General features: G+C 59.3%; 48 protein-coding genes, 2 tRNA genes and 1 rRNA gene (1 of these 51 cut by a window edge). 34 read left to right on the plus strand and 17 right to left on the minus strand.

Translation table 11 applies throughout. The features are described 5' to 3' along the window. The 3 genes in view from carB to BFQ00_RS04040 are tightly spaced (at most 28 nt apart) and all read left to right on the plus strand, a layout consistent with a single transcriptional unit that may run on beyond the window. A protein-coding gene (gene carB, locus BFQ00_RS04030) for a carbamoyl-phosphate synthase large subunit (RefSeq protein ID WP_065932687.1) crosses the window boundary here: on the plus strand, positions 1-1,173 show its final stretch. 2,049 nt of this gene lie to the left of the window's left edge; 1,173 of the gene's 3,222 nt are visible here — the last part of the coding sequence; its start codon lies beyond the left edge, outside the window; the stop codon is at positions 1,171-1,173. 2 nt (positions 1,174-1,175) lie between these two features. Next, positions 1,176-1,652 carry a transcription elongation factor GreA gene (gene greA / locus BFQ00_RS04035; protein ID WP_057725061.1) on the plus strand — a complete coding sequence of 159 codons (477 nt, stop codon included), beginning with the start codon at positions 1,176-1,178 and terminating at the stop codon, positions 1,650-1,652. A gap of 28 nt (positions 1,653-1,680) precedes the next feature. Next, positions 1,681-2,085: an MFS transporter gene (locus tag BFQ00_RS04040; RefSeq protein ID WP_065883938.1), complete on the plus strand. Its 405-nt coding sequence runs from the start codon at positions 1,681-1,683 to the stop codon at positions 2,083-2,085. Between the two features lie 9 nt (positions 2,086-2,094). Here the strand turns inward: BFQ00_RS04040 and BFQ00_RS04045 are convergent, their stop codons facing one another. Then, complete coding sequence (locus tag BFQ00_RS04045; protein ID WP_003176146.1) at positions 2,095-2,403, minus strand: YhbY family RNA-binding protein; 309 nt, start codon at positions 2,401-2,403, stop codon at positions 2,095-2,097. Positions 2,404-2,509: 106 nt separating this feature from the next. Between BFQ00_RS04045 and rlmE the strand changes: the two genes are divergently transcribed. From rlmE to BFQ00_RS04120, 16 genes are all read left to right on the plus strand, one after another. Further along, entirely contained in the window at positions 2,510-3,160 is a 651-nt protein-coding gene (gene rlmE / locus BFQ00_RS04050) for a 23S rRNA (uridine(2552)-2'-O)-methyltransferase RlmE (RefSeq protein WP_003235041.1), read from the plus strand. Positions 3,161-3,360: 200 nt separating this feature from the next. After that, on the plus strand, positions 3,361-5,271 hold the full coding sequence (ftsH, locus tag BFQ00_RS04055; protein WP_057725015.1) for an ATP-dependent zinc metalloprotease FtsH: 1,911 nt from the start codon (positions 3,361-3,363) through the stop codon (positions 5,269-5,271). A gap of 8 nt (positions 5,272-5,279) precedes the next feature. Then, a complete protein-coding gene (gene folP / locus BFQ00_RS04060) occupies positions 5,280-6,131 on the plus strand; it encodes a dihydropteroate synthase (RefSeq protein WP_065932688.1) in 852 nt (283 codons plus the stop codon). Between the two features lie 16 nt (positions 6,132-6,147). Further along, positions 6,148-7,485 (plus strand): phosphoglucosamine mutase, encoded by a 1,338-nt coding sequence (glmM, locus tag BFQ00_RS04065; protein WP_065883941.1) that lies wholly within the window; start codon positions 6,148-6,150, stop codon positions 7,483-7,485. A gap of 66 nt (positions 7,486-7,551) precedes the next feature. After that, positions 7,552-8,307, plus strand: a complete 756-nt coding sequence (tpiA, locus tag BFQ00_RS04070) for a triose-phosphate isomerase (RefSeq protein WP_057725018.1) — start codon at positions 7,552-7,554, stop codon at positions 8,305-8,307. Between the two features lie 4 nt (positions 8,308-8,311). Then, entirely contained in the window at positions 8,312-8,695 is a 384-nt protein-coding gene (secG, locus tag BFQ00_RS27645) for a preprotein translocase subunit SecG (protein ID WP_010206600.1), read from the plus strand. 21 nt (positions 8,696-8,716) lie between these two features. After that, a tRNA-Leu gene (locus tag BFQ00_RS04075) sits at positions 8,717-8,802 on the plus strand. A 96-nt stretch (positions 8,803-8,898) separates the two neighbouring features. Beyond that, a tRNA-Met gene (locus BFQ00_RS04080) sits at positions 8,899-8,975 on the plus strand. A gap of 140 nt (positions 8,976-9,115) precedes the next feature. Further along, positions 9,116-9,574: a ribosome maturation factor RimP gene (gene rimP, locus BFQ00_RS04085; protein WP_003235029.1), complete on the plus strand. Its 459-nt coding sequence runs from the start codon at positions 9,116-9,118 to the stop codon at positions 9,572-9,574. Between the two features lie 47 nt (positions 9,575-9,621). Continuing rightward, positions 9,622-11,103 (plus strand): transcription termination factor NusA, encoded by a 1,482-nt coding sequence (gene nusA, locus BFQ00_RS04090; RefSeq protein ID WP_057725019.1) that lies wholly within the window; start codon positions 9,622-9,624, stop codon positions 11,101-11,103. Between the two features lie 27 nt (positions 11,104-11,130). Next, positions 11,131-13,644 carry a translation initiation factor IF-2 gene (gene infB, locus BFQ00_RS04095; RefSeq protein ID WP_065883943.1) on the plus strand — a complete coding sequence of 838 codons (2,514 nt, stop codon included), beginning with the start codon at positions 11,131-11,133 and terminating at the stop codon, positions 13,642-13,644. Positions 13,645-13,803: 159 nt separating this feature from the next. Further along, the gene (gene rbfA / locus BFQ00_RS04100) at positions 13,804-14,199 is read left to right on the plus strand and encodes a 30S ribosome-binding factor RbfA (protein WP_065883945.1); all 396 of its coding nucleotides are present in this window, start codon (positions 13,804-13,806) and stop codon (positions 14,197-14,199) included. Positions 14,200-14,202: 3 nt separating this feature from the next. Next, positions 14,203-15,120: a tRNA pseudouridine(55) synthase TruB gene (truB, locus tag BFQ00_RS04105; RefSeq protein ID WP_003176136.1), complete on the plus strand. Its 918-nt coding sequence runs from the start codon at positions 14,203-14,205 to the stop codon at positions 15,118-15,120. A 115-nt stretch (positions 15,121-15,235) separates the two neighbouring features. After that, the gene (rpsO, locus tag BFQ00_RS04110) at positions 15,236-15,505 is read left to right on the plus strand and encodes a 30S ribosomal protein S15 (protein ID WP_003176135.1); all 270 of its coding nucleotides are present in this window, start codon (positions 15,236-15,238) and stop codon (positions 15,503-15,505) included. A 194-nt stretch (positions 15,506-15,699) separates the two neighbouring features. Then, positions 15,700-17,805 (plus strand): polyribonucleotide nucleotidyltransferase, encoded by a 2,106-nt coding sequence (gene pnp / locus BFQ00_RS04115; RefSeq protein ID WP_049711495.1) that lies wholly within the window; start codon positions 15,700-15,702, stop codon positions 17,803-17,805. Positions 17,806-18,101: 296 nt separating this feature from the next. Beyond that, positions 18,102-18,722 carry a BON domain-containing protein gene (locus BFQ00_RS04120; RefSeq protein WP_065932689.1) on the plus strand — a complete coding sequence of 207 codons (621 nt, stop codon included), beginning with the start codon at positions 18,102-18,104 and terminating at the stop codon, positions 18,720-18,722. Between the two features lie 405 nt (positions 18,723-19,127). Here BFQ00_RS04120 and BFQ00_RS04125 read toward each other — a convergent pair whose 3' ends face one another. From BFQ00_RS04125 to dksA, 12 genes are all read right to left on the minus strand, one after another. After that, a complete protein-coding gene (locus BFQ00_RS04125; RefSeq protein ID WP_065932690.1) occupies positions 19,128-22,061 on the minus strand; it encodes a DUF748 domain-containing protein in 2,934 nt (977 codons plus the stop codon). An 88-nt stretch (positions 22,062-22,149) separates the two neighbouring features. Next, a complete protein-coding gene (locus BFQ00_RS04130; protein ID WP_065932691.1) occupies positions 22,150-23,166 on the minus strand; it encodes a class I SAM-dependent rRNA methyltransferase in 1,017 nt (338 codons plus the stop codon). A gap of 108 nt (positions 23,167-23,274) precedes the next feature. Next, entirely contained in the window at positions 23,275-24,939 is a 1,665-nt protein-coding gene (gene pgi, locus BFQ00_RS04135; RefSeq protein ID WP_065883953.1) for a glucose-6-phosphate isomerase, read from the minus strand. Positions 24,940-25,164: 225 nt separating this feature from the next. Further along, entirely contained in the window at positions 25,165-26,016 is an 852-nt protein-coding gene (panC, locus tag BFQ00_RS04140; protein ID WP_065932692.1) for a pantoate--beta-alanine ligase, read from the minus strand. Then, a complete protein-coding gene (gene panB / locus BFQ00_RS04145) occupies positions 26,013-26,813 on the minus strand; it encodes a 3-methyl-2-oxobutanoate hydroxymethyltransferase (protein WP_065932693.1) in 801 nt (266 codons plus the stop codon). Before panB ends, panC begins: the two co-directional genes overlap by 4 nt. Before the next feature lie 322 nt (positions 26,814-27,135). Continuing rightward, positions 27,136-27,618 (minus strand): 2-amino-4-hydroxy-6-hydroxymethyldihydropteridine diphosphokinase, encoded by a 483-nt coding sequence (gene folK / locus BFQ00_RS04150; protein WP_065932694.1) that lies wholly within the window; start codon positions 27,616-27,618, stop codon positions 27,136-27,138. A 2-nt stretch (positions 27,619-27,620) separates the two neighbouring features. Next, on the minus strand, positions 27,621-29,024 hold the full coding sequence (locus tag BFQ00_RS04155) for a polynucleotide adenylyltransferase PcnB (RefSeq protein WP_065932695.1): 1,404 nt from the start codon (positions 29,022-29,024) through the stop codon (positions 27,621-27,623). A gap of 707 nt (positions 29,025-29,731) precedes the next feature. Next, the gene (locus tag BFQ00_RS04160) at positions 29,732-31,162 is read right to left on the minus strand and encodes a sigma-54-dependent transcriptional regulator (protein ID WP_065932696.1); all 1,431 of its coding nucleotides are present in this window, start codon (positions 31,160-31,162) and stop codon (positions 29,732-29,734) included. A gap of 22 nt (positions 31,163-31,184) precedes the next feature. Further along, positions 31,185-34,139, minus strand: a complete 2,955-nt coding sequence (locus tag BFQ00_RS04165; protein ID WP_162303221.1) for a sensor histidine kinase — start codon at positions 34,137-34,139, stop codon at positions 31,185-31,187. Next, positions 34,123-34,299 (minus strand): hypothetical protein, encoded by a 177-nt coding sequence (locus BFQ00_RS28905; protein WP_003176118.1) that lies wholly within the window; start codon positions 34,297-34,299, stop codon positions 34,123-34,125. The genes BFQ00_RS04165 and BFQ00_RS28905 overlap by 17 nt, the downstream gene beginning before the upstream one ends. 62 nt (positions 34,300-34,361) lie before the next feature. Continuing rightward, entirely contained in the window at positions 34,362-35,249 is an 888-nt protein-coding gene (gluQRS, locus tag BFQ00_RS04170) for a tRNA glutamyl-Q(34) synthetase GluQRS (RefSeq protein WP_065932697.1), read from the minus strand. 84 nt (positions 35,250-35,333) lie between these two features. Further along, on the minus strand, positions 35,334-35,765 hold the full coding sequence (dksA, locus tag BFQ00_RS04175; RefSeq protein ID WP_065883968.1) for an RNA polymerase-binding protein DksA: 432 nt from the start codon (positions 35,763-35,765) through the stop codon (positions 35,334-35,336). Positions 35,766-36,084: 319 nt separating this feature from the next. On the opposite strand from dksA, the gene BFQ00_RS04180 reads away from it, so the two are divergent. Together BFQ00_RS04180 and sfsA are read left to right on the plus strand one after the other, a co-directional pair. Then, positions 36,085-37,257 (plus strand): pyridoxal phosphate-dependent aminotransferase, encoded by a 1,173-nt coding sequence (locus tag BFQ00_RS04180; protein ID WP_065892280.1) that lies wholly within the window; start codon positions 36,085-36,087, stop codon positions 37,255-37,257. Next, positions 37,257-37,970 carry a DNA/RNA nuclease SfsA gene (gene sfsA / locus BFQ00_RS04185; RefSeq protein WP_065932698.1) on the plus strand — a complete coding sequence of 238 codons (714 nt, stop codon included), beginning with the start codon at positions 37,257-37,259 and terminating at the stop codon, positions 37,968-37,970. Before BFQ00_RS04180 ends, sfsA begins: the two co-directional genes overlap by 1 nt. On the opposite strand, the gene BFQ00_RS04190 is transcribed toward sfsA, so the two are convergent. Continuing rightward, entirely contained in the window at positions 37,967-38,284 is a 318-nt protein-coding gene (locus BFQ00_RS04190) for a Rieske (2Fe-2S) protein (RefSeq protein ID WP_065932699.1), read from the minus strand. The genes sfsA and BFQ00_RS04190 overlap by 4 nt on opposite strands. A 154-nt stretch (positions 38,285-38,438) precedes the next feature. On the opposite strand from BFQ00_RS04190, the gene BFQ00_RS04195 reads away from it, so the two are divergent. Genes BFQ00_RS04195 through BFQ00_RS04205 form a run of 3 tightly spaced genes read left to right on the plus strand, consistent with a single transcriptional unit; the run spans position 38,439 to position 41,118 of the window. Beyond that, a complete protein-coding gene (locus BFQ00_RS04195) occupies positions 38,439-39,317 on the plus strand; it encodes a heme/hemin ABC transporter substrate-binding protein (RefSeq protein WP_065932700.1) in 879 nt (292 codons plus the stop codon). A gap of 50 nt (positions 39,318-39,367) precedes the next feature. Beyond that, on the plus strand, positions 39,368-40,351 hold the full coding sequence (locus BFQ00_RS04200) for a FecCD family ABC transporter permease (RefSeq protein ID WP_170827531.1): 984 nt from the start codon (positions 39,368-39,370) through the stop codon (positions 40,349-40,351). After that, complete coding sequence (locus BFQ00_RS04205; RefSeq protein WP_065883979.1) at positions 40,351-41,118, plus strand: heme ABC transporter ATP-binding protein; 768 nt, start codon at positions 40,351-40,353, stop codon at positions 41,116-41,118. Before BFQ00_RS04200 ends, BFQ00_RS04205 begins: the two co-directional genes overlap by 1 nt. A 215-nt stretch (positions 41,119-41,333) precedes the next feature. On the opposite strand, the gene BFQ00_RS04210 is transcribed toward BFQ00_RS04205, so the two are convergent. The 3 genes from BFQ00_RS04210 to BFQ00_RS04220 all read right to left on the minus strand — a co-directional run bounded on the left by BFQ00_RS04210 (position 41,334) and on the right by BFQ00_RS04220 (position 43,796). Further along, positions 41,334-41,606: a TfoX/Sxy family protein gene (locus BFQ00_RS04210; protein ID WP_065883985.1), complete on the minus strand. Its 273-nt coding sequence runs from the start codon at positions 41,604-41,606 to the stop codon at positions 41,334-41,336. Between the two features lie 197 nt (positions 41,607-41,803). Next, positions 41,804-42,148, minus strand: a complete 345-nt coding sequence (locus BFQ00_RS04215; RefSeq protein WP_065883988.1) for a pentapeptide repeat-containing protein — start codon at positions 42,146-42,148, stop codon at positions 41,804-41,806. 91 nt (positions 42,149-42,239) lie between these two features. Continuing rightward, positions 42,240-43,796, minus strand: a complete 1,557-nt coding sequence (locus tag BFQ00_RS04220) for a bifunctional aminoglycoside phosphotransferase/ATP-binding protein (RefSeq protein WP_065932702.1) — start codon at positions 43,794-43,796, stop codon at positions 42,240-42,242. Between the two features lie 118 nt (positions 43,797-43,914). Between BFQ00_RS04220 and mrcB the strand changes: the two genes are divergently transcribed. The 10 genes from mrcB (at position 43,915) to BFQ00_RS04270 (ending at position 55,758) form a co-directional block, all read left to right on the plus strand. Further along, positions 43,915-46,239, plus strand: coding sequence for a penicillin-binding protein 1B (mrcB, locus tag BFQ00_RS04225; protein WP_065932703.1), 2,325 nt, complete (start codon positions 43,915-43,917; stop codon positions 46,237-46,239). 16 nt (positions 46,240-46,255) lie between these two features. Further along, positions 46,256-46,990 carry a tetratricopeptide repeat protein gene (locus BFQ00_RS04230; protein ID WP_065883995.1) on the plus strand — a complete coding sequence of 245 codons (735 nt, stop codon included), beginning with the start codon at positions 46,256-46,258 and terminating at the stop codon, positions 46,988-46,990. After that, positions 46,990-47,319 (plus strand): YqcC family protein, encoded by a 330-nt coding sequence (locus tag BFQ00_RS04235; protein ID WP_065892292.1) that lies wholly within the window; start codon positions 46,990-46,992, stop codon positions 47,317-47,319. The genes BFQ00_RS04230 and BFQ00_RS04235 overlap by 1 nt, the downstream gene beginning before the upstream one ends. 431 nt (positions 47,320-47,750) lie before the next feature. Further along, positions 47,751-49,475, plus strand: coding sequence for an acetolactate synthase 3 large subunit (locus tag BFQ00_RS04240; protein WP_065884006.1), 1,725 nt, complete (start codon positions 47,751-47,753; stop codon positions 49,473-49,475). Between the two features lie 2 nt (positions 49,476-49,477). Then, positions 49,478-49,969: an acetolactate synthase small subunit gene (gene ilvN, locus BFQ00_RS04245; RefSeq protein WP_003176102.1), complete on the plus strand. Its 492-nt coding sequence runs from the start codon at positions 49,478-49,480 to the stop codon at positions 49,967-49,969. 46 nt (positions 49,970-50,015) lie between these two features. Further along, on the plus strand, positions 50,016-51,032 hold the full coding sequence (gene ilvC, locus BFQ00_RS04250; RefSeq protein WP_003176099.1) for a ketol-acid reductoisomerase: 1,017 nt from the start codon (positions 50,016-50,018) through the stop codon (positions 51,030-51,032). 146 nt (positions 51,033-51,178) lie between these two features. Next, positions 51,179-52,036, plus strand: a complete 858-nt coding sequence (gene pssA / locus BFQ00_RS04255; RefSeq protein ID WP_065883999.1) for a CDP-diacylglycerol--serine O-phosphatidyltransferase — start codon at positions 51,179-51,181, stop codon at positions 52,034-52,036. Between the two features lie 63 nt (positions 52,037-52,099). Continuing rightward, positions 52,100-53,113, plus strand: a complete 1,014-nt coding sequence (msrP, locus tag BFQ00_RS04260) for a protein-methionine-sulfoxide reductase catalytic subunit MsrP (protein WP_065932704.1) — start codon at positions 52,100-52,102, stop codon at positions 53,111-53,113. Next, on the plus strand, positions 53,113-53,733 hold the full coding sequence (gene msrQ / locus BFQ00_RS04265) for a protein-methionine-sulfoxide reductase heme-binding subunit MsrQ (RefSeq protein WP_065932705.1): 621 nt from the start codon (positions 53,113-53,115) through the stop codon (positions 53,731-53,733). The genes msrP and msrQ overlap by 1 nt, the downstream gene beginning before the upstream one ends. A gap of 488 nt (positions 53,734-54,221) precedes the next feature. Beyond that, positions 54,222-55,758 (plus strand): 16S ribosomal RNA (locus tag BFQ00_RS04270). The last annotated feature ends 63 nt before the right edge of the window (positions 55,759-55,821 follow it).

A 55,821-nucleotide genomic window follows, 5' to 3' on the forward strand; every position in this document is an offset into this window, starting at 1 on the left:
CTGAACCTGCGTCAGCCGCCGAACGCCACCGTGCGCAGCGAAGACGAAGCCATCCGTGCTGCCAGCAAGATCGGCTACCCGCTGGTGGTGCGTCCGTCCTACGTACTGGGCGGCCGCGCGATGGAAATCGTCTACGAAGAAGAAGAACTCAAGCGCTACCTGCGTGATGCGGTGAAAGTCTCCAACGACAGTCCGGTGCTGCTCGACCACTTCCTCAACTGCGCCATCGAAATGGACGTGGACGCGGTGTGCGACGGTACCGACGTGGTGATCGGCGCGATCATGCAGCACATCGAACAGGCGGGCGTTCACTCCGGTGACTCCGCGTGCTCGCTGCCGCCGTACTCGCTGCCGGCGCACATCCAGGACGAGATGCGCGAACAGGTCAAGAAAATGGCCCTGGAGCTGGGTGTGGTCGGCCTGATGAACGTGCAGTTGGCGCTGCAAGGCGAAGACATCTACGTCATCGAAGTCAACCCGCGCGCTTCGCGTACCGTACCGTTCGTGTCCAAGTGCATCGGTGTGTCCCTGGCCATGATTGCTGCGCGCGTAATGGCCGGTAAGACCCTGAAGGAAATCGGCTTCACCAAGGAAATCATTCCAAACTTCTACAGTGTGAAAGAGGCGGTGTTCCCATTCGCCAAATTCCCTGGGGTGGACCCGATCCTGGGCCCGGAAATGAAGTCCACCGGTGAAGTGATGGGCGTGGGCGACACCTTCGGCGAAGCCTTCGCCAAGGCCCAGATGGGCGCCAGCGAAGTGCTGCCGACCGGCGGTACTGCGTTTATCAGCGTGCGCGATGACGACAAGCCACTGGTTGCGGGTGTGGCCCGTGATCTGATCAACTTGGGCTTTGAAGTCGTGGCTACCGCCGGGACCGCCAAGCTGATCGAAGCTGCCGGCCTGAAAGTACGCCGCGTGAATAAAGTGACGGAGGGCCGTCCGCACGTGGTCGACATGATCAAGAATGACGAAGTCACCCTGATCATCAACACCACCGAAGGTCGCCAGTCGATCGCGGACTCCTACTCCATTCGTCGTAATGCCTTGCAGCACAAGATCTACTGCACCACCACCATTGCTGCTGGCGAAGCCATCTGCGAAGCGCTCAAGTTCGGTCCGGAAAAGACCGTGCGTCGCTTGCAGGATCTACACGCAGGATTGAAGGCATGAGCATAACCAAATACCCGATGACCGTTCAGGGCGCTCGCGCCCTGGAAGAGGAGCACGCCCATCTGACCAAAGTCGTACGTCCAAAGCTGAGCCAGGACATTGGTACGGCCCGCGAGTTGGGTGACTTGAAGGAAAACGCCGAATACCACGCTGCTCGCGAGCAGCAGGGTATGGTCGAGGCGCGGATCCGTGATATCGAAGGCCGCATGCAGAATGCGGTGATCATCGACGTCACGACCATCCCGCATACCGGCAAGGTGATTTTTGGCACCACGGTGGAAATCGCCAACGTCGAGACCGATGAGCGCGTTGTTTATCACATCGTGGGCGAAGACGAGGCTGACTTCAAACTCGGCAAGATCTCCGTCGGTTCACCGCTCGCCCGTGCCTTGATTGCCAAGGAAGAAGGGGACGTGGTGTCTGTGAAAACCCCCGGCGGCGTGATCGAGTACGAGATTGTTGAAGTTCGTCACATCTGAAAGACGGCGCCCGCTTCGTGCGGGCGCCATGCTTTGGCAGCTCTCCCAGATGCTTTGGGTGGGTGGCCTGTGGTTGTTGCACATTGGCGTGCTGCCAGCGCTGGGTTTGATTGGCCTGGCACCGCTGCTGATCGATGAGATCGACGGATTGCTCAGTGCGTTGCTGGTGGCTTTTGCGGCGGCGTGCGTGACCCTCCAGGCATTAGTGCTGGTCAAGGCTGAAGGCCTGGGGAGTTTGTGGCGGGATATTCGCGGCCAACTGCTATTGATGGCGCTGTATGCGTGCGCAATGTATTGCGTCGTGCATGTCTGGCTGCCGCAAGCGTTGCGCTGGCAGCTATTCAGCTATCTTGTGCTAGGGTTCTCCGGCCTGGTGCTGGTTATACAGCCCGCACCGGGATGGAGTGGCGGGGCGCGCGAAGCACGCCCCTGACCCTTGTCATCATTTGAAGCGATGAACGTTCGACAGTTGCTTGTTGACGCTGAAATTCTTGCGATACAGCAGCGCCATCTTGCCGATAACCTGAACCAGGTCCGCCTTGCCCACCTTGCACAATTCTGCAACGGCGGCCAGGCGCGCTTCGCGATCAAGGATATTGACCTTGATCTTGATCAGTTCATGATCATTGAGTGCGCGTTCGAATTCGGCTAACACACCTTCAGTCAAACCGTTGTCTGCCACAATCAGAACTGGTTTCAGATGGTGGCCAATGGATTTGTACTGTTTCTTCTGCTCTTGAGTGAGCGGCATAATCTGACCCCTGCGTCTGATCTTGTAAAAAGCGGCGGCCAGTTTACCCGAGCGAGTCCGGGACCGCCCAGTTAATCACGACCCGTTTTATTTTTCGAGGTGGCCCGTGGCCCGTTCCAAAACCAGCCTTAAGTGGCTACAAGAGCATTTCAACGATCCTTACGTCAAAAAGGCGCAGAAGGACGGCTACCGTTCCCGGGCCAGCTACAAATTGCTGGAGATCCAGGACAAGGACAAATTGATCCGTCCCGGCATGAGCGTCATTGACCTGGGCGCGGCCCCGGGTGGCTGGTCCCAGGTGACCAGTCGTCTGATTGGTGGGCAGGGCCGCTTGATCGCTTCAGACATCCTGGAGATGGACAGCATCCCGGATGTGACCTTTGTTCATGGTGATTTCACCCAGGACAGCGTGCTCGCAGAGATTCTTGAGGCGGTGGGAAATTCGCAGGTAGACCTTGTGATTTCCGACATGGCCCCCAATATGAGTGGATTACCGGCCGTCGATATGCCGCGTGCCATGTTCCTGTGTGAACTGGCGCTGGACCTGGCGGGTCGGGTACTGCGTCCTGGTGGTGATTTCCTGGTGAAAGTCTTCCAGGGCGAAGGGTTTGACGAGTACCACAAGAACATCCGCAAGCTGTTCGACAAGGTGCAGACACGCAAGCCTGACTCTTCCCGGGACAGGTCTCGGGAGCAATACCTGCTCTGTCGCGGCTTTCGCGGCGTTGAAGGCGCGGCGAGCGAAGAGCGTTTTTGAGAGATTCGAGGAGGGCGATAGGTTTTTTTATATCGCTTTCGTCATGAAGCTTTACGATTATTGTGTAGTCAAAGTTTCACAAAGGGTTACAGACGGCGCCTGCCAGTGTTGTAGGTAATGTAGTAAGTTAGGCCGGTGAATATCATGCGAAGCGCGCGCCAGTAGCGGAGCTTGCTTCAGAGGGTAGTTAATTGAACGATATGGCAAAGAATCTGATCCTGTGGTTGATCATCGCGGCTGTCCTGGTGACGGTGATGAACAACTTCTCCAGCCCTAACGAGCCGCAGACCCTCAACTATTCCGACTTCATCCAGCAAGTTAAGGATGGCAAGGTCGAGCGCGTGGCGGTTGATGGCTACGTGATTACCGGCAAGCGTATTGATGGCGACAGCTTCAAGACCATTCGTCCGGCCATTCAGGACAACGGTCTGATCGGCGACCTGGTGGACAACAAGGTCGTTGTGGAAGGCAAGCAGCCTGAGCAGCAGAGCATCTGGACCCAGCTCCTGGTAGCCAGCTTCCCGATCCTGGTGATTATCGCCGTGTTCATGTTCTTCATGCGCCAGATGCAAGGGGGTGCCGGAGGCAAGGGCGGGCCGATGAGCTTCGGCAAGAGCAAGGCACGCCTGCTCTCCGAGGACCAGGTGAAAACCACCCTGGCGGATGTCGCCGGTTGCGACGAAGCCAAGGAAGAAGTCGGTGAGCTGGTCGAGTTCCTGCGTGATCCGGGCAAGTTCCAGCGCCTGGGCGGACGCATTCCTCGTGGCGTACTGATGGTCGGCCCGCCGGGTACCGGTAAAACCTTGCTGGCCAAGGCGATTGCCGGCGAAGCCAAGGTGCCGTTCTTCACCATTTCCGGTTCTGACTTTGTCGAGATGTTCGTCGGTGTCGGTGCCAGCCGTGTTCGCGATATGTTCGAACAGGCCAAGAAGCACGCGCCATGCATCATCTTCATCGACGAAATCGATGCCGTGGGTCGCCATCGTGGCGCCGGCATGGGTGGCGGTCATGACGAGCGTGAGCAGACCCTCAACCAGTTGCTGGTGGAGATGGATGGTTTCGAGATGAATGACGGCATCATCGTCATCGCCGCAACCAACCGTCCGGACGTACTGGACCCTGCGCTGCTGCGTCCGGGCCGTTTCGACCGCCAGGTGGTGGTAGGGTTGCCGGATATCCGCGGTCGCGAACAGATCCTCAAGGTCCACATGCGTAAAGTGCCTATGGGCGACGACGTGGCTCCGGCCGTGATTGCCCGTGGTACCCCAGGCTTCTCCGGTGCTGATTTGGCCAACCTGGTCAACGAGGCTTCGTTGTTCGCAGCCCGTACCGGCAAACGCATCGTTGAAATGAAAGAGTTCGAATTGGCCAAGGACAAGATCATGATGGGCGCAGAGCGCAAATCCATGGTCATGTCCGAGAAGGAAAAGCAGAACACTGCGTATCACGAAGCCGGTCACGCTATCGTGGGTCGGGTTGTGCCTGAGCATGACCCGGTCTACAAGGTGTCGATCATTCCACGCGGTCGTGCCTTGGGCGTGACGATGTTCCTGCCGGAAGAGGATCGTTACAGCCTCTCCAAGCGCGCGCTGATCAGCCAGATCTGTTCGCTGTACGGCGGTCGGATTGCGGAAGAGATGACGTTGGGCTTCGACGGTGTTACCACCGGTGCTTCCAACGACATCATGCGCGCCAGTCAGATCGCCCGGAACATGGTGACCAAGTGGGGCCTGTCGGAGAAACTCGGTCCGTTGATGTATGCCGAGGAAGAAGGCGAAGTATTCCTGGGACGTGGCGGTGGCGGTCAAAGTGCCAGTTTTTCGGGCGAGACAGCCAAGCTGATCGACTCCGAGGTGCGCAGCATCATTGACCAGTGCTACGGCACGGCCAAGCAGATCCTCACCGACAACCGCGACAAGCTGGACGCGATGGCTGATGCGCTGATGAAATACGAGACTATTGATGCCGATCAGATCGACGACATCATGGCGGGGCGTACGCCTCGTGAGCCTCGCGATTGGGAAGGTGGTTCAGGTACCTCGGGCACTCCGCCAGTGGTGCAGAATGAACGTCCTGAAGCTCCGATCGGCGGCCCGGCGGCTGACCATTAAGGTTTGAAATGATTTCTGCGTCGTCCTCCACCCGGTTGCCTTGCGGCAACCGGGTTCTTGATTTGGCCCATACGCATGTCATGGGCATTCTTAATGTAACTCCCGATTCGTTTTCCGATGGCGGCCGCTTCAGCCGGCAGGACGCCGCGTTGCGTCATGCGCAGGCGATGGTGGCAGCCGGCGCGACGTTGATTGATGTTGGCGGCGAGTCGACTCGGCCGGGTGCCCGCGTTGTTTCTCCTGTGGAGGAACTGGAGCGGGTGGCGCCGATTGTCGAGCGCATTGCGCGCGAGCTGGATGTGATCATCTCGGTGGACACGTCAACGCCGGCGGTGATGCGGGAAACTGCACGCCTGGGAGCGGGCCTGATTAATGATGTGCGTTCGTTGCAGCGCGACGGTGCCCTCGACGCCGCTGCGGCGACCGGCCTGCCCGTGTGTCTGATGCATATGCTGGGAGAACCCGGCAATATGCAGGATAATCCGCACTACGACGACCTGGTTGGCGAGGTAAGCAGCTTCCTGGCTGACCGAGTCGCCCAGTGCGCGTCAGTGGGCATTGGCGCTGAAAAGATCATTCTCGATCCCGGGTTTGGCTTCGCCAAGACCCTGCAGCATAATTTAAGCCTGTTCAAGCATATGCAAGCCCTGCACGCCCTTGGTCGGCCTCTTCTGGTCGGTGTTTCGCGCAAGAGCATGATAGGGCAGGCCCTGAATCGCCCGGTGGGTGAGCGGCTGTATGGCGGCCTCGCGCTGGCTGCGCTTGCCATGACCAAGGGCGCTCGTATTTTGCGTGTGCATGATGTCGCCGAGACGGTGGACGTGGTGCGCATGATTGCCGCTGTAGAATCAGCCGAATAAGAATGATGGAGCACTCATGACTAAGAAATATTTTGGCACCGACGGTATCCGTGGTCGGGTCGGTGAATACCCGATTACCCCAGATTTCATGCTCAAGCTGGGTTGGGCGGCAGGCATGGCGTTCCGCAGCATGGGCGCGTGCCGCATCCTGGTGGGCAAGGACACGCGTATTTCCGGCTACATGTTTGAATCCGCGCTAGAGGCGGGGTTGTCCGCCGCGGGTGCCGACGTGATGCTGCTGGGCCCCATGCCTACACCGGCGATCGCCTACCTGACGCGTACCTTTCATGCTCAAGCCGGTATCGTGATCAGTGCCTCGCACAATCCGCACGATGACAATGGCATCAAGTTTTTCTCGGGGCAGGGCACCAAGTTGCCGGACGAGATCGAGCTGATGATCGAAGAGCTGCTGGACGCGCCGATGACGGTGGTCGAGTCCAGCAAGCTGGGCAAGGTGTCGCGTATCAACGATGCCTCCGGTCGCTACATCGAATTCTGTAAAAGCAGCGTGCCGAGCAGCACCAATTTCGCCGGGCTGAAGATCGTCGTTGATTGTGCCCATGGTGCGACGTACAAGGTGGCGCCGAGTGTCTTCAAGGAGCTTGGTGCGCAAGTCACTGTGCTGTCGGCTCAGCCCAACGGGTTGAACATCAACGACAACTGCGGTTCCACGCACATGGAGCAGTTGCAGGCGGCGGTTCTGGCCGAGCATGCGGACCTGGGCATCGCCTTTGACGGCGATGGCGACCGCGTGTTGATGGTGGATCACACCGGGATGGTCGTGGATGGTGATGACCTGCTGTTCATCATTGCCCGCGACTTGCATGAGCGTAACAAGCTGCAAGGGGGTGTCGTCGGTACGCTGATGAGTAACCTGGGGCTTGAATTGGCGCTGGCTGAACTGGGGATTCCCTTCATTCGCGCCAATGTCGGTGACCGTTACGTGATCGCCGAGTTGCTGGAACGCAATTGGCTGATTGGTGGTGAAAACTCGGGGCATGTCGTTTGCTTCCAGCACACCACCACGGGCGACGCAATCATTGCCGCGCTGCAGGTGTTGCTGGCCTTGCGTCGTCGCGAAGAGAGCCTGGCGCAGGCGCGACAGGCGCTGCGCAAGTGTCCGCAGGTGCTGCTCAATGTGCGTTTCGGCGGTGGCGAAAATCCAATCGAGCACCCCTCTGTCAAGGAAGCGTGCGAGCGTGTTACCCAGGCAATGGCTGGGCGTGGGCGGGTGTTGTTGCGCAAGTCCGGCACAGAGCCTCTGGTGCGTGTCATGGTCGAAGGCGAGGACGAAACGCAGGTTCGCGGCCATGCCGAAGACCTGGCAAAACTGGTAACTGAAGTTTGCGCCTGAATTCGGCTTGCCAGTGATGGTGTGGTTGGGTAACATCTGCGCCCACTTTGACCGACGGGGTACAGCATGCGTCGCACGATGGTAGCTGGTAACTGGAAGATGCACGGTACCCGCGCCAGTGTCGCTGAGCTGATCAATGGCCTTCGTCACCTGGCCTTGCCTGGCGATGTGGATGTTGCGGTTTTCCCGCCTTTCCTGCATGTCGGCCAAGTGGTTGATGGCTTGAAAGGTCAGTCGATTCAGGTCGGTGCGCAGAATTGCGCGGTGGAACCCGCCCAAGGTGCGTTGACCGGTGAGATTGCGCCCAGTCAGTTGGTTGATGCCGGTTGTGCCTATGTGCTTGTTGGGCACTCCGAGCGCCGCCAGTTGATGGGTGAAAGCGATCAGATGCTCAACCGAAAGTTCGCAGCGGCACAGGCTTGTGGCTTGATCCCGGTGTTGTGCATAGGGGAAACCCTTGAGCAGCGCGAATCGGGCAAGACGCTTGAAGTTGTCTCGCGTCAGCTGGGCAGCATCATCGAGGAGCTGGGTGTTGGTGCGTTTGCAAAGGCAGTAATCGCTTACGAGCCGGTCTGGGCCATTGGTACCGGGCTGACTGCTACACCGCAACAGGCGCAGGATGTGCACGCCGCCATCCGCGCGCAGTTGGCGGCAGAAAATTCTGAAGTCGCACAAGGTGTGCGGCTTCTATACGGCGGCAGCGTGAAGGCGGCCAATGCGGTCGAACTGTTCGGCATGCCGGATATCGATGGGGGGCTCATTGGTGGAGCTTCCCTGAATGCAGATGAGTTCGGTGCGATCTGTCGCGCCGCGGGAAACTGAAAAAATGCTGGAAACAGTCGTAGTCGTTTTTCATCTGTTGGCTGCCCTGGGCGTAGTTGCTCTGGTTTTGTTGCAACAGGGTAAAGGTGCGGATGCTGGTGCGTCTTTCGGTGCAGGTGCTTCAAATACTGTATTCGGAAGCCAAGGTTCCTCTACCTTTCTTAGTAAGTTTACTGCTATACTTGCCGCCGGTTTCTTCATAACCAGCTTGGGGTTAGGTTACTTTGCTAAAGAGAAGGCTCATGTGCTGACTCAAGTAGGTTTGCCAAACCCAGCAGTGTTGGAAGTACCAAAAGCAAAACCGGCTTCTGATGATGTCCCGGTGCTTCAAGAGCAAAAGTCGGCTACTCCAGCGACTGACGTGCCTCCAGCTCAAGAGCAGAAGTAAGAAGGTTGTAAACGCTGTATTGCCGAGGTGGTGGAATTGGTAGACACGCAACCTTGAGGTGGTTGTGCCCATAGGGTGTAGGGGTTCGAGTCCCCTTCTCGGTACCAATTATCAGGAGAGCCCGCTGTTGCGGGCTTTCTTGTAGGTGGAAGGTTACATTGACCCTGTAAGGGATCGGTCGTATACTTCCGCCCCAGCTTTGTCGCGGGGTGGAGCAGTCTGGTAGCTCGTCGGGCTCATAACCCGAAGGTCGTCGGTTCAAATCCGGCCCCCGCAACCAGTTTTAGCGGAGCCCCTTTTAAGGGGCTTTTTGTTAGCTGGACACTTTCAACGCCGCTGTTCGACGGCGTTTCAAGGATGGGCGTTTCGCCCATTTTTTTATTTTGCACAGCATGCACATACATGCACGAGGGGGTTCAGGTGTCGAGCAAGCTAGAAGAGTTGCAGGCCTTGCTGGCCCCGGTGGTCGTGGCCCTAGGCTATGAATGCTGGGGTATTGAGTTTTCGGCTCAAGGTCGCCACTCAATGTTGCGCGTTTATATCGATAAAGAGGGCGGCGTGCTGGTGGACGATTGTGCAATTGTCAGCCGTCAGATCAGCGGTGTCCTGGATGTTGAAGATCCGATTTCCGTTGAATACACCCTTGAAGTTTCCTCGCCAGGCATGGAACGCCCACTGTTCACTATTGATCAGTTTGCAAAATTTGCCGGTGAACAAGTGAAGATCAAGCTGCGCTCCCCGTTCGAAGGGCGACGCAACTTTCAGGGCCTTCTGCGCGGTGTAGAAGAGCAGGATGTCGTGGTGCAGGTAGAAGACCACGAGTTCCTGTTGCCGATCGATATGATCGACAAGGCCAACATTATTCCCAGTTTTGACTGAGACGCGGATCCCGCGGATCCAATGGCTTGCGAAAGGCGAGGCGTACGATGAGCAAAGAAGTACTGCTGGTTGTTGAGTCGGTATCCAATGAAAAGGGCGTACCGGCAAACGTGATTTTTGAAGCGCTGGAGCTGGCCCTGGCCACTGCTACCAAAAAGCGTTTTGAAGATGAAGTTGATCTGCGTGTGGAAATCAACCGCCACACCGGTGCCTATGAGACTTTCCGTCGCTGGACGGTCGTCGAAGAAGCCGATCTTGATGATCCGGCGATTGAAACCTGGCCGAGCAAGGTTGCGCAAACGCACCCTGGCGCCAACGTCGGTGATGTCGTCGAAGAAAAGATCGAATCGATCGAGTTCGGCCGTATCGCTGCACAGACCGCCAAGCAGGTCATCGTGCAGAAGGTTCGCGAAGCCGAGCGTGCTCAAGTCGTTGACGCCTATCGCGAACGCCTGGGTGAAATCATCTCCGGTACCGTGAAAAAAGTAACCCGCGACAACGTGATCGTCGACCTGGGCAACAACGCCGAAGCGTTGCTGGCCCGTGAAGACATCATCTCTCGCGAAACCTTCCGTGTCGGCGTGCGCTTGCGTGCGCTGCTCAAGGAAATCCGCACCGAGAACCGCGGCCCTCAGTTGATCCTGTCGCGTACCGCGCCGGAAATGCTGATCGAGCTGTTCCGTATCGAAGTGCCGGAAATCGCCGAAGGCCTGATCGAAGTCATGGCGGCGTCCCGCGACCCGGGTTCGCGCGCCAAGATCGCGGTCCGTTCCAAGGACAAACGCATCGACCCGCAGGGCGCTTGCATTGGTATGCGCGGTTCGCGCGTCCAGGCAGTGTCGGGCGAATTGGGCGGTGAGCGTGTGGACATCGTGCTGTGGGACGATAACCCGGCGCAGTTCGTGATCAACGCCATGTCGCCGGCTGAAGTGGCGGCAATTATCGTTGACGAAGATGCCCATGCAATGGACATCGCCGTTGGCGCAGACAATCTGGCTCAGGCCATTGGTCGTGGTGGTCAGAACGTGCGTCTGGCCAGCCAACTGACCGGTTGGACCCTGAACGTGATGACCGAATCGGACATCCAGGCTAAGCAGCAAGCTGAAACCGGTGACATCCTGCGCAACTTTATCGAAGAGCTGGAAGTCGATGAAGATCTGGCGCAGGTGCTGGTAGATGAAGGCTTCACCAGCCTGGAAGAGATTGCCTACGTACCGTTGGAAGAAATGCTCAACATCGACGGCTTTGACGAAGACACCGTCAACGAGCTTCGCGCTCGGGCCAAGGATCGTTTGTTGACTAAAGCCATCGCTACTGAGGAAAAGCTGGCAGACGCCCATCCGGCCGAAGACCTGCTCTCGCTTGAGGGTATGGACAAGGATTTGGCGATGGAACTGGCGGTGCGCGGCGTAATTACCCGCGAAGACCTGGCCGAGCAGTCTATTGACGATCTGCTCGACATCGACGGCATTGACGAAGATCGTGCCGGCAAGTTGATCATGGCCGCCCGAGCCCATTGGTTCGAGTAATTAGGCGCGGCCTGAGGAGAGAAGTGCATGACGCAAGTCACGGTGAAACAACTGGCCGATGAGGTCAAAACACCGGTAGAGCGCCTGTTGCAGCAGATGCGTGAGGCAGGTCTGCCGCACACCGCCGCCGAGGAACATGTGAGCGACAGTGAGAAGCAGTCTTTGCTGACTCACTTGAAAAGCAGCCACAAGGCGAAAGTGGAAGAACCGCGCAAGATTACATTGCAGCGCAAAACTACCAGCACCCTGCGTGTTGCAGGTAGCAAGAGCATCAGCGTTGAAGTACGCAAGAAGAAAGTCTTCGTACAGCGCAGCCCGGAAGAAATCGAAGCCGAGCGCAAACGCGAGCTGGATGAACGTCGCGCAGTAGAAAATGCTGCTCGTCAGAAGGCTGAAGAAGAAGCCAAGCGTCGCGCCGAAGAAGAAGCGCGTCGCCAGCCTGCTGCTGCGCAACCTGCCAGCACTGAAGCGGTCGCCGCTCCTGTTGAAGCGGTGCGTGAGGCTGCCCCGGTGGCTGCCGCACCTGCTCCTGCAGCAGATCGCAAGCGCGACGAACCTCGTCGTCCGGACAAACCACGTGCCGACGATAACAATCGTCGCGGTGGTGGCGGTGATGGCGAGCGTAAAAACGCTCCGCATCGCGCCTCGGTCAAAGAGAAAGCGCCTGCGCCACGCGTTGCCCCACGTACCACCGACGAAGAAAGCGACAGCTTCCGTCGTGGTGGTCGCGGCAAGGCCAAGCTGAAAAAGCGCAACGCCCACGGTTTCCAGAGCCCAACCGGCCCTGTCGTGCGTGATGTGCAGATCGGCGAGACCATCACCGTTGGCGATCTTGCCAATCAGATGTCGGTCAAGGCGGCTGAAATCATCAAGTTCATGTTCAAACTGGGTACCCCAGCGACCATCAACCAGGTGCTTGATCAGGAAACTGCTCAACTGGTAGCCGAAGAACTGGGCCACAAAGTGACCCTGGTCAGCGACACCGCCCTGGAAGATTCCCTGGCCGAGTCCCTGAAGTTTGAAGGTGAGACGTTCTCCCGTGCGCCGGTCGTGACCGTAATGGGCCACGTTGACCATGGTAAGACGTCGCTGCTCGACTACATCCGTCGTGCCAAGGTAGCGGCTGGCGAAGCCGGTGGTATCACCCAGCACATCGGTGCGTACCACGTTGAAACCGAGCGCGGCATGGTCACCTTCCTCGACACCCCGGGTCACGCCGCGTTTACCGCAATGCGTGCCCGTGGTGCCAAGGCGACCGACATCGTGATCCTGGTGGTTGCAGCGGACGACGGCGTAATGCCGCAGACCATTGAAGCTGTCCAGCACGCCAAGGCCGCCGGTGTTCCACTGGTGGTTGCAGTGAACAAGATCGACAAGCCGGGCGCCGATCTCGATCGCATCCGTAGCGAACTGTCGGTTCACGGCGTGACGTCCGAAGAGTGGGGCGGTGATACGCCGTTCGTTTCGGTCTCGGCCAAAGTCGGTACCGGTGTGGACGAACTGCTCGAAGCGGTGCTGCTGCAAGCCGAAGTACTCGAACTGAAAGCAACCCCATCGGCCCCAGGCCGCGGTGTTGTGGTTGAATCGCGTCTCGACAAGGGTCGTGGCCCGGTTGCTACCGTACTGGTTCAAGACGGTACCCTGCGCCAGGGCGACATGGTGCTGGTCGGTTCGAACTATGGCCGCGTGCGTGCCATGCTCGACGAGAACGGCAAGCCAATCAAGGAAGCCGGTCCTTCCATCCCTGTCGAGATCCTCGGCCTGGACGGTACCCCGGACGCTGGCGACGAGATGAGTGTGGTTGCCGACGAGAAGAAAGCCCGTGAAGTGGCTCTGTTCCGTCAAGGCAAGTTCCGCGAAGTCAAACTGGCGCGTGCTCACGCCGGCAAGCTGGAAAACATCTTCGAGAACATGGGCCAGGCAGAGAAGAAGACGCTCAACATCGTCCTCAAATCTGACGTACGTGGTTCCCTCGAAGCGTTGAACGGCGCCCTGAACGGCCTGGGTAACGACGAAGTGCAAGTGCGCGTTGTCGGTGGCGGTGTCGGTGGTATCACCGAATCCGACGCCAACCTGGCACTGGCTTCCAACGCTGTACTGTTCGGCTTCAACGTGCGTGCCGATGCCGGCGCTCGCAAGATCGTCGAGCAGGAAGGCCTGGACATGCGTTACTACAACGTCATCTACGACATCATCGAAGACGTCAAGAAAGCCCTTACCGGCATGCTTGGCAGTGATGTCCGGGAGAACATCCTGGGTATCGCCGAGGTGCGTGACGTGTTCCGCTCGCCGAAATTCGGCGCGATCGCCGGTTGCATGGTTATCGAAGGTACTGTGCACCGTAACCGTCCGATCCGTGTACTGCGTGAAGACATCGTTATCTTCGAAGGCGAGCTGGAATCCCTGCGCCGCTTCAAGGATGACGCTTCCGAAGTACGTGCCGGCATGGAATGCGGTATCGGCGTCAAGAGCTACAACGACGTCAAGCCTGGCGACAAGATCGAAGTCTACGAGAAGGTTCAGGTTGCTCGCAGCCTCTAACTCGCGCACTTCCGGAGCCACGCCGCGTGTGGGCATGCAGATGCCCCGCGTAGCGTACGGACTCTAAACGCAACGCCCGGTCTGGCTTTTGTCAGGCCGGGCGTTTGCCGCTTTCAGACCCCACGGGTTTCACCGTGTGGCAGTAACAGGTAACAAGACATGGCAAAAGAATACAGCCGTACCCAGCGTATCGGCGATCAGATGCAGCGCGAGCTGGCTCAACTGATCCGTCGCGAAGTCAAAGACCCGCGCGTTGGCCTGGTCACCATCACCGCCGTTGAAGTGAGCCGTGACGTGGGTCACGCCAAGATCTTCATCACCGTGATGGGCCAGGACAACAGCGAAGAAATCGCGCAAAGCATCAAGGTGCTCAACGCCGCCGCAGGTTTCCTGCGCATGCAGTTGGCCCGTGAAATGAAGTTGCGCAGCGTTCCCCAGTTGCACTTCCACTACGATGAAAGCGTCGTGCGTGGCGCGCACCTGTCGGCATTGATCGAGCGCGCCGTGGCTGAAGACAGCCAGCATCCGTCCACACCTGAAGACGCCAAGGAGTAAGCGGTGGCTCAGGTCAAACGTATCCGCCGTAACGTCAGTGGCATCATCCTGCTCGACAAACCCATTGGCTTTACCTCCAATGCCGCGTTGCAGAAGGTCCGCTGGCTGCTCAATGCCGAGAAGGCCGGGCACACCGGCAGCCTCGATCCCCTGGCCACCGGCGTACTGCCGTTGTGCTTTGGCGAGGCGACCAAGTTCTCGCAATACCTGCTCGATTCCGACAAGGGTTATGAAACCTTGATGCAACTGGGCAAGACCACCACCACGGCCGATGCTGAAGGTGATGTCCTGCAGGTTCGCGATGTGACCGTTGGTCGTGCCGATATTGAAGCCGCCTTACCCGCTTTCCGTGGGCAAATCAGCCAGATACCGCCGATGTACTCGGCGCTCAAGCGTGATGGCCAGCCTCTTTACAAGCTGGCGCGTGCCGGTGAAGTGGTGGAGCGCGAACCGCGTTCTGTTACTATTGCCCGGCTGGAATTGCTCGCCTGTGAAGGTGACACTGCCCGATTGGCGGTGGACTGCAGCAAAGGCACCTATATCCGCACCCTGGTGGAAGATATTGGTGAGCAGCTGGGTTGTGGCGCATACGTTGCCGAACTGCGACGTACACAGGCCGGCCCTTTCACCCTGGCCCAGACGGTCACGCTGGAAGAGCTCGAAGCGGTACATGCCGAAGGCGGCAATGAGGCGGTTGATCGCTTCCTGATGCCATCGGACAGCGGTTTGCTGGATTGGCCATTGCTGCACTTTTCGGAGCACAGCGCGTTCTACTGGCTCAACGGCCAGCCGGTACGCGCCCCGGATGCCCCGAAATTCGGCATGGTGCGAGTACAGGATCATAACGGTCGCTTTATCGGTATCGGTGAAGTGAGCGAAGACGGGCGCATCGCGCCGCGTCGACTGATTCGGTCAGAATGACCGAACGAGTGTGGCTGTTAACAGGCATGGTCAACACTCATTTTTAGATACAGGGATTTGTCCCTGGCCTGTTGAAACCGCCCTTTGGGTGGTTTCCTGAAAAAAGGATTGCCTCATGGCTCTCGACGTTCAAGAAAAAGCACAAATCGTAGCTGACTATCAGCAAGCTGTTGGTGACACTGGTTCGCCAGAAGTGCAAGTTGCACTGCTGACCCACAACATCAACAAACTGCAAGGTCACTTCAAGGCCAACGGTAAAGATCACCACTCCCGTCGTGGTCTGATCCGCATGGTAAACCAGCGCCGTAAGCTGCTGGACTACCTGAAAGGCAAGGATCTGGGTCGTTATCAGGCTCTGATCGGTCGCCTGGGTCTGCGTCGCTAATCAGCGATTGCGCTAGAGGTTGGTTGTCTGCCGTGTGTCAGTGGGATTCCCGCTGGCCCATGGCAGGCTCCCAGCCTCAAGTTTTATCTGGATACACGTTTTACCCTGGACAAGGGTTGGGCCGATTCCCGACGTTGCCCAAGAATTTCGCAAGAAGACAAGTTCCCCAAGAGCCACAAAGAAGGTAGGACACCGTGAACCCGGTTATCAAAAAATTCCAGTTCGGTCAGTCGACCGTTACCCTCGAGACAGGCCGTATCGCCCGTCAAGCCTCCGGCGCAGTGCTGGTTACCGTTGACGACGACGTTACCGTACTGGTGACCGTGGTTGGCGCCAAGACCGCTGACCCGAGCAAAGGCTTTTTCCCTCTGTCCGTTCACTACCAGGAAAAAACTTACGCTGCCGGTAAGATCCCTGGCGGTTTCTTCAAGCGCGAAGGCCGTCCTTCCGAGAAAGAAACCCTGACTTCCCGACTGATCGACCGTCCGATCCGTCCGCTGTTCCCGGAAGGCTTCATGAACGAAGTGCAGGTTGTCTGCACCGTCGTTTCCACCAGCAAGAAAACCGATCCGGACATCGCTGCGATGATCGGTACTTCGGCTGCCCTGGCTATCTCGGGCATCCCGTTTGATGGCCCGATCGGCGCCGCCCGTGTTGCGTTCCACGAAAGCACCGGCTACCTGCTGAACCCGACTTACGAGCAACAAAAAGCATCGAGCCTGGACATGGTCGTTGCCGGTACCTCGGAAGCCGTATTGATGGTTGAATCGGAAGCCAAAGAGCTGACTGAAGACCAGATGCTGGGCGCCGTGCTGTTTGCCCACGACGAGTTCCAGGTGGTGATCAACGCCGTCAAGGAACTGGCTGCAGAAGCTGCCAAGCCAACCTGGACCTGGGCTCCACAACCAGAAGCGACCGCACTGCTGGGCGCTATCCGTGCCGAATTCGGCGACGCGATCTCCCAGGCTTACGCCATCACCGTCAAGGCCGACCGTTACGCTCGCCTGGGCGAGCTGAAGGATCAGGTTGTCGCCAAGCTGTCAGGTGAAGAAGGCCAGCCTTCTTCCAGCGAAGTCAAAGCGGCTTTCGGTGAAATCGAATACCGCACCGTTCGCGAAAACATCGTTAACGGCAAGCCACGCATCGACGGTCGCGACACGCGCACCGTACGTCCGTTGAACATCGAAGTCGGTGTTCTGCCGAAGACTCACGGTTCGGCGCTGTTCACCCGTGGTGAAACCCAGGCCCTGGTAGTCGCGACCCTGGGCACCGCCCGTGACGCGCAACTGCTGGACACCCTGGAAGGCGAGAAAAAAGACCCGTTCATGCTGCACTACAATTTCCCTCCGTTCTCGGTGGGCGAGTGTGGTCGCATGGGCGGTGCTGGTCGTCGTGAAATCGGTCACGGCCGTCTGGCCCGTCGTTCGATCGCCGCGATGCTGCCGGCTGCCGACGTGTTCCCGTACACCATCCGTGTTGTGTCGGAAATCACCGAATCCAACGGTTCCAGCTCCATGGCTTCGGTTTGCGGCGCTTCCCTGGCACTGATGGACGCCGGTGTACCGATGAAGGCACCGGTTGCCGGTATCGCCATGGGCTTGGTTAAAGAGGGCGAGAAGTTCGCCATCCTGACCGACATCCTGGGTGACGAAGACCACCTGGGCGACATGGACTTCAAGGTAGCCGGTACCGCCAAAGGCGTAACCGCGCTGCAGATGGACATCAAGATCAAGGGCATCACCGAAGAGATCATGGAAATCGCCCTGGGCCAAGCCCTGGAAGCGCGCCTGAACATCCTCGGCCAGATGAACCAGATCATTGGTCAGTCGCGTACCGAGCTGTCGGAAAATGCTCCGACCATGATCGCGATGAAAATCGACACCGACAAAATCCGTGATGTCATCGGTAAAGGCGGCGCGACTATCCGTGCAATCTGTGAAGAAACCAAGGCTTCGATCGATATCGAAGACGACGGTTCGATCAAGATCTTCGGCGAAACCAAGGAAGCGGCTGAGGCAGCACGCCAGCGCGTCCTGGGTATCACCGCTGAAGCGGAGATCGGCAAGATCTACGTCGGTAAGGTTGAGCGCATCGTCGACTTCGGCGCATTCGTCAACATCCTGCCGGGCAAGGATGGTCTGGTTCACATCTCCATGCTGAGCGACGCTCGCGTTGAGAAAGTGACCGACATCCTGAAAGAAGGCCAGGAAGTGGAAGTGCTGGTACTGGACGTGGACAACCGCGGCCGTATCAAACTGTCCATCAAGGACGTAGCAGCAGCCAAGGCTTCGGGCGTTTAACTAGCCGCAAGCGTCACGCTGTAGAAAAGGACTCTTCGGAGTCCTTTTTTTATGAGCGTGAGAAAATGGAAGAGAATCAGCTGTTTAGCACTGCGCAAAAGCCGCAACTTGCATGCAGGCACGATGGACTTCATGCAAGTTGCACGATTCCGTAAATTAACGTTTTTTATAACTGATTGTTTTATAAGGGTTTTTACATTTCTGACGACTTGGCACACTGCCTGCAATATCCCTGTTAGCGCTTCAGTACCAAGATTTACGTACTGCAGTCTTTTAATAAAACAGGAGTTACTCGTATGAAGAAGTTCGCTCTCGCTACTGCTACCGCTCTGACTCTGGCCATGGGTGCTAACGTAGCCTTTGCTCAGACTTCCCAAGCCCCTATGACTCTGGCGGCTGGCGAAGCTACCAAGGCTAAGGAAGGCGTTTCGGATACTTGGATCACCACCAAAGTCAAAGCCGACCTGCTGACTGAAAAAGGCATTCCAGGTTCGGACATCAAGGTTGAAACCAACAAAGGTGTGGTTTCCCTGTCCTCCGAAGTAGCCATCTCGGACTCGCAGAAAGCGACTGCCGTAGCGATCACCAAGAAAATCAAAGGTGTAACCGCAGTTTCTGCTGACGGCCTGCTGGCTGGCGGCGCTACCAAGGCTGACGGCGTCGACAAAACCAAAGGTGCTGCTCATGACGCTGGCGAGGCGACTAGCGATACCTGGATCACCACTAAAGTAAAAGCTGATCTGGTTACCGAAAAAGGTATCCCTGGCACCGACATCAAAGTTGAAACCAACAAAGGTGTTGTGTCCCTGTCGTCCACAGCGGCTGTGACTGCTGCGCAGAAAGAAACTGCTGTAGCGATCGCCAAGAAAATCAAAGGCGTTAAAGCTGTATCGGCTGATGGCCTGAAAGCTCAGTAACACTACCGATTGCGTCTGAACTGAATGGCGGCGGCTTAGGGTGAGTTAGATTTCCACCCGAGGCACCTCTGGAGTTCATGCGACCGACCACACGGATGTGGTCATTACAGGCCCCGGCACTTGTGTCGGGGCCTGTTCTATTGGGGCTTATAATTTGCCAGCCAGCAAGGAACTATAAGTGTGGGGGGGGCTTGCCCCCGATAGTGGTGTATCAGTCAACCTATCACTGACCGACCTACCGCCATCGGGGGCAAGCCCCCTCCCACATTTGGTTGCTTGGCAACCTGATGCATTGGCATTACTGCCCGACCGTCTTTCTCCGCCTGCCCCAGCGGCACAACACCATCCAGCTTGCCGGGCAAGGAGCAAAAATGTGGGAGGGGGCTTGCCCCCTCCTACATTGGGTTACTCGGCATCCAGATGCATCGGCGTCACCACCCGACCATCTTTTTCCGCCTGTCCCAACTGCGCATCGATGAAGTACACGCGGTCGTCTTCCAGCTTAGCCTTGTCCACCAGGTAATCCTTGATAGTGCTGGCCCGGTCCTGGCCGAGCTGGCGCAGCAGCACGTCACTGCCACTCCAGAACTTGATCACGCCGTCCTTGAGCCTGGCCGCGCGCTCATCGTCGCCCAGGCCTTTCCATTCGGCGGGAGGTTGTTGTTTCAGGCGGGTGCGGTAAATGCCTTCCAGCAAAGGCGCCTTTTCCTTCTCGGGCACGACCAGCAATGATGCCTGGGCCGGGACTTTATCGCCGCGACGCTGCAGGATTTTGTAGTAGTTGTATTGGTACTCACGCTCCAGTCGTTGCGCGGCCAGGAACGGGCCGTCACTGCCGGCCGCTGCGGTGCCTTCGATTTCCAGGCGCAGGGCAGGGCGTTCCTTGAGTGCCTTGGCCAGCGTGTTAAGGGCTCCTTCGGCGTTTTTATCCAGTTCACTGGAGCCCGCCGCAAACGACACACTCCCCAGGTCTTGCGAACCGCCGCCGGTGACCAGCCCACCAATGAACTTGAAGGGCGCCGTCGCGGCGCGCACCACGAGGTTGCGCAAGGTCTGCCACACAATCGGCATAACACTGAATTGCGGGTTGTTCAGGTCACCGCTTACCGGCAGCTCGATGGAAATCTTGCCGTCGCTGTCCTTGAGCAAGGCCACCGCCAGGCGAATCGGCAAGTCCACCGCATCGGCGCTGTCGACTTTCTCGCCCAGTTGCAGTTGCTCGACCACCACCTTGTTTTCAGCCTTCAACTGGCCTTTGGTGATCATGTAATGCAGGTCCAGGTTCAAACGACCTTTGCGGATTCGGAAACCTGCGAATTTGCCCGAGTACGGCGTCAGGGTGGTCAACTCGACACGTTTGAAGCTGGTCGCGATGTCCAGCGCCGCCATAGGGTCAAACGGGTTCACGCTGCCCTTGATGGTCACCGGCGCGTAGCGGTCCACCTTGCCCTTGATGTCGACGCTGGCCGGTTTGGCCTGGCGACTGTCGATGGTGCCGATCTGGCCGTTGAGTTGTTGAATGGCGGTAGCGAAGTTGGGCGTGAGGCTGAAGTCGGCGAAATTGGCCGAGCCGTCGTTGATCGCGACCTGTCCGACGTGGATACCCAACGGTTTGTCTTTGCTCGCAGCCGGCTTGGCTGCCGATTTGTTCCCGCTGTCGGCAGGCTGCGGGATCAGCAGGTCGTCGATATTGGTGGTGCGGTCCTCGTTGATCATGAAGCGCGCATAGGGTTGCAGCAGGTTGACCTTGTCGATCGACAGGCTGTCGCCATGCTGGTAATTGACGCCTTCCAGCACCAGGCGCTGCCATTTGAGGAAGTCACGGGACTTGAGGGTGTCTAGCGTGTGCAACTGATCCACTTGCGCGCGGCCGGTGACTTGCAGGGTCAGCGGTTCGGTACTCTTCAAGTTGACATCCAGGTTGCTGCCCAGCATGCCGCTGCGCAGTTCCAGACGGATGAACGGGCTGATATAGGATTGAGCGACGCGCAGGTCGATGTCCTGGGTGTTCACTTTCAGCCTGGCGCTGACCGGATTGAGGTTGACCTCGCCGGCTGCCTGGATCTTGCCTTGCTTGCCCAGGCCGCTGTCGACCTTCAAGGTAAAAGGGCGCTGGTTGAGGCTGTCGAAGTTCTGCACATCGACGTTCAACGGCCCCAGATCCACGGCTACCGCAGGCTTGGCCTGGCGGTCAGCCAGGTGCACCTGGTAATTGCGCAGTTGCACATCCTTGAGCAGCACTTGCCAGGGTTTGTTCGGCGCTGCCGGTGGCGCTTCAGGTGAGTCGGCAGTCGCGGGCGCGGAGGCCGGTTCCGGCGTCTTGGCCGGTTTGCCGGGTTGGCTGGCGAACAGCTTCTGCCAGTCCAGTTGCCCATCAGCCTCGCGGGCGGCCCAGGTTTCGAGTTTGTTGCTGCGGATCTTGCCGATCACTACCTGTTGCTTGGCCAGGTCCACCGTGGTCTCGCTGACGTCCAGGCGCTCCAGGCGTGCCAATGGCCGGCCATCCGGCGCTTTGATCGCAAAGGGCGCAATGCTGGCGGTGGTGTTGGTCAGGTTAAGTTCGGTCTCTTTGGCCAGGCTGAACTTATAGTTGGTGCTGAAATTGAGCACTCCGTCCTCAAGCACCAGCGGCACGGCATCGCGCACATACGGCCACCAGGCTTTCATTTTGCCGTCGGTGACTTTCAGCGAGCCTTCGGAGGTGATCGGTACCAGGCTGAAGTTGCCCTTCCAGTCGATCTGCCCGCCCTGGGGGCCGGCGGCCACCAAAGTCATGTCGGCGTTATCTTCCGGCAAGGTGCTGAGGTTTTTCAGCTCGAAGTCGAGTTTGTCGTAGAGAAATTCGATGGGTTCGCTGGGGCGCAGGTCCCGAAAGTGCACATAGCCGCCCGCCAGCTTGATGCTGTCGATACGCAGCGGGAAAGGCTTGGCGTCGGGATCGGCGGGGGTTGGCTCGCTTGGCGGCAATTTGAACAATTGCGCCAGGTTCAACTGGCCGGACTTGTCGAAGAGCAATTCGGTCCTGGGCTGCTCGAGTTGAACATCGGCCAGGTGCAGGGCGCGGGTCCAGAGGCTGTCGATCTGCAGGTTGGCATACAGGCGCTCGAAACCCACCTGTTCCTTGCCCGGCTCACCGATCTTCAGGCCCCATAGCGTCAGCTCCAGGCTGAACGGGTTGAGTTCGATACGCTCGATACGCGCCGGCACCGTTGCGTAATGGGCCAACTGCTGGTTGGCAATACGAAGGGCGATGCCGGGCAAAATCAGAAAGCCCAGCACGCTATACACAGCAAGGGCGGTCAACAAGGCGCCTATGGCGCGGAACAATCCTTTGGGCATGGGTGACAGCCATCTATGTCGAACGAGAGTGCCTTGGAGTATGGCACGTGATTTCGGTTCCGAAGAACCGCCAGGCCTGGGAAACTTCCTACAATTGCAGGATCAGGGTCTTCAGCGGAGGTTGCTGGTCTTTCGACGGAAAGTCCGCGCCTGGCGCCATGATCTGCCAGTCGCGTACGGGGCGACCGGCTTTTTCCGCGCAACGCAGCACCTGTTCGCGCCAGTCGTCCATGCTCACTTTCGCCAGGTTGTTGCAGCAAATGAGCACACCATTATCGGCGGTTGCCAACAGTGCGGGCTTGAGCAGGCTTTGGTAGTCGCGCAACAGGTCGACGGTACCGAAGGCGCTTTTGGCCCAGGCGGGAGGATCGAGCAGCACCAGGTCATACTGGCGCTGTTCCAGGCGCGGATAGCTCGGCAGTTTCTGGCCACGACGCTGAGTGACAGGGAGGCCGGCCAATTGGCGAATCGCCGGGAAGTAATCGGACTGTACGAAGGTCATGGTCGGCAACTGCGGGTTAAGCAGACCGTTCTCGCGCCCCACGGCGAGATTGCCCTCGGCAAAGTCCAGGTTGCAGACTTCGCGTGCGCCACCGGCTGCCGCGCTCAAGCCTACGCCGCAGGTGTAGGCGAACAGGTTGAGCACGCTTTTACCGGCGCTGTGGTCCTTGACCCAGCCCCGGGTGTTGCGCAGGTCAAGGAACAGCAGCGGGTCCTGCCCGGCATGCCGCCCGCGCACTCGGTAGTTGAGGCCCCATTCGTGACCGACCAGATCCTCCAGCGCGGCAGGTTCGGCGCGGTACACGCTGTCTTCACGGTCGATCCGTGAGTTGCCACGGGAGCGGTCGTTGTACACCAGCAGCAGCTCCAGGCCCATGTATTGATTGATCAGTTGGTGCAGGTCCAGCAGATCGGCGTTTTGCAGGGATTGGTGGAAGCTTTGCACCAGCAATTGCGGGCCGTAGCGATCGATCGTCAGGCCACCGGCGCCTTCCTGGCTGCCGTGGAACAGCCGGTAGCAATCGGTGCCCTGGGCATGCAGTTCACTGATCAGGTCTTGGCGATGGTCGAGGGCGGCGCGCAGCGCCTGGTTCAAGGAAGTCATGGAGCGCGCCTTGCTTGCGGGGGAATGAGGACAATGGGGGCGCGCAGTTTAACAGCCCCGGCCTGAACAGGCCGGGGGTTATTTCGAGGCTATCGGTTCAGGCGTTGATCAGCCGCGGTGACGACCGCGGAAGTAGTTGATCAGGCCCTGGGTCGAAGCATCTTCGGCCGAGGTTTCTTCGGCGCCGGTCAGGCGGTTGTAGACGCCTTTGCCCAGTTCCTTGCCCAGCTCGACACCCCATTGGTCGAAGGCGTTGATGCCCCAGATGACGCTCTGGACGAACACCTTGTGTTCGTACATGGCGACCAGCGCGCCCAGGCGGCGCGGGCTGATGCGTTCGACCACGATCGTGTTGCTCGGACGGTTGCCCGGGATCACCTTGTGGGGGGCCAGTTTCTGCACGTCGGCCTCAGGGATGCCCTTATCGCGCAGCTCCGCTTCGGCTTCGGCGCGTGTCTTGCCGAGCATCAGCGCCTGGCTCTGGGACAGGCAGTTGGCATACAGCCACTGGTGGTGGTCGGAGACCGGGTTGAAACTGACGATCGGCACGATGAAGTCGGCCGGGATCAGTTGGGTGCCCTGGTGCAGCAACTGGTGATAAGCATGCTGGCCGTTGCAACCCACGCCGCCCCAGATGACCGGGCCGGTATCGGTGGCGACCGGCGTGCCGTCCTGGCGCACGCTCTTGCCGTTGGACTCCATGTCCAACTGCTGCAAATGCTTGGTGATGTTACGCAGGTAATGGTCGTACGGCAGGATCGCATGGCTCTGCGAACCCCAGAAATTGCCGTACCACACGCCCAGCAGGCCCAGCAGCACGGGCATGTTGTCTTCGAATGGCGCGTTCTGGAAATGCTGGTCCATGGTGTAGGCACCGGACAGCAGCTCCTTGAAGTTGGACATGCCGATCGCCAGGGCGATCGGCAAGCCGATTGCGGACCACAGCGAGTAACGACCACCGACCCAGTCCCACATCGGGAAGATGTTTTCTTCGCGAATGCCGAACGCGACGGCCGCTGCGTTGTTGCTCGACACCGCGATAAAGTGGCGGTACAGCTCGGCTTCCGAGCCACCCTGGGCCAGGTACCAGGCGCGGGCGGCCTGGGCGTTTTTCAGGGTTTCGAGGGTGTTGAAGGATTTCGACGAGACGATAAACAGCGTGGTCTCGGCGCGCAGCTTCATGGTCAGTTCGTGGAACTCGCTGCCGTCGATGTTCGCCAGGTAATGGCAGCGTACGCCCTTATGGGCGTAGGACAGCAGCGCTTCGGAGACCAGCTCCGGGCCGAGGAACGAACCACCGATGCCGATGTTCACCACGTCGGTGATCGGCTTCTCGGTGTAGCCACGCCACAGGCCGTCGTGGATACGGCCGACCAGGTCAGTGATCTGGTTCAGCACCTTGTGCACGTCGGGCATGATGTTCACGCCGTTGACCGACAACTTGTCACCCACCGGGCGACGCAGGGCGGTGTGCAGCGCCGGACGGCCTTCGGAGGAGTTGACCGGCTCGCCGGCATACAGCGCGTTGATCGCGTCTTTAAGGCCGACTTCGTTGGCCAGGCCCACCAGCAGGTCGCGGGTTTCGCGGGTGATCAGGTTTTTCGAGTAATCGAGGAAAAGCCCGCAGCTGCTCAGGGTGAATTCGGAGAAACGCTGGGGGTCGGCATTAAAGGCCTCGCGCATGCTGAAATCCTGCATGGCTTGGCGATGTTGATCGAGCGCGTGCCAGGCGGGCAGCGCGGTAACGTCATGAGGGGTGCGGTAGTACGCCATCGCTGCGGGTTTCCTTTTATTACGGGGACTGCCTTTAGGACACTTCAAAGCCCGGAACATCCCGTCTTTTAACATGCGACGGGGTTCCAGACAGCGCTAACCAGGAGCGCAGGGCGATTACATTAAACCTAGCGTGTCGATATGTCTTGGCTTTGTCTGCGCTGATGCCGGTACTTTTTTATACCGGCATAGCGATGAAGGCAATCGGCGGGGTGTCGAGCAGGGTCAGTTGAGGTTCAGGTGCAGGTTGTCGATCAGGCGTGTCGTGCCCAGATAGGCTGCTACCAGGATCACGATATCCCGGTCTTCGGGCGTGGCCGGACGCAAGTGCACGCCTTGACGCACTTCCAGGTAGTCCATGCGCAAGCCGGCGGCTTCGATCTGCCGGATGTGCTCGGCGCGCAGTGTGGCGAAATCCCGCTCACCGCTCTTGATGGCGGTGGCCATCTGGCTGAGGCTGCGGTACAGCACGGGGGCAATTGCGCGTTGCTCCTGGGTGAGATAACCGTTGCGCGATGACAGCGCCAGGCCATCGGCGGCACGTACGGTCGGCTCGCCGATGATCTGGATCGGCATGTTCAGGTCATGCACCATGGCGCGGATCACCGCCAGTTGCTGGTAGTCCTTCTGGCCAAATACGGCCATATCCGGCTGGACCATGTTGAACAGCTTGCTGACCACCGTGGCGACGCCTTCGAAATGCCCTGGGCGGCTGGCCCCGCACAGGCCTTCGGACAACTGGGGGACGCTGACGCGGGTCTGGCCGGCCATGCCGTCGGGGTAAATCTCCTCGACCGTGGGCGCGAAGAGCAGGTTGCAGCCGGCTTGCAGCAGCATTTCCTGGTCGGCGGCAAGGGTGCGCGGGTATTTGTCCAGGTCTTCGCCGGCGCCGAATTGCAACGGGTTGACGAAAATGCTCGCCACGACGAAGTCCGATTGCTGCGCGGCCTTGCTCACCAGGGTGGCGTGGCCACTGTGCAGGTTGCCCATGGTCGGCACGAAGCCGATGCGCTTGCCGGCACTGCGCGCGTGGGTCACGGCGGCGCGCAGTTCACGTAGGGTTTTAACGGTGTTCATGCAGAAAATCCGTGTTCGGCGCCTGGAAAGGTTACGGCTTTGACTTCGCTGACGTAAGCGCTCAGTGCGGCGTGAATGCTGGCCTGGCCGGCCATGAAGTTTTTCACGAACTTGGGCACGTGGCCGCTGATCGACAAGCCGAGCATGTCGTGCAGCACCAGCACCTGGCCGTCGGTGGCGGCGCCGGCACCGATGCCGATCACCGGTACCTTGACGGCCTGGGTGATTTCGGCGGCCAGTTCACTGGGCACGCACTCCAGCAGAATCATCGCGGCGCCGGCTTGTTCCAGGGCGATGGCATCGGCACGCATCTGGCGTGCCTGGGCTTCATTGCGGCCCTGTACCTTGTAGCCGCCGAGCAGGTTGACCGACTGCGGTGTCAGGCCCATGTGCGCGCATACCGGGACGCCGCGCTCAGCCAGCAGGCGGATCGACTCGGAAAGCCATACGGCGCCTTCGACCTTGATCATGTGCGCACCCGCCTGCATCAGTTTGCCGGCGTTCTGGAAGGTCTGTTCGAGGGTGGCATACCCCATGAACGGCAGGTCGGCGATGATAAACGCACCGTCATTGCCACGCTTGACGCTGGCGGTGTGGTACGCGAGTTCGTCGGTGGTGACGGGGAGTGTGCTGTCATTCCCTTGAAGTACCATGCCCAGGGAGTCGCCTACCAGCAACACCTCGACCCCGGCCTGACAGCTGGCGTGGGCGAAGGTGGCGTCGTAGCAGGTCAGCATGGTGATTTTTTCACCTTTGAGCTTGAGGCTCTGCAAGGTGGTCAGGGTAATGTCTGGCATGAAAAGGGTCCTCGTTCAGGCGCTTGGAAACAGCGAGTAACGCGCGTGAGTCTTCGTTTATACAGGCGCACTGTCTTGAGAGCAGTGCTTATAAGGCCTGGATTGCGCCCTTCAGCGCCGGGCTGGCGGCAGCGGGACGCCTATAGTCGTGAGGAGGACACGGGAAGTCAATTGGATGTGTTACCGCATTGTTACGATGACGGTGTTACCGCTGTTACTGACGCGATTGTAGGAGCGAGCTTGCTCGCGAAGAACGCTTAGGCACCGCGTTTAGTCAGGCTGTGCGCGTTATCGTTGACGATTTTCGCGAGCAAGCTCGCTCCTACAGAGGTAAGCGTTCCAGGCCGACAAACGGGCAGTCTGCCAGTAAGTCGCGCAGGGTTGGGCCATCAGGTAATGACAGGTTCGCAGGTGCCAGTTCGGCCAGCGGATAAAGCACAAACGCCCGCAGGTGCATCTGGTAATGCGGCACCTTGAGGCGCGGCTCGTCGATCAGGCGGTCACCGAAGAGCAAGATATCCAGGTCCAGCGTGCGTGCGCCCCAACGCTCAAGGCGTTCGCGACCCTGGTCGTTTTCGATGGCTTGCAGCGCATCGAGCAGGTCCAGCGGCGCAAGGTCGCTGTCTAGGGCCGCCACCGCATTGGTATAGCGCGGTTGGCCCGGGAGCAGGGAGTCACTTTGATAGAAGGCGGATACACCGGCAAGGGTGGTGCCGGGCAATTGCGCCAAGGCGTCGATCGCGCTGCGCAATTGCTGTTGCGGGGCAGACAGGTTGCTGCCCATGCCGATGTAGATACGTTCCACGTTTATTCGCCTGTTGCGCCTGAGGCATCGGCGGCGCTGCGTTTGCGCTTGCTGGAACTGCGGCGGCGCTTTTTCGGCCCTTCGCCGGTGCTGTCGCCTTTGCTGCCGAGTTCACGAATCATCTCGCGGCGCTGACTGTCATTGGCGTCCTGGTAGTCGGTCCACCATTCACCCAGCCCGTCGGTCTGCTCGCCGGCGCTTTCGCGCAGCAACAGGAAGTCGTAGCCGGCGCGAAAGCGTGGGTTGTCCAGCAACAGGTCGGCGCGTTTGCCGCTGCGGCGTGGCAGGCGCTCCTGCATGTCCCAGATCTCGCGGATCGGCAGGGTGAAGCGCTTCGGAATGGCGATGCGCTGGCACTGCTCGCTGATCAATTCATGGGCGGCTTCCTGCATGGCAGGGATCGGCGGCATGCCGCGGTCCTGCAAGCGCAGTACACGCTTGGGCAGGGCCGGCCACAACAGCGCGGCAAACAGGAAGGCCGGGGTGACCGGCTTGTTCTGCTTGATGCGCAAATCGGTGTTGATCAAGGCTTCGCTGATCAGGGTGTGGGTGTACGTCGGGTTGTATTCCAGGGCCTCGGCGCTGGCCGGGAACAGCGGATCGAACAGTTGCAGGTCGACGAGCATCTCAAAGGTGTCGGCCGCATAGCCCGAGAGGAACAGCTTGAGCACTTCTTCGAACAGGCGTGCCGACGGAATCTCCCGCAGCATCGGTGCCAGTTCGCGAATCGGTGCGGCCGTGTGTTTCTCGATGCCGAAGTTCAGCTTGGCGGCGAACCGCACCGCACGCAGCATGCGCACCGGGTCTTCCTGGTAGCGCTGCGTCGGCTCGCCGATCAGGCGGATCAGGTTGTTGCGGATGTCGTGAACGCCGTTGGCGTAATCGAGGATGCGCTCGCTGACCGGATCGTAATACAGGGCATTGATGGTGAAGTCGCGGCGTTGCGCGTCTTCTTCCAGGGTGCCGTAGACATTGTCGCGCAGGATGCGTCCGCTCTCGTTGCGGGAAGACTGATTGGTGTCTTCCTCTTCATCGTTTTGCGGATGGCCGGCGCGGAACGTCGCGACCTCGATGATTTCGCGACCGAAGTGGATATGCACCAGCTTGAAGCGGCGCCCGATGATCCGCGCATTGCGAAATTCGGCACGCACCTGTTCAGGCGTGGCGCTGGTGGCGACGTCGAAATCCTTCGGCGTGATATTGAGCAGCATGTCGCGTACGCAACCGCCCACCAGGTAAGCCTGGTAGCCGGCGCTCTGCAAACGTTCGACGATGTTCACTGCGTAACGGCTGAATTGAGCGCGCTGCAATGAATGCTGATTGCTGTTAAGCACTTCAGGCGTGCTGCGAATGTGTTGCGTACGACGCAAGGGAGAACGGAATGACTGGAACAACTTCTTCAGCATGGGATGCACTGTTTGAAGGAATGTTCGGCCATAACGAAGAATGACCGCATGATGGGCCGGGATTCTAGCATTTAGTCAGGGGATGGTGTAGGAACAAGCTGCGGGCGTTGCGCCAAAAGCGTTTGAGGGGCAATCCAGGGGCAATCTGTCGGAAACTACAAGGGGAGCCGAAGCTCCCCCAGAAGTAGTTGCGTGCTCTATTTTTATTATTGGTTTCGGGCTTCTTGTTTTTGTTGATCGCCCTCGTCATGAAGCTTCACCTTCATGACACTCCCAATCGGGAGCAAGAGCAAACGGATTGCTTTGGTCGCTGTGTTGCTGATCTACGATCCAACCAGTTCAGGCTCTGCCTTAGGGCAGTTTTTGTTGTTCTCGGCCTGGTTGCGGGGCAAGCCCCAAATGCAACGCCTCTCCAAAAGAATCAGTTAGCTGCGCCTCCGCCGTGTTGTTTTTGTTATGCGTGAGTCGATTCGTCTTATTTTTATTGTCTTGTACAAAGCTTGTTATTGTTTTTGTACTAAGCATATAGCAGGGTGCGTGCCAACTTTAGCGTCGCCCAGCAAAACCGGGGGGTTGAGGCTGATTCGGGTTTTTGGCGGAGCAAAAAAAGCCGGGGCTTCGTTACCGTAAGCCCCGGCTTTTGTTACGCGAAATATCCGCGGTAACAGTTTTTTCACATCTGCACGTGTTACCTGTGGCGCGGCCCCTCAACTTTCGCTGGCGACGCCGGTCTTGCGCCGTGGAATGCCCAGGCGCTGGCGACGTTCCCACAGGCACTTGCGGCTCACGCCCAGCTTGCGTGCCAGTTCGGTCTCGGTCATGTGGTCCTGGTGCTCGAGGACGAAATGCTGGAAGTAGTCTTCCAGGGACAAATCTTCCGTCGGCTCGTGGCTGGTATTGCTGCCCGCGCCCTGTTGCGGCGCCAGGCCGATGAAGTCGTCGTCGTCCAGATCGCTGAGTTCGATATCGATGCCCAGCAGCTCGGCGGATATTTCCGGGCTTTCCGACAGGATAACCGCACGCTCGACGGCGTTTTCCAGTTCGCGCACGTTGCCCGGCCAAGAGTAATGCCGGATCACCTGCTCCGCGTCGGGCGCAAATTTCAGGTCGGTGCGGTTGATGCGTGCGCTCTGGCGCAGCAGGAACGCCTGGGCGATTTCGTTGACGTCGGCGCCGCGCTCACGCAGTGCCGGCAGCTTGAGCGCAATCACGTGCAGGCGGTAATACAAGTCTTCGCGAAATTGGCCGATCTTGGCCAGGCTCTTGAGGTCACGGTGCGTCGCGGCGATCAGGCGTACATCGACCTTTTGCGATTGCACCGACCCGACCCGGCGAATCTCGCCTTCCTGCAACACGCGCAGCAAGCGTGCCTGTGCTTCCAGGGGCAGTTCGCCGATCTCGTCGAGGAACAGCGTGCCGCCGTCGGCCGCTTCGACCAGGCCCGCGCGCCCGGCGCTGGCACCGGTGAACGCGCCTTTTTCGTGGCCGAACAATTCGGACTCGATCAAGGATTCGGGGATCGCCGCGCAGTTCACCGAAATCATCGGTGCCTTGGCTCGCTTGGACAGGTTATGCAGGGCGCGGGCCACCAGTTCCTTGCCGGTGCCCGACTCGCCCTGGATCAATACATTGGAGTCGGTCGGCGCGACCTTGCGGATTTTACTGTAAAGGTCCTGCATGGGCGGGCAGGAACCAATGATGCCGATCTCGCCGTTGCTGTTATCGACACCCGGTTTGTCGGCAACCTTGCCTGCCGGACGTTGTTCGACCGGGGCACTGCCGGCCGACTGACGGTCACGCAGGATGCGGGCCACCGCCTGAAGCATCTCGTCGTGGTCAAAAGGCTTGGCGATGTAGTCCACCGCGCCCATCTTCATCGAGTCCACCGCCGAGCGCAGGCTGGCGTAGCTGGTCATGATCAGCACCGGCGTGCCCTGGCCCAGTTTGATCAATTCGGTACCCGGTGCGCCCGGCAGGCGCAGGTCGCTGACGATCAGGTCGAACGTGGGAATGCTAAACCGCTCCTGGGCTTCCTGCACCGAGCCGGCTTCGCTGACCTGGTACTGATTACGTTCAAGCAGGCGACGCAAGGCAGAGCGGATAATGGTTTCGTCTTCGACGATCAAAATGTGCGGCATTGATTCAATTCTCTCGACGGTCTCAGTTCACAGCGGACGTCGCTTCGACATGACGCGGCAAGGTCACCCGAATACGGGTGCCGCGTTGGCTTTCGGTGTCAGCCGGGCTGTCGATGGTGATTTGTCCATAATGCTCTTCAACGATGGAATAGACCAGTGCAAGGCCCAGACCGGTACCTTCACCCGGGTCCTTGGTGGTGAAGAAAGGTTCGAACAATCGGTCCATGATGTTCTGTGGAATGCCGCTGCCTTCGTCTTCCACGATCAGGTCGACCGTGTGCTCGAAAGCCTCGCTCTTGACGCGTACCGCACTGTGCGGCGGGGAGGCGTCGCGGGCGTTGGACAGCAGGTTGATCAGGACTTGGGCCAGGCGTTGCGAGTCGCCATCGACCCAATGGTCCGGATCGCACAAGTTAAAGAACTGTACTTCGAAATTGCGCCGGTTCAAGGCCAGCAGCCCAATGGCGTCCTGCGCTACTTCGGCCAGGCACACCGCTTCGTCCTGATTCTGGTGGGCGCCGGAGTGGGCAAAGCTCATCAGTGACTGCACGATGCGCGACACGCGCTTGGTCTGCTCGAGGATTTGCCCGCTGATCTCGGTGATTTCACCGTCCTCCTCGCGTTCTTCGCGCAGGTTCTGCGCCAGGCAGGCGATGCCGGTAATAGGGTTGCCGATCTCGTGAGCCACGCCGGCGGCCAGGCGACCGATGCTGGCCAGTCGCTCGGAGTGCACCAGCTTGTCTTCGAGCATCTGCGTGTCGGTGAGGTCTTCGACCAGTAACACCAGGCCGCTGTTACCGGGGGCCAGGGGCTCGTCAATGGCGGCCTTGTGCAGGTTCAGCCAACGGGTCTGGCCGTCGAGCGCCAGGTGCTGTTTGTGCAAATGCTCATCGGGCAGGTTGATAAAACCCTGCAACAATTCTTTCCAGGGGTCGCCCAGGGTATTGAGGCGAGAGCCGACCACGCGTTGCGCGGCGATACCGGTAAGCTCTTCCATGGCCTTGTTCCACATCAGGATTTCCTGGTCCTTGGCCAGGGAACACACGCCCATCGGCAGTTCCTGCAGGGTCTGGCGGTGATAACGGCGCAGGGCATCGAGCTCGGCGGCCAGGCCGGTGAGGCGCGAGTGGTAGTCCTCGAGCCGGCTTTCGATGAAGTGGATGTCTTCGGTCACGTAGTTCTCGCCGCCCGCCTTGTAGGGCAGGAAGGTTTCCACCATGTCCTGGGACACGCTGGGGCCCATCAACCCCGACAGGTTGGCTTCGATACGGTCACGCAAACGCCGCAGGGCATAGGGGCGGCGCTCGTCGAACGGCAGGTACAAATCGCGCAAGGCCTGCTCGACTTCCTTTTGCGCGGCCTTGGCGCCGAGTGGCTTGGCCAGTTGCGTGGCGAACTCCTGGGGCGAGGCCGCATGCAGCTCGCGGCGTTGCGGGCGGCGCACGTTGTCCACCGCGCAGGCTTCGGCGGCGCTGATTTCTTCGGGGCTGGCATTGGTGAACAGCGAGATCAGCGTGAACATCAGCACGTTGGCGGCCAGCGAGGCGATTGCGGCCATGTGCCAGCTGGTGTCGTCCAGCACGTAAATCATGTTCAGCAAGGGGATATAGAACCCCTGCAGGTTGCCGACCAGTGGTAGCAGCATGGTGACCAGCCACACCAGGATGCCCGCCAGCAACCCGGCGATGAAGCCACGGCGGTTGGCGGTGGGCCAGTACAGTACCGACAGCACGCCCGGCAGGAACTGCAAGGTGGCGACAAAGGCCACGATGCCGAGGTTGGCCAGGTCTTGTCCGGCGCCCAGCAGCAGGTAAAAGGCGTAGCCGGCCATGATGATCGCGACGATCAGCGCGCGACGCGTCCATTTCAACCAGCGGTAGATATTGCCTTCGGCCGGTGGCTGGTACAGCGGCAGCACCAGGTGGTTAAGCGCCATGCCGGAGAGGGCCAGCGTGGTGACAATGATCAGGCCGCTGGCCGCGGACAAACCGCCGACGTACGCCAGCAGCGCCAGGGCCGGGCTGTTGGCCGCGATACCGATGCCGAGGGTGAAATACTCGGGGTTGGTGGTGGCTCCCAGTTTCAGGCCGGCCCAGAGGATCAGCGGCACCGCCAGGCTCATCAACAGCAGGAACAGGGGCAAACCCCAGCTGGCGCTGACCAGCGAGCGTGGATTGAGGTTTTCGGTGAAGGTCATGTGGTACATGTGCGGCATCACGATCGCCGACGCGAAGAACACCAGCAGCAGCGTTCGCCACGGGCCCTCCTGCAGCGGCGTGTGCAGCGCGGCCAGGGCCGTCTGGTTTTGCAGCAACCACAATTCCAACTGTTGCGGGCCGTCGAACACGCCGTAAAGCGCGTAAAGGCCGACACCGCCGATGGCAATCAACTTGATGACCGACTCGAAGGCAATCGCGAACACCAGGCCCTGGTGTTTTTCGCGGGTGGCGATATGGCGTGAGCCGAAGAAAATCGTGAACAGGCTGATCAAGGCGCAGAAGGCCAGGGCAACACGATGTTGCACGGGCTCGCGGGTCAGGATGCTGATGGAGTCGGCCACCGCCTGGATCTGCAGGGCCAGCAACGGCAGCACGCCGATCAACATGAAGATCGTGGTGAGCGCACCGGCCCAGGTGCTGCGAAAGCGAAAGGCAAACAGGTCCGCCAGGGAGGACAACTGATAGGTACGGGTGATTTTCAGGATCGGGTACAGCAGCACCGGCGCCAGCAGGAACGCACCGGATACGCCGAGGTAGCTGGAAAGGAACCCGTAGCCGTATTGATAGGCCAGGCCCACCGTGCCGTAGAACGCCCAGGCGCTGGCGTATACGCCCAGGGACAAGGTGTAGGTCAAGGGATGGCGAATGATCGCCCGCGGAATCATTCCGCGCTCACTGATCCAGGCGACGCCGAACAACGCCGCCAGGTAGGCGGCGCTGATCAGCAGCATCTGGGTGAGGCTAAAGCTCATCGGCATCTTTTTGGCTCTGCAGGATGAAAGTCACGACGATCAGGATCAGCCACAGCAGATAAGGGCGGTACCAGGCGCCCGTGGCGTCGATCCACCAGTCCATGATGGCGGGGGAAAACAGGTAGATCCCGACGACCAGCAGCAGGACCAATCGATAGATGTACATGTTGGCCTCTGATTAAAAAACTGCGGCGATGGTAACGGATGTCCGGCAAGCTGCAAGCGCCTTCAGCGCAATTGCGCTTCGGCCAGCGTGAGTGTGCGCGGGATCAGTGTGGCATCCCACTGCTGGATGCCCCAATCCAGCAATTCCCCGGGGCTCGCGTAAAGCAGTTCATCGCCGGCCGGCTGACCGAGGGCGCGCAGTGCTCTGAGCAGCAACGGCGTGGCTTGGTCCGCGGTCAGCGGTGGCGAGCGGTACGACTTGCCCAGTTTGTTGCCGTCCGGCTGGACGATCAGCGGCACATGCAGATAGCGCGGCTGGCGCAGGCCGAGCAATTCCTGCAGGTAAAGCTGGCGTGGCGTGGAGTCGAGCAGGTCGGCGCCGCGCACGATGTCGGTAACCCCTTGCCAGGCGTCATCCAGGACCACGGCCAATTGATAGGCGTACAGGCCGTCGCGGCGGCGGATGATGAAGTCGCCCGCATCACGCCCCAGGTGCTGTCGGAATGAGCCCTGTACCCGGTCGGTAAAATGATATTCAAGCTCGGGTACGCGCAGACGGATAGCGGCATCTTGCTGGTCGTGGCCGGCGTTGCGGCAACGTCCGGGGTAAATCCCGTTGTAGGGCTCCAGCTGTTTGCGCGAGCAGGTGCAGGCGTAGGCCAGGCCGTGGTTGAACAAATCGTTCAGTACCTTGGCGTAGGCCTCGTGCCGCTCGCTTTGCCGGAGCAGTTCGCCGTCCCACTCGAAGCCGTAGCGCTCAAGGGCATGCAGGATTGCCGCCTGGGCGCCGGGTTCTTCCCGGGGCGGATCGAGGTCTTCCATGCGCATCAGCCAGCGGCCCTGGCTGGCGCGGGCGTCGAGGTAGGAGGCGAGGGCGGCGACCAGGGAGCCGAAGTGCAAATGGCCGCTGGGCGTGGGGGCGAAACGCCCGATGTAGGTAGAGGCAGTCATGGACCGGATACTACTGGAAAATCGGTAAACGCCAGACACAAAAATGGGGCGTTCGCACGCCCCATTCCTTCAGCTCGGCAGGTATTACTTGCCGACCTGTTTTTCCTTGATTTCGGCCAAGGTCTTGCAGTCTACACAGAGGTCCGCGGTCGGGCGGGCTTCCAGGCGACGAATACCAATCTCGACGCCGCAGGATTCGCACCAGCCGTATTCTTCGTCTTTGATCAGTTGCAGGGTCTTGTCGATCTTCTTGATCAACTTGCGCTCGCGATCACGGGCGCGCAGTTCGAGGGCGAACTCTTCTTCCTGGCTCGCACGGTCGGCCGGGTCAGGGAAGTTGGCTGCTTCGTCCTTCATGTGGTCAACGGTACGGTCAACCTCCTGCATCAAGTCCTGTTTCCACTTGTTCAGGATCTTGGTGAAGTGCAAGCGCATGGGCTCGCCCATGTACTCCTCACCTTTCTTCTCTACGTAAGGTTCGAAGCCGCTGATGCTTTGCTTTTCTTGGGTGGACATGAATAGACCGCCTCTCACTCTTCTAATCCATTGCGCAGGATTGCAACGTCACCGACACCTGCCGGCCCTGCGGCTGCAAGCGGGCGAACTTACCAGATAGATTCGGGGTGCGCCACTCCCGGTTGTCGAGCCTGTCGCGCCGGGGTTGCAAACTGCAGGGCCCCGTCGTGGCTGGGTATGTCTCGTCTCGAATGTTGATTTTAGTCGTTTTGCCGGCGCTTGCCCGTACCGTCAAGTCGGTCGGGCAGGCAATAGAGCATGTTTTAACGCCAGGGTTCGGTAGAATCCGGATTTTGTCCTCACCGTCTAAGGAAGGCTAATGGCTCAGCCCTACAGTGCGCGCAGTCGCGCCATCGAACCTTTTCATGTCATGGCGTTACTGGCGCGGGCCAATGAGCTGCAATCAGCTGGCCGCGACGTGATCCATCTGGAAATCGGCGAGCCGGACTTCACCACCGCCGAACCGATTATCCAGGCTGGCCAGGCGGCCCTGGCCAACGGCAAGACGCGCTACACCGCCGCCCGTGGGCTGCCCGAGTTGCGTGACGCGATCAGCGGTTTCTACCAGCAGCGTTATGGGTTGAACATTGATCCGCAGCGCATTCTGATCACGCCCGGTGGCTCCGGCGCGTTGTTGCTGGCCACCAGCCTGCTGGTGGATCCGGGCAAACACTGGCTGTTGGCGGATCCAGGCTACCCCTGCAACCGGCATTTTTTGCGCCTGGTAGAGGGCGCGGCGCAGTTGGTGCCGGTGGGGCCACAGGTGCGTTACCAATTGACCGCCGACCTGGTGGCCGAACACTGGAACCAGGACAGCGTGGGCGCGCTGGTTGCCTCCCCGGCCAATCCTACCGGGACGATGCTCACTCGGGACGAACTGGCCGGGCTGTCGAGTGCCGTCAAGGCGCGTGACGGCCACTTGGTGGTGGACGAGATCTATCACGGCCTCACCTACGGCGCAGACGCCGCTAGCGTGCTGGAAGTCGATGACGATGCTTTTGTCCTGAATAGTTTTTCGAAGTATTTCGGCATGACCGGCTGGCGCCTGGGCTGGCTGGTGGCACCCCCTGAAGCAGTGGGTGAATTGGAGAAGCTGGCGCAGAACCTCTACATCAGCGCGCCGAGCATGGCCCAGCATGCGGCCCTGGCCTGCTTCACCGCGCAAACCCTGAGCATTCTGGAAGAGCGTCGCGCCGAATTCGGCCGACGTCGTGACTTCCTGCTGCCGGCCCTGCGCGAGTTGGGCTTCAGGATCGCGGTGGAGCCGGAAGGAGCGTTCTATCTTTATGCGGATATCAGCGCGTTCGGCGGTGATGCCTTCGCGTTCTGCCGGCATTTCCTGGAAACAGAATATGTGGCGTTTACCCCCGGGCTGGATTTCGGGCGTTATCAGGCGGGTCATCATGTGCGCTTTGCCTACACGCAAAACCTTGATCGGCTACAGGAAGCGGTGGAGCGGATTGCCCGTGGCCTGCGGAGCTGGCAAGGCTGATGCGTTTTCATCCTCCCCTCGAAGAAGGGCGGCTGATCCGCCGCTACAAGCGCTTTCTCACCGACATCGAAACCGTTACCGGCGAGTTGCTCACCATTCACTGCCCGAACACCGGTTCGATGCTCAACTGCATGGTCGAAGGTGGCCAGGTCTGGTTCAGCCGTTCCGCCGACCCCAAGCGCAAGTTGCCCGGCACCTGGGAAATCGCCGAAACGCCCCAGGGGCGGCTGGCATGCGTGAACACGGCACGCGCCAACCCGTTGGTCGAGGAAGCACTGCGCGCCGGCGTCATCACTGAGCTCAACGGTTTCACTGCGTTGAAGCGAGAAGTGCCCTACGGTCAGGAAAAGAGCCGAATCGATTTTCGCCTGGAATACCCCCAGGGGGCCGCGTTTGTCGAGGTTAAAAGTGTCACCTTGGGCTTTGATGGCAGCTCAGTGGCGGCATTCCCTGATGCGGTGACCCAGCGCGGCGCCAAGCACTTGCGGGAGCTGGCTTACCTGGCGCGTGAAGGTGTGCGGGCGGTGCAGTTGTATTGCGTCAATCTCTCGGGGATCGATGCGGTGCGCCCGGCGGTGGAAATTGATGCGGGTTACGCCGCTGCGTTGCGTGAGGCCAAGGCGGCGGGGGTCGATGTACTGGCGTACGGTGTGCGGGTCACGCCTGAAGAGATTTACGTCGAGCGGCCGTTGAAGGTGCTGTTGGGTGACTAGAGTTTCACCCACAAGCCCTGTTCGTCTTCGCGGCCGGGCAGGGCGGTGAGGCTTTGGCCTGCGCAGGGGCCGGCGATGCATTCGCCGCTTTCGATCAGGAACAGCGCCCCGTGGGTGGCGCATTGAATCAGGCTGGCGCTTGAATCGAGGAAGCGGTGCGGCTGCCATTCCAGCGGGATGCCGCGGTGGGGGCAACGGTTGATATAGAAGTAGGCAACCCCATCGCGCCGCACGGCCAACAGTTTGCGCCCGTCGATATCAAAGCCGAGGCTGCTGTCGGGCGCAAGGGCTTCGGAGGGGCAGAGAAACTTCATTTCATTCCTTAAGTGCCTTGACGTTCAAATGCAAACAATTATCAAATGCCGCTTCGCCCGTCAGCTGGTCGGGTGCTCATTACGATGCCGGGCAGGCTGTATCTGTCACATTGATGAGTGCATGAGCGGCTCTGCCTTGAAAGGAAACCCTGTTATGCGCCTGAGTGCCAGCGTTATTGCGCTTGTTGCCGGATTGCTGGTCAGCCAAGCGGTCCAAGCCCTGGAGCTGCCGCAACGCTGGGTCAGCGCCGGTGGCGCGTTATCGGAGTGGGTGACGGCATTGGGGGGCGAGTCGAAACTGGTCGGCGTGGACACGACAAGCCAGCATCCGGCGTCACTCAAGGCATTGCCAAGCATCGGTTATCAGCGCCAATTGTCGGCCGAAGGCATTCTCAGCCTGCGCCCGCAACTGCTGGTGGGTACCGAGGAAATGGGGCCACCACCGGTGCTGGCGCAAATCCGCAGCGCCGGGGTGCAGGTAGAAATGTTCTCGGCCCAGCCGGATTTGGCCAGCCTGAAAACCAACCTGGCGCATTTGGGTAAGCTGCTGGACAGCGAGGCCAGGGCCAACCAATTGTTCAGCGGCTATGAGCAGGCCCTGGATAGACAGAAAGCCTGGGTGGCCAAGGCCCAGTTGACGCAAAAAGCACCGGGCGTGTTGCTGTTGCTCGGGCACGCCGGCGGCAAGCCGTTGATCGCCGGTCAGGACACCGCCGCTGACTGGATAGTGCAGCAGGCCGGCGGCCATAACCTGGCGACTCACAATGGTTACAAACTGTTCTCGGTGGAGTCGCTGGCCGGGTTGAGTCCCGATGTGCTGGTATTTGCTGATCGGGCACTCAGCGGTGAAGCGGCCCGTGTGGCGTTGTTCAAGGAAAATCCTATCCTCGCGTCCACGCCGGCGGCCAAGAGCGGCCGGGTGATTGAGTTGGACCCGACGCTGCTGGTGGGCGGGCTCGGACCACGCTTGCCGCAGAGCCTGGCGCAGTTGTCTGCCGGGTTTTACCCGTCCAGCGCGCAGCCCGCCCCATGACGACATTGGTTAAACCGAAAACGCTGTTTATCGGGCTGGCGCTGTTGTCTCTGGTGGCGATCTGGCTCTCATTGGCGCTGGGCCCGGTCAGCCTGCCGTTGTTCGACACACTCAGGGCCGCATTGCGATTGATGGGGATGCCGATCAATGCCCAGGGGCTCGAACAGGCCGAGTTGATCCTGGGGCAGATTCGTTTGCCGCGCACGTTACTGGGCCTGGCCGTCGGGGGTGTGCTCGCATTGTCGGGCGTGGCGATGCAGGGGTTGTTTCGCAACCCGCTGGCCGATCCTGGCTTGGTGGGCGTGTCCAGTGGTGCGGCATTGGGGGCGGCGGTGGCCATTGTCGCAGGCTCGTTTTTTGGCGGGTTGCCGGACGCATTCGGTCCGTATCTATTATCGATCTGCGCGTTTCTGAGCGGCCTGGGCGTCACCGCGCTGGTGTATCGATTGGGACGGCGCAACGGCCAGACCAACGTCGCGACGATGCTGCTTGCCGGCATTGCGCTGACGGCGCTCGCCGGTTCCACGGTGGGGCTGTTTACCTACCTGGCAGACGACGCCACCTTGCGTACCCTGACATTCTGGAACCTGGGCAGCCTCAACGGTGCCAGCTATTCGCGATTATGGCCGTTGCTGCTGGTCAGTGCGGGCGTGGCGCTGTGGCTGCCGCGCCGGGCGAAGGCCTTGAATGCGCTGTTGCTGGGTGAGTCCGAGGCGAGTCATCTGGGTATTGATGTTGAAAAGCTCAAGCGTGAACTGGTGTTCTGTACGGCGCTGGGCGTCGGCGCAGCGGTGGCTGCGGCGGGCATGATCGGCTTTGTCGGATTGGTGGTGCCGCATCTGGTGCGGTTGCTGGCAGGCCCGGATCACCGGGTGTTGCTGCCGGCTTCGGTGCTGGCGGGCGCGAGTTTGCTGCTGTTTGCCGATCTGGTGGCGCGCTTGGCGTTGGCGCCGGCGGAATTGCCGATCGGTATCGTTACCGCGTTTATCGGCGCGCCTTTTTTTCTCTATTTATTGTTGCGGGGGCGCGCCTGATGCTGCGGGTGGAAGCGCTGCACATCCGTCGCGCAGGCAAGACCGTGTTGGCGGATGTGACCCTGGACCTGCTGCCGGGCCAAGTGCTGGGCGTATTGGGCCCCAACGGTGCGGGTAAAAGCACCTTGTTGAGTGCGCTGTGCGGTGAGTTGTTGCCTGATCAGGGCAAAGTCTGGCTGGGTGCGCAGGAATTGAAGCGTTTGAGCGGCGCGCAACGCGCTCAACGCCTGGCAGTCCTGCCCCAGACCTCCACCCTGGATTTCGCTTTCCGTGTCGAGGAAGTGGTAGGCATGGGACGTTTACCCCATCAGACCGGTCGCGTACGTGATGAGGAGATTATCCGCGCGGCGCTGCATGCGGCAGATGCAGGGCACCTGAGCGGGCGCAGTTACCTGGCCTTGTCGGGCGGGGAGCGTCAACGGGTGCACCTGGCCCGAGTATTGGCGCAATTATGGCCGGGCGAGGCGGGGCAGACGTTGTTGCTGGATGAGCCGACATCGATGCTCGATCCGTTGCATCAGCATACGACCTTGCAGGCCATCCGCAGCTTTGCCGACCGTGGCGCGGCGGTGCTGGTGATCCTGCATGACCTGAACCTGGCCGCGCGTTACTGTGATCGTATCCTGCTGCTGGCGGGTGGGCGCCCGCATGCCCTGGACACGCCGGCACAGGTGCTGCGGCCCGAGCCGCTCAAGGCGGTGTTTGGCCTGGATGTGTTGGTGCAGTCGCATCCGGAACGTGGTCATCCGTTGATCATCGCGCGCTGAGCACAGGGTTTTCCAGGCAAAAAAAGACCCGGCAAGAGCCGGGTCAAATAACCGTGATTAGCCTGATGAGGAGATAATCTGAGAGTCCGAACCAATGGTCTTTCAGTTATCGGCTGATCTCGCGACCAGTTGTGATAATCATAACGATTCTCATTTGAGAGTCAACAGTTGTTTTATCCATTCCCGTATTTTTCTCCAACTGCCCCTCCGCAGACCTAAATCTTCTTGCGCGTCGAGAGCGCATCGAACTGACGGTTCAACGCTTCTTTGCGTTCTGCGGGAATGTCGTTCCAATGCACATCCATCAATGCGCCTTCAATGGCATACAGCAGGACTTTCGATGCTCGGAACCCGCGAGTGCGCACGGCGCGGTAGGCGTCGACCGCCCCCAGGCGGCGTAAGTCGGATGCGCTGTGGATGCCCACCGCATGCAGCCATTGCGCCGACGTCTTGCCAAGATTTTTCAGGTGCTGCAGCTCATCGTTCATCAAGCCTCCTTGCGACGGCCGAAGGGTGCGGTGGGTATCGTGACCAGGCAAGCCTGAAAATGAGTGTAGCGCTCAGTAGGAAAAGTGTGATTTTTTGCTCGGGAACGGCTCAAAAGCTTATAAGAACGCCGCCATATCTCAGGCAGGGTAAAGCGCCCGGCACGCCTGTCGCGCGGCCGGGAGCCGAAGTCTTGAGGTTATTTGGTGCGGTAACGCAGGCGGGTGCCGAAATTGACCGACATCAGGATCTCGTCAGCCGTCAGGTCGGAGGAGAAGTAAGTGCCGGAAATCTGCGCGTGGGCCAGGCTGGCGCCTTCCAGCGAACACTCACGTAAATCCAGCCCGCGCAGGTCGGCGGAGCGGAAGTAGGCGTCGGTGAAGTCGATACCTGCGGTGTTCAGTTCGCGCAGGTCCAACCCTCGGAAGTCGCCGCCACGCATGTCGATAACCCCGTCACCGGGGCGTTCCTGATTGAAGCCGCGGATGTCGTCCTTGTGCAGGAGCGCGTAGAGCGGGGTATCAAGAAGCTTGGGATGACTCATGACGGCGACTCCTGTTGGTATTATGGCGCCATTATAGTGCCACTATCGCAGAGTCGTGCGCCAACGTGGCGACACGACCAAGAAATATTTCTTACAGGCCGGGCAAGCGCTGACGAATATGCGCAACCAACGCATCGAGGGTCCCGCTTTCATTGGTCTCGACGCGCTTGCTCAACAGCAGCTCCTGCGCTGTCAGCGGGTCACGATTGGCTTGCTGCTGTTCGATAACCACCAACGTTGCGTCGGACGGATCGTTTTTATCTGCCTGACGTTGTGCCAGCCAACTGGCGATGACGGCCTGGGGCGCATTGCAATCCAGAATCAGGAACGGGGCCCCGGTGGCTTCGGCGACCCGGGCCGCCGCGTCGCGTTGTTCGCGTTTGAGGAAGGTGGCATCCAGCACCACCGGGAAACCGGCGCGAAGCACGGTGTCGGCAATTTCGTTCAGCCGCGTATACGTTGCAGCACTGGCGTCATGGTTATAGATGCCGGCCTGCGGTGTATTTTCCACAGGCTGCTCGCCAAACAGGCGCTTGCGCTCCACGTCCGAGCGCAGGCGAACAGCGCCTAATGCCTCGACCAGGCGCAGGGCGACATGGCTTTTGCCCACGGCCGAAACACCATGGGTGATTGCCAGGAAGCGCGAGGGAATCGTGCTGTAGCTTTCAGCCAGATTGGCGTAGTTGCGGTACTGGCGCAGGGTGGTGGCGCGTTGCACCGGGTCGGCTTCGCTCGGCATGCTGAACAGCGCAACTTTGGCCCGGACCAGGGCGCGATACGCCTTGTAGAAATTGAGCAGCTCCAGGCCCTGATAATCCCCGGTCAGCTCCAGGTACTGGCTGATGAATCGTCGCGCCAGGCATTTGAGGCCACGGTCTTCCAGGTCCATCGCCAGGAACGCGGTGTCGGCGTACACGTCGGTAAAGCGGAACGGCTCGTTGAACTCGATGCAGTCGAAGATCACCACATGGCCGTCGATCAGCGTGGCGTTGCCCAGGTGAATGTCACCATGGCATTCGCGGGTGAATCCATTGAGCTTGCGCTGTTGCAGCAGCGGCTTGAGACGCTCGAAGCTGCTTTCGGCCCAGGCTTGCAGGGCTTCCAGTTGAGTCAGGTCGGCCTTGTCACCGAGGAATGGGCGGATCTGTTCGAAGTTCTGGCGTACCGGTGCCATCACTTCATCCGGGGTGCCGGCGGGGTGTTCCTGTGGGACTTTGGGGGCGTTGATGTGGAAGTGCGCAATCTGGCTGGCCATTTCGTCAATGTGCGCGCTGGTGAGTTCGCCGTTGGCTTGCAAGGTGCTCAGCATCTGGCTCTGCGGGAACTGGCGCATTTTCAGCGCGTATTCGATGACCGGGCCGTCGCCAGCCAGTTGCGGTGCGTCGGCAGTGCCGGTAATTGGCAACACTTCAAGATACAAATCTTCGGTCAGGCGCTGGTTGAGGCGCAGTTCTTCGTTGCAGAAGTGGCCGCGTTTTTCCAGATCGGTGAAGTCCAGGAACCCGAAGTTCATCGGTTTCTTCAGTTTATAAGCGTAAGGACCGGTCAGGATTACCCAGGAAATATGGGTTTCAATAACGTGAAATGCTTCCACCGGATGCGGGTACAACGCCGGGTTTTGCAGGGCTGCGATCAGGGACTGGCTCACGGGCGATCCTTCAAAGTCTGGGAGAAATCATGGCAGGCATTATGGCCGCTACGGGCGGTCGTGCAAACCGCTGTCCGGCTCATGTTGATCATCAATAAAGTGCGTATAATCCGCCGCCATGACTCGAACCCGATCTCCCCGTTCCCGTAAAAAACCTCCTTCGCGCAGCCTGCGCCCGTGGCTGGGCTGGGCGCTCAAGCTCGGCCTGGTTGGCCTTGTGGCGCTCGCCGGCGTTGCGGTGTATCTCGACGCCGTGGTCCAGGAGAAGTTCTCCGGCAAGCGCTGGACCATCCCGGCCAAGGTGTATGCACGCCCGCTGGAATTGTTCGCCGGCCAGAAACTGAGCAAGGACGACTTCCTCACCGAACTCGATGCGCTGGGCTATCGACGCGAACCCGTGAGCAACGGCCCGGGCGCGGCGGCGGTCAGCGGCAATACCGTCGACCTGAACACCCGTGGCTTCCAGTTCTACGAAGGCCTGGAAAAAGCCCAGCCGGTACGCGTGCGCTTTTCCGGCGATTACGTGGCCGAGCTGTCGTCGCTCAACGGCGCCAAGCTGCCGGTCGTGCGTCTCGAACCGCTGATGATTGGCGGCATCTACCCGAAGAACCTTGAAGACCGCATCCTGATCAAGCTCGATCAGGCGCCTCCGTATCTGCTGGAAACCCTGGTCGCTGTCGAAGACCGCGACTTCTATAGTCACTGGGGCGTTTCGCCGAAGTCGATTGCCCGCGCGGTTTGGGTCAATACCTCCGGCGGCAGGATGACCCAGGGCGGCAGTACGCTCACCCAGCAGTTGGTGAAGAACTTCTACCTGACCAACGAGCGCAGCCTGACGCGCAAGCTCACCGAAGCCATGATGGCCATGCTCCTGGAGTTGCATTACAGCAAGCAGGAAATCCTCGAGGCGTACCTCAACGAAGTCTTCGTCGGCCAGGATGGTCAGCGCGCGGTGCACGGTTTCGGCCTGGCCAGCCAGTTCTTCTTCGGGCAGCCATTGTCCGAATTGAAGTTGCACCAGGTGGCCTTGCTGGTGGGGATGGTTAAGGGGCCCTCCTATTACAACCCGCGTCGCAACCCGGAGCGTGCGCTTGAGCGCCGCAACCTGGTGCTCGATGTTCTGGAGCAGCAGGGCGTTGCCACTGCCGAACAGGTCGCTGTGGCGAAGAAAATGCCGCTGGGCGTCACCACGCGCGGCAAGCTGGCGGACAGCTCGTTCCCCGGCTTTATCGACCTGGTCAAACGTCAGTTGCGCGAAGACTACCGCGACGAAGACTTGACCGAAGAAGGGCTGCGCATCTTCACCAGCTTTGACCCCATTCTGCAGATGAAGGCCGAGGCGTCGGTCAATGACACCTTCAAACGCCTGACCGGCCGTAAGGGCTCCGATGAAGTCGAGGCCGCCATGGTCGTGACCAACCCGGAAACCGGTGAAGTCCAGGCCATGATCGGCAGCCGCCAGGCCAGTTTCGCCGGTTTCAACCGTGCCCTGGATGCCGTGCGGCCGATCGGTTCGCTGGTCAAGCCGGCGGTTTACCTGACCGCCCTGGAAAAGCCGAGCAAGTACACGCTCACCAGTTGGCTGTCGGACGATCCGCTGTCGATCAAAGGCGCCGATGGTCAGGTGTGGACGCCGAAGAACTTCGACCGCCGCTCGCACGGCACCGTGTTTCTGTACCAGGGGCTGGCGCATTCCTACAATATCTCGACGTCGCGCCTGGGGCTCGAAGTCGGTGTGCCGAATGTGCTGAAGACGCTGGCGCGATTGGGCATCGAACGGGAGTTCCCGGCGTTCCCGTCAATGCTGCTGGGGGCGGCAGCCATGAGTCCGATGGAAGTGGCCACCATGTACCAGACCCTGGCCAACGGTGGATTCAATACCCCGATGCGCGGTATTCGCAGTGTGCTGACCGCCGAGGGCGAGCCGCTCAAGCGCTACCCGTTCCAGATCCAGCAGCGTTTCGACGCGGGGTCCATCTACCTGATCCAGAACGCCATGCAACGCGTGATGCGTGAAGGTACCGGGCGCTCGGTCTACAGCGTGCTGCCGTCGAACCTGACGCTGGCGGGCAAGACCGGCACCAGTAACGACTCGCGCGACAGTTGGTTCGCAGGTTTCGGCCAGGACGTACTGGCCGTGGTGTGGCTGGGCCGTGACGATAATGGCAAGACGCCGTTCACCGGTGCTACCGGTGCGCTGCAGGTCTGGACCAGCTTCATGCGTAAAGCTGACCCGTTGCCGCTCAACATGCCGCAGCCGGACAATATCGTGCAGGCCTGGATTGATCCCCACACGGGCCAGGGTTCCGACGCCAACTGCCCGGGGGCGGTGCAGATGCCGTATATTCGCGGCAGCGAGCCACCACCCGGTGCCGCCTGCGGGGGCAGTGCCCCGGCTGATGCGGAGTCGGTGATGGATTGGGTCAAGGGCTGGATGAATTAAGCAAAGAGGGTTTCAAGTGAACAAGTTGTGGATTCCAGCGATTACAGTTCTGGCTTTGCTCGGCGGTTGCTCCAGCGTGCAACGCGGCTCTATTCCGGTCGTGGACGCGAGCACGGGCGTCTCCAATAGCGAGCGGATTTCGGCCAAGGGCGGGTTTCGTCAAACCGTGACCAACCGTCCGGCACAGGCCAAGCCGCAGGCAATGCCGCAGGACTCGGGCGTGGTGGTAATGGTGCCTGGCAGTGGTGCTGCTACCGCAGCCCCGATCAGCGCCGAACCCTGGACCCCGGGGCCAAGCACTTCGGGTCCGGTCGATGCAACGCCGATCCAGACCGCGCCGGTCAACCAGGGCACGTACAACATGCCGTCGACGCCGAGCGGCATTCCTTCGTCATCCAGTGCGGGCGGCCTGTCCGCTGACGAGCAACTGGACGGCCCGGTATTGGCGCTGCTCACCACCGCCCAGCAACAACAGGCCGGTGGCGACCTCAATGGCGCTTCGTCGAGCCTGGAGCGTGCCCAGCGCGTTGCGCCTCGCGAACCGCAAGTGCTCTATCGCCTGGCCCAGGTGCGCATGGCCCAGGGGGATGCACCGCAAGCCGAGCAGTTCGCTCGCCGTGGTTTGAGCATGGCCAACGGTCGCCCGGACCTGCAAGCCAGCCTGTGGGCGCTGATCGGCGACGCGCGTGCCGCCCAGGGTGACGCCGCCGGCGCTGCCCAGGCTCGGGCGAAAGCCAAGGTCAACCTCTGATGGATGAACGTTTTCCGGCGATTGCCGAACAGTTGTTGCTGATCGAGCGAGAGCTGCGCGTGCAGGGCTGGTGGGACGAGGTGTCCCCCAGCGCCGAAGCGCTCGGCAGCGTCGAGCCGTTTTCGGTCGATACACTGGATTTCCACCAGTGGCTGCAATGGATTTTCCTGGTCCGTATGAAGCAGATCCTCGAACAGGACCTGCCTTTGCCCAATGCTTCCGGGATTCTGGAGATGGCCGAGATGGTCTATGCCGACCGTCCTCGGGAGAGCCTTGGCTTGCGCAATGCGCTGAAAAAGTTCGACCAATTGATCGCTGACGCTCGTTAATTGCCTGACTGCCGGTTTTTCCGGCAGTCTTGCGCATATTTCTACCGCTTGACGACATTCAGGCGAGTTTTATCCCTCCTCAAAGCCCTTTCTCCTACGTTCTCATGCGCTTAGTTGGAAAAAAGCGCAATTATTGCTTGACTTGAAGGGCCTGAAACAGAAGAATCCAAAGTCCGCTGTATCGGGACTGCCAGAAGCAGGCCCGCTCAGCAGATCATGAGGCGCACATCCGCGCCGACCTGTAACACCCGCAACGCGTTACCTCGCGCTGGGTGGGAAAAGCCCGCAACACTTGGGACGATCCCAATACTTGCTCAGTCAGTGCTGACGTAGTCGGCGACCACCGTCGCTCATGCTCTGTTGAGAAGTAAACCTATTAAGACCCGTCGGTTTTCAACGGACGGTATTCTGGCGTTTTAGAGGTGAACAACGTGGAGCTTTTATCTGGCGGTGAGATGCTCGTCCGCTTTTTGCGTGACGAAGGCGTCGACTATATCTACGGGTACCCGGGTGGTGCTCTGCTGCATGTCTACGACGCACTGTTCAAGGAACCGGCTGTTACCCACATCCTGGTTCGCCACGAACAGGCCGCGACCCATATGGCTGACGGCTACGCCCGTGCCACCGGTAAAGCCGGCGTGGTACTGGTAACGTCCGGCCCGGGCGCAACCAATGCCATAACCGGCATCGCGACTGCCTATATGGACTCCATTCCGATGGTGATCATTTCCGGCCAGGTCGCCAGCACCATGGTCGGCACCGACGCGTTCCAGGAAACCGACATGATCGGTATCTCCCGGCCGATCGTGAAACACAGCTTCATGATCAAGCACGCCTCGGAAATTCCGGAAGTCATGAAAAAGGCGTTCTACCTCGCACAATCCGGTCGCCCGGGTCCTGTCGTGGTGGATATTCCCAAGGACATGACCAACCCGGCCGAGAAATTCGAATACATCTTCCCGAAGAAAGCCAAGCTGCGCTCCTACAGTCCGGCCGTGCGCGGGCACTCGGGGCAAATCCGCAAGGCGGCTGAAATGCTCCTGGCGGCCAAGCGCCCGGTGCTGTACTCCGGTGGTGGCGTGATTCTGGGGGGCGGTTCCGCACCGCTGACCGAATTGGCCAAGCTGCTTAACCTGCCGGTGACCAACACTTTGATGGGCCTCGGCGCATTCCCGGGTTCGGACCGTCAGTTCGTCGGCATGCTCGGCATGCACGGCAGCTACACCGCCAACCTGACCATGCACCACGCCGATGTGATCCTGGCCGTGGGCGCACGCTTCGATGACCGCGTGATCAACGGCGCGAGCAAGTTTTGCCCGAATGCCAAGATCATCCATATCGACATCGACCCGGCGTCCATTTCCAAGACCATCAAGGCGGACGTGCCGATCGTGGGTCCTGTTGAAAGCGTCTTGACTGAAATGGTCGCTGCGCTCAAGGACATCGGCGAAACGCCGAACAAGGAATCCGTTGCCAGTTGGTGGAAGCAGATCGACGAATGGCGCGGCGACCGCGGCCTGTTCCCTTACGACAAGGGCGACGGCAGCATCATCAAGCCTCAAACCGTGATCGAGACCCTGTGCGAAGTGACCAAGGGCGATGCCTTTGTGACCTCCGACGTGGGCCAGCACCAGATGTTCGCCGCGCAGTACTACACATTCGACAAGCCTAACCGTTGGATCAACTCCGGTGGCCTGGGCACGATGGGCTTCGGTTTTCCTGCGGCCATGGGTGTGAAACTGAGCTTTCCGGAGGCTGACGTTGCCTGTGTCACCGGTGAAGGCAGTATCCAGATGAACATCCAGGAACTGTCGACGTGCCTGCAGTACGGTCTTCCCGTGAAGATCGTCTGCCTGAACAACGGCGTGCTGGGCATGGTTCGTCAGTGGCAGGACATGAGCTACGGCAGCCGTCACTCCCATTCCTACATGGAATCGTTGCCCGATTTCGTCAAATTGGTTGAAGCCTATGGCCACGTCGGCATGCGCATCACCGATTTGAAAGATCTGAAGCCGAAGATGGAAGAGGCGTTCGCCATGAAGGATCGCCTGGTGTTCATCGATATTCAGGTGGATACCAGCGAGCACGTCTACCCGATGCAGATCAAAGACGGCTCTATGCGCGACATGTGGCTGAACAAGACGGAGCGTACTTAATCATGCGGCACATTATCTCCCTGCTTCTGGAGAACGAACCCGGCGCTCTGTCCCGTGTTGTCGGCCTGTTTTCGCAACGCAACTACAACATCGAAAGCCTGACCGTGGCCCCAACCGAAGACCCGACCCTGTCGCGCCTGACGTTGACCACCGTGGGCCACGATGAGGTGATCGAGCAGATCACCAAGAACCTCAACAAGCTGATCGAAGTGGTCAAGCTGGTCGACCTGTCGGAAAGTGCCCACATCGAGCGCGAGCTGATGTTGGTCAAGGTCAAGGCTACAGGCGCCCAGCGTGCCGAGATCAAGCGCACTACCGATATTTATCGCGGGCAGATCGTCGATGTGAGCGCCAGCGTTTATACCGTTCAACTGACCGGTACAAGCGACAAGCTGGACAGCTTCATCCAGTCGATCGGGACGGCCTCGATTCTGGAAACCGTACGCAGTGGTGTCACCGGGATTGCCCGTGGTGACAAAGTACTCAGCATCTAACCCAATTAGCGAATGGCCTTACGGCCTGGATATATAGAGGAACCTCATGAAAGTTTATTACGATAAAGATTGTGACCTGTCGATCATCCAGGGCAAGAAAGTCGCCATCATTGGTTACGGCTCCCAGGGCCATGCTCAAGCGTGCAACCTGAAAGATTCCGGCGTTGACGTGACCGTTGGCCTGCGCAAAGGCTCGGCTACCGTTGCCAAGGCTGAAGCCCACGGCCTGAAAGTGACTGACGTGGCTTCCGCCGTTGCGGCCGCCGACCTGGTCATGATCCTGACCCCGGACGAATTCCAGTCCGCGCTGTACAAGAATGAAATCGAGCCGAACATCAAGAAGGGCGCCACCCTGGCCTTCTCCCACGGCTTCGCGATCCACTACAACCAGGTTGTGCCGCGCGCTGACCTCGACGTGATCATGATCGCGCCAAAGGCTCCAGGCCACACCGTACGTTCCGAGTTCGTCAAGGGCGGCGGTATTCCTGACCTGATCGCGATCTACCAGGATGCTTCGGGCAACGCCAAGAACGTTGCGCTGTCCTACGCGGCCGGTGTTGGCGGCGGTCGTACCGGCATCATCGAAACCACTTTCAAGGACGAGACCGAGACCGACCTGTTCGGCGAACAAGCCGTACTGTGCGGCGGTACCGTTGAACTGGTGAAAGCCGGTTTCGAAACCCTGGTTGAAGCGGGTTATGCGCCGGAAATGGCCTACTTCGAATGCCTGCACGAACTGAAGCTGATCGTTGACCTCATGTACGAAGGCGGTATCGCCAACATGAACTACTCGATCTCCAACAACGCCGAATACGGCGAGTACGTGACCGGCCCGGAAGTGATCAACGCCGAATCCCGTCAGGCCATGCGCAACGCCCTGAAACGTATTCAGGACGGCGAATACGCCAAAATGTTCATCAGCGAAGGCGCCACCGGCTACCCTTCGATGACCGCCAAGCGTCGTAACAACGCCGCCCACGGTATCGAAGTCATCGGCGAGCAACTGCGCTCCATGATGCCGTGGATCGGTGCCAACAAGATCGTCGACAAAGCCAAGAACTAAGTCGTACGTATCAAGGGAAAACGCGGCTTAGGCCGCGTTTTTTCGTTTGGGTAAGCGGGTTCTGGTATAAAGCTGCATCGTTTGCGGGCGAACACTCGCCGCAAGTATCTGTCGAATTTTTTTCACACCGTTGCAAGGTAAAGTCCATGAGCGAACGTCCCGAAGAGCCAAACCAGGCTTCCGACGCCGAAAGCATGCTGCCGATCGATGAACATGTCGAAGAAGGGCATGACGCGGAAGGCCGCAAGGTCCGGCATCGTGGCATCTATCTGCTGCCCAACCTGTTTACGACGGCGAACCTGTTTGCCGGCTTTTATTCCATCATCAACTCGATGAGCGCCCAGAGTGCGTTGGCGGCAGGTGATGCCGTGAGTGCCAGCAAGTACTTCGGTTTTGCTGCCATCGCCATCTTCGTCGCCATGGTGCTTGATGGCCTGGATGGTCGTGTGGCGCGCATGACCAATACCCAAAGCGCCTTCGGTGCCGAGTACGACTCTTTGTCGGACATGGTCGCCTTCGGTGTTGCCCCTGCGTTGCTGGCGTTTGCCTGGGCGCTGGGTGATATGGGCAAGGTCGGCTGGATGGTTGCCTTCATCTATGTTGCGGGTGCGGCGTTGCGTCTTGCGCGCTTCAACACTCAGGTCGGCACTGCCGACAAGCGTTACTTCATTGGCCTGGCCAGTCCTGCTGCCGCGGGCGTGGTGGCGGGTATCGTCTGGGCGTTCAGTGATTACGGCATTCAGGGTTCGAAGATGTCGTTCCTGGTAGCGCTGATGGTTGCTGCGGCCGGCATGTTGATGGTCAGCAACATCAAGTACAACAGCTTCAAGGAGCTGGACCTCAAGGGCCGTGTGCCTTTCGTAGCGATTCTTGTTGTGGTGCTGGTGTTTGCGGTGGTGTTCAGCGATCCGCCGCGCATTTTATTGTTGGCCTTCCTGGTCTACGCCGCTTCTGGGCCGGTCCAGTACCTGCTGCATCTTCGTCGGGACAAAACATTGCCTTAATGTAATTTCCCCCATACTCCGCAGTCTATTGGTGCACCTGTCCTCCAATGCTGCGGAGTTGCCATGTTAATCAAATTGCCCAAAGCGTCCGATTGCCACGAATCGGATGTCACCCCTGAATCCTTCTATCTCTCTCGCCGCAGCTTGCTCAATGGCGCGCTCGCCGGTATTGCCGCCAGCAGCCTGCCTCGTTGGGCCAGTGCAGAGGAGGCAGCACGCTATGCCGACGTCGAGCCGGGTAGGGCGCCTGACTGGTTTGCGCAAAAGCTCCCCGGCACCAAATGGCAGGCAGTGACCGTCAAAGACGAGGCCATCACGCCGTTCAAGGACGCAACCCACTACAACAACTTCTATGAATTTGGCACGGACAAGGGCGACCCGGCGGCAAATGCCGGTTCACTCAAGACCGAACCCTGGAGCGTTGTGATTGATGGTGAGGTGGCCAAGCCTGGGCGCTACGCACTCGAAGACTTCATGAAGCCTTACCAGTTGGAAGAGCGCATCTACCGTCTGCGGTGCGTTGAGGCGTGGTCGATGGTTATTCCCTGGATCGGCTTCCCCATTTCCGCCTTGCTCAAGCAGGTCGAGCCCACCTCCAAAGCGAAGTTCATCCGCTTTGAAACGCTGCAGGATCCAAAAAGCATGCCGGGTCAGCGCTCCAGTTTCGGCTTGATCGACTGGCCTTATATAGAAGGGCTGCGCCTGGACGAGGCGATGAATCCATTGGCGATCCTTGCCGTTGGTATGTATGGGCGAGAGTTGCCTAACCAGAACGGTGCACCGTTGCGGTTGGTCGTGCCTTGGAAATACGGCTTCAAGAGTGTGAAGTCGATTGTGCGCATCAGCCTTGTCAGCGAACAGCCGAAAACGACCTGGCAGAGTATTGCCGCCGATGAGTATGGCTTCTATGCGAACGTGAACCCGACGGTTGACCATCCGCGCTGGACCCAGGCGCGGGAACGTCGTTTGCCGAGCGGTCTTTTCAGCCCGAACGTGCGCGAGACCCAGATGTTCAATGGCTACTCCGATGAGGTCGCCTCTTTATATACGGGCCTCGACCTGCGGAAGAACTATTGATGCGCTATCCGCTCTGGCGCATTGGCGTCTTTATAGCTGTCGCGGTATGGCCGTTGTTCTGGCTATATGAGGCCTGGAGTTTTGCCCTAGGGCCCGACCCTGGGAAGGTGCTGGTGGATCGCCTCGGCCTGGGCACCTTGATTCTGTTGCTGATCACGCTTGGCATGACTCCGCTTCAGAAACTGAGCGGTTGGGCGGGGTGGATTGCGGTACGCCGACAACTGGGGTTGTGGTGCTTTGCCTATGTGGCGCTGCATTTGGCAGCCTATTGCGTGTTTGTCCTCGGGCTTGACTGGTCGCAGCTGGGCGTGGAATTGCGTAAGCGCCCGTACATCATTGTCGGCACGTTGGGGTTTGTGGGCTTGCTGGTTTTGGCTTCGACCTCCAATCGTTATAGTCAGCGACGGTTGGGGAGCCGCTGGAAGAAGCTGCACCGTTTGGTCTATGTGATTCTCGGACTAGGTTTGCTGCACATGCTCTGGATAGTTCGGGCTGATTTGAAGGAGTGGGCTGTCTACGCTTCCATTGGTGCGCTGCTTCTTCTATTGCGGGTGCCACCGGTGATGCGCCGAATCCCTCGCCTTATTGCTAAAAAACCGTCTTCTGCAACAAAACTGTAATTAGCCCTTGACGGCAGATTCTGTGCGCCTATAATTCGCCCCACTTCCGGCGCAGTCGAAACGGAAAACTTCTTGGTAAACAATGAGTTAAGTGGTTTTCGACAGCAGGTCGCTTCAGTTCATCGAAGCCAAAAGGAAGTTGAAAAAGAGGTGTTGGCAGCAGCGTGTAACGCTGTAGAATTCGCCTCCCGCTTACGAGAGATCGCAAGCGCAAGTGGTTGAAGTTGTTGAAGAAATCTTCGAAAACTTCTGAAAATAACCGCTTGACAGCAAATGAGGCTGCTGTAGAATGCGCGCCTCGGTTGAGACGAAACATCTTAACCAACCGCTCTTTAACAACTGAATCAAGCAATTCGTGTGGGTGCTTGTGGAGTCAGACTGATAGTCAACAAGATTATCAGCATCACAAGTTACTCCGCGAGAAATCAAAGATGTAACCAACGATTGCTGAGCCAAGTTTAGGGTTTCTTAAAAACCCAAAGATGTTTGAACTGAAGAGTTTGATCATGGCTCAGATTGAACGCTGGCGGCAGGCCTAACACATGCAAGTCGAGCGGTAGAGAGAAGCTTGCTTCTCTTGAGAGCGGCGGACGGGTGAGTAAAGCCTAGGAATCTGCCTGGTAGTGGGGGATAACGTTCGGAAACGGACGCTAATACCGCATACGTCCTACGGGAGAAAGCAGGGGACCTTCGGGCCTTGCGCTATCAGATGAGCCTAGGTCGGATTAGCTAGTTGGTGAGGTAATGGCTCACCAAGGCGACGATCCGTAACTGGTCTGAGAGGATGATCAGTCACACTGGAACTGAGACACGGTCCAGACTCCTACGGGAGGCAGCAGTGGGGAATATTGGACAATGGGCGAAAGCCTGATCCAGCCATGCCGCGTGTGTGAAGAAGGTCTTCGGATTGTAAAGCACTTTAAGTTGGGAGGAAGGGCAGTTACCTAATACGTGATTGTTTTGACGTTACCGACAGAATAAGCACCGGCTAACTCTGTGCCAGCAGCCGCGGTAATACAGAGGGTGCAAGCGTTAATCGGAATTACTGGGCGTAAAGCGCGCGTAGGTGGTTTGTTAAGTTGGATGTGAAATCCCCGGGCTCAACCTGGGAACTGCATTCAAAACTGACTGACTAGAGTGTGGTAGAGGGTGGTGGAATTTCCTGTGTAGCGGTGAAATGCGTAGATATAGGAAGGAACACCAGTGGCGAAGGCGACCACCTGGACCAACACTGACACTGAGGTGCGAAAGCGTGGGGAGCAAACAGGATTAGATACCCTGGTAGTCCACGCCGTAAACGATGTCAACTAGCCGTTGGGAGCCTTGAGCTCTTAGTGGCGCAGCTAACGCATTAAGTTGACCGCCTGGGGAGTACGGCCGCAAGGTTAAAACTCAAATGAATTGACGGGGGCCCGCACAAGCGGTGGAGCATGTGGTTTAATTCGAAGCAACGCGAAGAACCTTACCAGGCCTTGACATCCAATGAACTTTCCAGAGATGGATTGGTGCCTTCGGGAACATTGAGACAGGTGCTGCATGGCTGTCGTCAGCTCGTGTCGTGAGATGTTGGGTTAAGTCCCGTAACGAGCGCAACCCTTGTCCTTAGTTACCAGCACGTAATGGTGGGCACTCTAAGGAGACTGCCGGTGACAAACCGGAGGAAGGTGGGGATGACGTCAAGTCATCATGGCCCTTACGGCCTGGGCTACACACGTGCTACAATGGTCGGTACAGAGGGTTGCCAAGCCGCGAGGTGGAGCTAATCCCACAAAACCGATCGTAGTCCGGATCGCAGTCTGCAACTCGACTGCGTGAAGTCGGAATCGCTAGTAATCGCGAATCAGAATGTCGCGGTGAATACGTTCCCGGGCCTTGTACACACCGCCCGTCACACCATGGGAGTGGGTTGCACCAGAAGTAGCTAGTCTAACCTTCGGGAGGACGGTTACCACGGTGTGATTCATGACTGGGGTGAAGTCGTAACAAGGTAGCCGTAGGGGAACCTGCGGCTGGATCACCTCCTTAATCGACGACATCAGCTGCTCCATAAGTTCCCACACGAATTGCTTGATTCATTGAAGAAGACGA

The sequence above is a fragment of the Pseudomonas sp. 28 E 9 genome, assembly GCF_900004785.1.
In the GTDB taxonomy this organism is placed as follows: Bacteria; Pseudomonadota; Gammaproteobacteria; order Pseudomonadales; family Pseudomonadaceae; genus Aquipseudomonas; species Aquipseudomonas orientalis_A.

What these genes read in the sequence shown, in the direction of transcription:
- BFQ00_RS04040 (WP_065883938.1), top strand. Translation starts at nt 1,681, where the DNA reads ATGCTTTGGCAGCTCTCCCAGATGCTTTGGGTGGGTGGCCTGTGGTTG.
- BFQ00_RS04045 (WP_003176146.1), bottom strand. Translation starts at nt 2,403, where the DNA reads ATGCCGCTCACTCAAGAGCAGAAGAAACAGTACAAATCCATTGGCCAC.
- ftsH (WP_057725015.1), top strand. Translation starts at nt 3,361, where the DNA reads ATGGCAAAGAATCTGATCCTGTGGTTGATCATCGCGGCTGTCCTGGTG.
- folP (WP_065932688.1), top strand. Translation starts at nt 5,280, where the DNA reads ATGATTTCTGCGTCGTCCTCCACCCGGTTGCCTTGCGGCAACCGGGTT.
- glmM (WP_065883941.1), top strand. Translation starts at nt 6,148, where the DNA reads ATGACTAAGAAATATTTTGGCACCGACGGTATCCGTGGTCGGGTCGGT.
- tpiA (WP_057725018.1), top strand. Translation starts at nt 7,552, where the DNA reads ATGCGTCGCACGATGGTAGCTGGTAACTGGAAGATGCACGGTACCCGC.
- secG (WP_010206600.1), top strand. Translation starts at nt 8,312, where the DNA reads ATGCTGGAAACAGTCGTAGTCGTTTTTCATCTGTTGGCTGCCCTGGGC.
- nusA (WP_057725019.1), top strand. Translation starts at nt 9,622, where the DNA reads ATGAGCAAAGAAGTACTGCTGGTTGTTGAGTCGGTATCCAATGAAAAG.
- infB (WP_065883943.1), top strand. Translation starts at nt 11,131, where the DNA reads ATGACGCAAGTCACGGTGAAACAACTGGCCGATGAGGTCAAAACACCG.
- rbfA (WP_065883945.1), top strand. Translation starts at nt 13,804, where the DNA reads ATGGCAAAAGAATACAGCCGTACCCAGCGTATCGGCGATCAGATGCAG.
- rpsO (WP_003176135.1), top strand. Translation starts at nt 15,236, where the DNA reads ATGGCTCTCGACGTTCAAGAAAAAGCACAAATCGTAGCTGACTATCAG.
- BFQ00_RS04120 (WP_065932689.1), top strand. Translation starts at nt 18,102, where the DNA reads ATGAAGAAGTTCGCTCTCGCTACTGCTACCGCTCTGACTCTGGCCATG.
- BFQ00_RS04125 (WP_065932690.1), bottom strand. Translation starts at nt 22,061, where the DNA reads ATGCCCAAAGGATTGTTCCGCGCCATAGGCGCCTTGTTGACCGCCCTT.
- BFQ00_RS04130 (WP_065932691.1), bottom strand. Translation starts at nt 23,166, where the DNA reads ATGACTTCCTTGAACCAGGCGCTGCGCGCCGCCCTCGACCATCGCCAA.
- pgi (WP_065883953.1), bottom strand. Translation starts at nt 24,939, where the DNA reads ATGGCGTACTACCGCACCCCTCATGACGTTACCGCGCTGCCCGCCTGG.
- panC (WP_065932692.1), bottom strand. Translation starts at nt 26,016, where the DNA reads ATGAACACCGTTAAAACCCTACGTGAACTGCGCGCCGCCGTGACCCAC.
- panB (WP_065932693.1), bottom strand. Translation starts at nt 26,813, where the DNA reads ATGCCAGACATTACCCTGACCACCTTGCAGAGCCTCAAGCTCAAAGGT.
- BFQ00_RS04155 (WP_065932695.1), bottom strand. Translation starts at nt 29,024, where the DNA reads ATGCTGAAGAAGTTGTTCCAGTCATTCCGTTCTCCCTTGCGTCGTACG.
- BFQ00_RS04160 (WP_065932696.1), bottom strand. Translation starts at nt 31,162, where the DNA reads ATGCCGCACATTTTGATCGTCGAAGACGAAACCATTATCCGCTCTGCC.
- BFQ00_RS04165 (WP_162303221.1), bottom strand. Translation starts at nt 34,139, where the DNA reads ATGCCGATGAGCTTTAGCCTCACCCAGATGCTGCTGATCAGCGCCGCC.
- BFQ00_RS28905 (WP_003176118.1), bottom strand. Translation starts at nt 34,299, where the DNA reads ATGTACATCTATCGATTGGTCCTGCTGCTGGTCGTCGGGATCTACCTG.
- gluQRS (WP_065932697.1), bottom strand. Translation starts at nt 35,249, where the DNA reads ATGACTGCCTCTACCTACATCGGGCGTTTCGCCCCCACGCCCAGCGGC.
- dksA (WP_065883968.1), bottom strand. Translation starts at nt 35,765, where the DNA reads ATGTCCACCCAAGAAAAGCAAAGCATCAGCGGCTTCGAACCTTACGTA.
- BFQ00_RS04180 (WP_065892280.1), top strand. Translation starts at nt 36,085, where the DNA reads ATGGCTCAGCCCTACAGTGCGCGCAGTCGCGCCATCGAACCTTTTCAT.
- sfsA (WP_065932698.1), top strand. Translation starts at nt 37,257, where the DNA reads ATGCGTTTTCATCCTCCCCTCGAAGAAGGGCGGCTGATCCGCCGCTAC.
- BFQ00_RS04190 (WP_065932699.1), bottom strand. Translation starts at nt 38,284, where the DNA reads ATGAAGTTTCTCTGCCCCTCCGAAGCCCTTGCGCCCGACAGCAGCCTC.
- BFQ00_RS04195 (WP_065932700.1), top strand. Translation starts at nt 38,439, where the DNA reads ATGCGCCTGAGTGCCAGCGTTATTGCGCTTGTTGCCGGATTGCTGGTC.
- BFQ00_RS04205 (WP_065883979.1), top strand. Translation starts at nt 40,351, where the DNA reads ATGCTGCGGGTGGAAGCGCTGCACATCCGTCGCGCAGGCAAGACCGTG.
- BFQ00_RS04210 (WP_065883985.1), bottom strand. Translation starts at nt 41,606, where the DNA reads ATGAACGATGAGCTGCAGCACCTGAAAAATCTTGGCAAGACGTCGGCG.
- BFQ00_RS04215 (WP_065883988.1), bottom strand. Translation starts at nt 42,148, where the DNA reads ATGAGTCATCCCAAGCTTCTTGATACCCCGCTCTACGCGCTCCTGCAC.
- mrcB (WP_065932703.1), top strand. Translation starts at nt 43,915, where the DNA reads ATGACTCGAACCCGATCTCCCCGTTCCCGTAAAAAACCTCCTTCGCGC.
- BFQ00_RS04235 (WP_065892292.1), top strand. Translation starts at nt 46,990, where the DNA reads ATGGATGAACGTTTTCCGGCGATTGCCGAACAGTTGTTGCTGATCGAG.
- ilvN (WP_003176102.1), top strand. Translation starts at nt 49,478, where the DNA reads ATGCGGCACATTATCTCCCTGCTTCTGGAGAACGAACCCGGCGCTCTG.
- ilvC (WP_003176099.1), top strand. Translation starts at nt 50,016, where the DNA reads ATGAAAGTTTATTACGATAAAGATTGTGACCTGTCGATCATCCAGGGC.
- pssA (WP_065883999.1), top strand. Translation starts at nt 51,179, where the DNA reads ATGAGCGAACGTCCCGAAGAGCCAAACCAGGCTTCCGACGCCGAAAGC.
- msrP (WP_065932704.1), top strand. Translation starts at nt 52,100, where the DNA reads ATGTTAATCAAATTGCCCAAAGCGTCCGATTGCCACGAATCGGATGTC.
- msrQ (WP_065932705.1), top strand. Translation starts at nt 53,113, where the DNA reads ATGCGCTATCCGCTCTGGCGCATTGGCGTCTTTATAGCTGTCGCGGTA.